The organism is Acaryochloris thomasi RCC1774 (assembly GCF_003231495.1).
Classification (GTDB): Bacteria; Cyanobacteriota; Cyanobacteriia; order Thermosynechococcales; family Thermosynechococcaceae; genus RCC1774.
Genome location: NZ_PQWO01000014.1, coordinates 115,343 through 164,549 on the forward strand (window position 1 = coordinate 115,343; position 49,207 = coordinate 164,549).

At 50.4% G+C, this 49,207-nt stretch carries 46 protein-coding genes and 2 pseudogenes (1 of these 48 only partly in view); 21 read left to right on the forward strand and 27 right to left on the reverse strand.

All coding sequences use genetic code 11. From position 1 onward, the window contains the following. The 4 genes from C1752_RS19575 to C1752_RS19590 form a co-directional block, all read left to right on the forward strand. Positions 1-387 carry the 3' end of a TldD/PmbA family protein gene (locus tag C1752_RS19575; RefSeq protein WP_110987741.1) on the forward strand. The gene continues 954 nt to the left of window position 1, outside the view, so 387 of the gene's 1,341 nt are visible here — the last part of the coding sequence; its start codon lies off the left edge, out of view; the stop codon is at positions 385-387. A 191-nt stretch (positions 388-578) separates the two neighbouring features. Beyond that, complete coding sequence (locus tag C1752_RS19580) at positions 579-5,864, forward strand: translocation/assembly module TamB domain-containing protein (protein WP_110987742.1); 5,286 nt, start codon at positions 579-581, stop codon at positions 5,862-5,864. A 132-nt stretch (positions 5,865-5,996) separates the two neighbouring features. Further along, on the forward strand, positions 5,997-7,616 hold the full coding sequence (locus tag C1752_RS19585; protein WP_110987743.1) for a mechanosensitive ion channel family protein: 1,620 nt from the start codon (positions 5,997-5,999) through the stop codon (positions 7,614-7,616). Between the two features lie 65 nt (positions 7,617-7,681). Next, on the forward strand, positions 7,682-9,436 hold the full coding sequence (locus tag C1752_RS19590) for a mechanosensitive ion channel family protein (protein ID WP_110987744.1): 1,755 nt from the start codon (positions 7,682-7,684) through the stop codon (positions 9,434-9,436). Between the two features lie 23 nt (positions 9,437-9,459). Here the strand turns inward: C1752_RS19590 and C1752_RS19595 are convergent, their stop codons facing one another. From C1752_RS19595 to C1752_RS19615, 5 genes and pseudogenes are all read right to left on the reverse strand, one after another. Continuing rightward, positions 9,460-9,963, reverse strand: coding sequence for a GNAT family N-acetyltransferase (locus C1752_RS19595; protein ID WP_110987745.1), 504 nt, complete (start codon positions 9,961-9,963; stop codon positions 9,460-9,462). Continuing rightward, the gene (locus C1752_RS19600; RefSeq protein ID WP_110987746.1) at positions 9,960-10,430 is read right to left on the reverse strand and encodes an ester cyclase; all 471 of its coding nucleotides are present in this window, start codon (positions 10,428-10,430) and stop codon (positions 9,960-9,962) included. Before C1752_RS19600 ends, C1752_RS19595 begins: the two co-directional genes overlap by 4 nt. A 124-nt stretch (positions 10,431-10,554) precedes the next feature. Further along, entirely contained in the window at positions 10,555-11,481 is a 927-nt protein-coding gene (locus C1752_RS19605) for an RNA polymerase sigma-70 factor (RefSeq protein WP_110987747.1), read from the reverse strand. Continuing rightward, positions 11,481-11,946 (reverse strand): annotated as a pseudogene (locus C1752_RS30340) (carboxymuconolactone decarboxylase family protein). The gene C1752_RS19605 and the pseudogene C1752_RS30340 overlap by 1 nt, the downstream one beginning before the upstream one ends. 199 nt (positions 11,947-12,145) lie before the next feature. Further along, positions 12,146-12,619, reverse strand: coding sequence for a GFA family protein (locus tag C1752_RS19615; RefSeq protein WP_110987748.1), 474 nt, complete (start codon positions 12,617-12,619; stop codon positions 12,146-12,148). A 258-nt stretch (positions 12,620-12,877) separates the two neighbouring features. On the opposite strand from C1752_RS19615, the gene C1752_RS19620 reads away from it, so the two are divergent. Further along, positions 12,878-13,582, forward strand: a complete 705-nt coding sequence (locus C1752_RS19620) for a DUF1995 family protein (protein WP_233501751.1) — start codon at positions 12,878-12,880, stop codon at positions 13,580-13,582. 7 nt (positions 13,583-13,589) lie between these two features. Here C1752_RS19620 and C1752_RS19625 read toward each other — a convergent pair whose 3' ends face one another. After that, positions 13,590-14,654 carry a hypothetical protein gene (locus C1752_RS19625; protein WP_110987749.1) on the reverse strand — a complete coding sequence of 355 codons (1,065 nt, stop codon included), beginning with the start codon at positions 14,652-14,654 and terminating at the stop codon, positions 13,590-13,592. A 313-nt stretch (positions 14,655-14,967) separates the two neighbouring features. On the opposite strand from C1752_RS19625, the gene C1752_RS19630 reads away from it, so the two are divergent. Next, the gene (locus C1752_RS19630; protein ID WP_110987750.1) at positions 14,968-15,333 is read left to right on the forward strand and encodes a hypothetical protein; all 366 of its coding nucleotides are present in this window, start codon (positions 14,968-14,970) and stop codon (positions 15,331-15,333) included. Positions 15,334-15,384: 51 nt separating this feature from the next. Here the strand turns inward: C1752_RS19630 and cobM are convergent, their stop codons facing one another. The 3 genes from cobM to C1752_RS19645 all read right to left on the reverse strand — a co-directional run bounded on the left by cobM (position 15,385) and on the right by C1752_RS19645 (position 17,497). Then, complete coding sequence (cobM, locus tag C1752_RS19635) at positions 15,385-16,188, reverse strand: precorrin-4 C(11)-methyltransferase (RefSeq protein WP_110987751.1); 804 nt, start codon at positions 16,186-16,188, stop codon at positions 15,385-15,387. 56 nt (positions 16,189-16,244) lie between these two features. After that, positions 16,245-17,096, reverse strand: a complete 852-nt coding sequence (gene lgt, locus C1752_RS19640) for a prolipoprotein diacylglyceryl transferase (protein ID WP_110987793.1) — start codon at positions 17,094-17,096, stop codon at positions 16,245-16,247. Positions 17,097-17,263: 167 nt separating this feature from the next. Next, entirely contained in the window at positions 17,264-17,497 is a 234-nt protein-coding gene (locus C1752_RS19645; protein WP_110987752.1) for a hypothetical protein, read from the reverse strand. Between the two features lie 286 nt (positions 17,498-17,783). On the opposite strand from C1752_RS19645, the gene C1752_RS19650 reads away from it, so the two are divergent. From C1752_RS19650 to msrA, 5 genes are all read left to right on the forward strand, one after another. Continuing rightward, positions 17,784-18,905 carry a sodium-dependent bicarbonate transport family permease gene (locus C1752_RS19650; protein WP_110987753.1) on the forward strand — a complete coding sequence of 374 codons (1,122 nt, stop codon included), beginning with the start codon at positions 17,784-17,786 and terminating at the stop codon, positions 18,903-18,905. A gap of 65 nt (positions 18,906-18,970) precedes the next feature. After that, a complete protein-coding gene (locus tag C1752_RS19655) occupies positions 18,971-19,303 on the forward strand; it encodes a P-II family nitrogen regulator (protein ID WP_110987754.1) in 333 nt (110 codons plus the stop codon). A gap of 137 nt (positions 19,304-19,440) precedes the next feature. After that, positions 19,441-19,674: a hypothetical protein gene (locus C1752_RS19660; protein ID WP_110987755.1), complete on the forward strand. Its 234-nt coding sequence runs from the start codon at positions 19,441-19,443 to the stop codon at positions 19,672-19,674. A gap of 244 nt (positions 19,675-19,918) precedes the next feature. Continuing rightward, positions 19,919-21,028: a potassium channel family protein gene (locus tag C1752_RS19665; protein WP_110987756.1), complete on the forward strand. Its 1,110-nt coding sequence runs from the start codon at positions 19,919-19,921 to the stop codon at positions 21,026-21,028. A gap of 342 nt (positions 21,029-21,370) precedes the next feature. Continuing rightward, positions 21,371-21,982 (forward strand): peptide-methionine (S)-S-oxide reductase MsrA, encoded by a 612-nt coding sequence (gene msrA / locus C1752_RS19670; RefSeq protein ID WP_110987757.1) that lies wholly within the window; start codon positions 21,371-21,373, stop codon positions 21,980-21,982. 313 nt (positions 21,983-22,295) lie between these two features. Here the strand turns inward: msrA and C1752_RS30610 are convergent, their stop codons facing one another. The 5 genes from C1752_RS30610 to C1752_RS19690 form a co-directional block, all read right to left on the reverse strand. Then, positions 22,296-22,577: an IS1/IS1595 family N-terminal zinc-binding domain-containing protein gene (locus C1752_RS30610; protein WP_423250514.1), complete on the reverse strand. Its 282-nt coding sequence runs from the start codon at positions 22,575-22,577 to the stop codon at positions 22,296-22,298. 36 nt (positions 22,578-22,613) lie between these two features. Further along, positions 22,614-22,991, reverse strand: a complete 378-nt coding sequence (locus C1752_RS19675) for an HNH endonuclease (RefSeq protein ID WP_110987758.1) — start codon at positions 22,989-22,991, stop codon at positions 22,614-22,616. After that, positions 22,988-23,299, reverse strand: a complete 312-nt coding sequence (locus C1752_RS19680; protein ID WP_110987759.1) for a hypothetical protein — start codon at positions 23,297-23,299, stop codon at positions 22,988-22,990. The genes C1752_RS19675 and C1752_RS19680 overlap by 4 nt, the downstream gene beginning before the upstream one ends. Further along, positions 23,299-23,832 (reverse strand): hypothetical protein, encoded by a 534-nt coding sequence (locus tag C1752_RS19685; protein ID WP_110987760.1) that lies wholly within the window; start codon positions 23,830-23,832, stop codon positions 23,299-23,301. The genes C1752_RS19680 and C1752_RS19685 overlap by 1 nt, the downstream gene beginning before the upstream one ends. Positions 23,833-24,076: 244 nt before the next feature. Beyond that, positions 24,077-24,850: a class I SAM-dependent methyltransferase gene (locus C1752_RS19690; protein ID WP_110987761.1), complete on the reverse strand. Its 774-nt coding sequence runs from the start codon at positions 24,848-24,850 to the stop codon at positions 24,077-24,079. Positions 24,851-24,930: 80 nt separating this feature from the next. On the opposite strand from C1752_RS19690, the gene C1752_RS19695 reads away from it, so the two are divergent. The 5 genes from C1752_RS19695 to C1752_RS19715 all read left to right on the forward strand — a co-directional run bounded on the left by C1752_RS19695 (position 24,931) and on the right by C1752_RS19715 (position 28,686). Beyond that, entirely contained in the window at positions 24,931-25,533 is a 603-nt protein-coding gene (locus C1752_RS19695) for a glutathione S-transferase family protein (RefSeq protein ID WP_110987762.1), read from the forward strand. Between the two features lie 152 nt (positions 25,534-25,685). After that, positions 25,686-26,720, forward strand: a complete 1,035-nt coding sequence (gene plsX, locus C1752_RS19700; protein WP_110987763.1) for a phosphate acyltransferase PlsX — start codon at positions 25,686-25,688, stop codon at positions 26,718-26,720. A gap of 2 nt (positions 26,721-26,722) precedes the next feature. Further along, complete coding sequence (locus tag C1752_RS19705; protein WP_110987764.1) at positions 26,723-27,718, forward strand: beta-ketoacyl-ACP synthase III; 996 nt, start codon at positions 26,723-26,725, stop codon at positions 27,716-27,718. Positions 27,719-27,770: 52 nt separating this feature from the next. Continuing rightward, complete coding sequence (locus tag C1752_RS19710; RefSeq protein ID WP_110987765.1) at positions 27,771-28,100, forward strand: hypothetical protein; 330 nt, start codon at positions 27,771-27,773, stop codon at positions 28,098-28,100. A 142-nt stretch (positions 28,101-28,242) separates the two neighbouring features. Continuing rightward, positions 28,243-28,686 (forward strand): SRPBCC family protein, encoded by a 444-nt coding sequence (locus C1752_RS19715; protein WP_110987766.1) that lies wholly within the window; start codon positions 28,243-28,245, stop codon positions 28,684-28,686. 271 nt (positions 28,687-28,957) lie between these two features. On the opposite strand, the gene C1752_RS19725 is transcribed toward C1752_RS19715, so the two are convergent. The 4 genes from C1752_RS19725 to ffh all read right to left on the reverse strand — a co-directional run bounded on the left by C1752_RS19725 (position 28,958) and on the right by ffh (position 32,250). Then, positions 28,958-29,917, reverse strand: a complete 960-nt coding sequence (locus C1752_RS19725) for a PhoH family protein (RefSeq protein ID WP_110987768.1) — start codon at positions 29,915-29,917, stop codon at positions 28,958-28,960. A 70-nt stretch (positions 29,918-29,987) separates the two neighbouring features. Next, positions 29,988-30,362: a KH domain-containing protein gene (locus tag C1752_RS19730; protein ID WP_233501754.1), complete on the reverse strand. Its 375-nt coding sequence runs from the start codon at positions 30,360-30,362 to the stop codon at positions 29,988-29,990. A gap of 14 nt (positions 30,363-30,376) precedes the next feature. After that, the gene (gene rpsP / locus C1752_RS19735) at positions 30,377-30,628 is read right to left on the reverse strand and encodes a 30S ribosomal protein S16 (RefSeq protein ID WP_110987769.1); all 252 of its coding nucleotides are present in this window, start codon (positions 30,626-30,628) and stop codon (positions 30,377-30,379) included. Between the two features lie 164 nt (positions 30,629-30,792). Further along, positions 30,793-32,250, reverse strand: a complete 1,458-nt coding sequence (gene ffh / locus C1752_RS19740) for a signal recognition particle protein (RefSeq protein ID WP_110987770.1) — start codon at positions 32,248-32,250, stop codon at positions 30,793-30,795. Between the two features lie 117 nt (positions 32,251-32,367). Here ffh and C1752_RS19745 point away from each other — a divergent pair, with 117 nt between their 5' ends. Together C1752_RS19745 and C1752_RS19750 are read left to right on the forward strand one after the other, a co-directional pair. Continuing rightward, the gene (locus tag C1752_RS19745; RefSeq protein ID WP_110987771.1) at positions 32,368-33,462 is read left to right on the forward strand and encodes a class I SAM-dependent methyltransferase; all 1,095 of its coding nucleotides are present in this window, start codon (positions 32,368-32,370) and stop codon (positions 33,460-33,462) included. A gap of 44 nt (positions 33,463-33,506) precedes the next feature. Further along, a complete protein-coding gene (locus C1752_RS19750; RefSeq protein ID WP_110987772.1) occupies positions 33,507-34,385 on the forward strand; it encodes an alpha/beta fold hydrolase in 879 nt (292 codons plus the stop codon). Positions 34,386-34,952: 567 nt separating this feature from the next. Here C1752_RS19750 and C1752_RS19755 read toward each other — a convergent pair. The 8 genes from C1752_RS19755 to C1752_RS19785 all read right to left on the reverse strand — a co-directional run bounded on the left by C1752_RS19755 (position 34,953) and on the right by C1752_RS19785 (position 45,694). Beyond that, positions 34,953-37,199, reverse strand: coding sequence for a COG1470 family protein (locus C1752_RS19755; protein ID WP_110987773.1), 2,247 nt, complete (start codon positions 37,197-37,199; stop codon positions 34,953-34,955). Between the two features lie 18 nt (positions 37,200-37,217). Then, on the reverse strand, positions 37,218-39,419 hold the full coding sequence (locus C1752_RS19760; RefSeq protein WP_110987774.1) for a WD40 repeat domain-containing protein: 2,202 nt from the start codon (positions 39,417-39,419) through the stop codon (positions 37,218-37,220). 141 nt (positions 39,420-39,560) lie between these two features. Then, complete coding sequence (locus C1752_RS19765; RefSeq protein WP_110987775.1) at positions 39,561-41,567, reverse strand: VgrG-related protein; 2,007 nt, start codon at positions 41,565-41,567, stop codon at positions 39,561-39,563. 197 nt (positions 41,568-41,764) lie between these two features. Beyond that, positions 41,765-42,265 carry a CIS tube protein gene (locus tag C1752_RS19770; protein ID WP_110987776.1) on the reverse strand — a complete coding sequence of 167 codons (501 nt, stop codon included), beginning with the start codon at positions 42,263-42,265 and terminating at the stop codon, positions 41,765-41,767. Positions 42,266-42,302: 37 nt separating this feature from the next. Next, the gene (locus tag C1752_RS19775) at positions 42,303-42,713 is read right to left on the reverse strand and encodes a hypothetical protein (RefSeq protein WP_110987777.1); all 411 of its coding nucleotides are present in this window, start codon (positions 42,711-42,713) and stop codon (positions 42,303-42,305) included. A 21-nt stretch (positions 42,714-42,734) separates the two neighbouring features. Then, the gene (locus tag C1752_RS19780) at positions 42,735-43,247 is read right to left on the reverse strand and encodes a phage tail protein (RefSeq protein WP_110987778.1); all 513 of its coding nucleotides are present in this window, start codon (positions 43,245-43,247) and stop codon (positions 42,735-42,737) included. A gap of 1 nt (position 43,248) precedes the next feature. Continuing rightward, complete coding sequence (locus C1752_RS28535; RefSeq protein WP_158535145.1) at positions 43,249-43,413, reverse strand: hypothetical protein; 165 nt, start codon at positions 43,411-43,413, stop codon at positions 43,249-43,251. 109 nt (positions 43,414-43,522) lie between these two features. After that, the gene (locus C1752_RS19785; protein WP_110987779.1) at positions 43,523-45,694 is read right to left on the reverse strand and encodes a serine/threonine protein kinase; all 2,172 of its coding nucleotides are present in this window, start codon (positions 45,692-45,694) and stop codon (positions 43,523-43,525) included. Between the two features lie 128 nt (positions 45,695-45,822). On the opposite strand from C1752_RS19785, the gene C1752_RS19790 reads away from it, so the two are divergent. The 3 genes from C1752_RS19790 (at position 45,823) to C1752_RS19800 (ending at position 48,729) form a co-directional block, all read left to right on the forward strand. Next, entirely contained in the window at positions 45,823-47,277 is a 1,455-nt protein-coding gene (locus C1752_RS19790) for a serine/threonine protein kinase (RefSeq protein ID WP_158535146.1), read from the forward strand. 248 nt (positions 47,278-47,525) lie between these two features. Further along, positions 47,526-48,170 carry a YkvA family protein gene (locus C1752_RS19795; RefSeq protein WP_158535147.1) on the forward strand — a complete coding sequence of 215 codons (645 nt, stop codon included), beginning with the start codon at positions 47,526-47,528 and terminating at the stop codon, positions 48,168-48,170. Between the two features lie 73 nt (positions 48,171-48,243). Beyond that, positions 48,244-48,729, forward strand: coding sequence for a hypothetical protein (locus C1752_RS19800; RefSeq protein ID WP_110987782.1), 486 nt, complete (start codon positions 48,244-48,246; stop codon positions 48,727-48,729). Positions 48,730-49,087: 358 nt separating this feature from the next. Here C1752_RS19800 and C1752_RS19805 read toward each other — a convergent pair. Continuing rightward, positions 49,088-49,207 (reverse strand): annotated as a pseudogene (locus tag C1752_RS19805) (IS1 family transposase); the annotation flags it as partial.

Consider the following 49,207-nt stretch of genomic DNA (forward strand, 5'->3'; position numbering starts at 1 on the left):
GGCACCGCGAAGCGAATGAACGCTCAGCCTACGGGTCATGCCAATATTGGCGCTAAGGTCACCGTTGGACCGCACTTCTATCACGTCTCTCCTGGCGCACCGGCAGAGCAAACCTACAGCTTAGAAAATGCCGAAAACGTCGTATACATTGATGATCTGCAGGCTCTTCATGCTGGAGTCAAAGCCTTGCAAGGTGCTTTCTCACTGCCCTTTGACGGCTGGTTAGTGAATAAAGGCAAGCGCGTCAGCATTGAATCCGCTACCGTGGCCGGTGACTTCCGTGAGCTGTTGAAAGCCATCATCTATGTGGAACCGGAGGCCAAGGTGATGCCCGGTGGCGTCTGTCCTCATGTGTGGGTTGACGGACTATCGATTACAGGTGAGTAGCTTGCCTATGACAGTAGGCTGGAGCAGATTGGATAAAACCGCTGCTGTTGCTGGATAACCGCAGCGTATATCTTTGTAGGTATATTATTCGTAAGGTAGATTCAAAAATCTGCCTTACGATTGATGCAACGATCGTGGAAATTGCGTAGCGTAAGTCCCATCGACCGCCCCCCATCAGAGAGCTTTGCTTCATGTCCCAAACTGCCCCCTCAGGAGGCGAGCCTCCTCAGCAGTCAAGTCGATTTTGGTTAATCCTCTCTAGCAAGCCCGTCATCGGAACTCTCTTGGTCCTGGTGGCCCTGATTGCGGTGGGCTGTTGGCGATTGCTAGTCTTCATTAATGAGGATCTAGCGCCCTTTATCTCTGCACAGTTGAGTGAGTCTCTCAATCGCCCCGTTGAGGTGGGTGAGCTAGAGTCGTACTCATTGACGGGGATGCGCTTTGGTCCTTCAGGATTGCCTGCCTACGAAACGCAAATCGATGGCAAAAACGTGATCGACAACGATACGGCAACAACAGAGGCTGTTGATGTTTCCTTTGATATCTGGAAGACGCTTCAGACCCGGACGTTGAACTTAGATGTGACGCTGGTTGACCCGAAGCTTAACGTTGATCAAGATGCCGAGGGACGTTGGATACTGACGGCTCTAGACGAAGAGGAAGATTCCGATCCACTGGTGAAGATTCAGCTCGATACGCTGCGGGTCAAGAATGCACAGGCTGTGATTACCCCCTTTGGGGTGGCGGGACGAACGGTTAAGGATGTCGATGGTGTCGTTGAGCTGAGTGAAGAGCAGATCGGCGTCAAAGGTAAGGGTGAACTGGACTCTGGCGGTATTGCCCGCGTTGATGGTCAGTGGCGGCAGGGTAGTCAAGCGCTGAAGCTCAATCTTAAAACGCAAGATTTTGCCGTGGTGCCGTTGCTGGGGTTCGTTCCCGCTGAGCTGCCGATTAGAATTCGTTCTGGGATTGTCGATGGCAACTTTGACTTAGAGTACCAGCCCAACCAGCCGATTAAGGTAACAGGTAAGGCTGATGTTGCCAGAGCGGACGTTCAGATCCCTGAGCAAAATATTCGAGTGAAGGCGCGGCGACTCAAGAGCAATTTTCGGGTGGCCTACACGGAAAATGAGCTGCCCAAAGTCGGAGGCGACGCTCAGTTTCAGGGGGCCGATCTGGCCATTCCTGAGCAGCTAATTTTTCAAAATGGGCGATCGCAACAGCAGCGCCTCACCAACACCAGCGGCAAGCTGAAGTTCATCGAAGACAAAAGTCGGCTTCAGTTTGAAGCGCAGGGCAAAATCGCTTCTGGAGGCCGCTTGCGGACACGGGGAGAAACGTCCCTCGATCTAGAGAAAATTAATGTTCTACTGTTGGCCCGCAATATTTCAGCTCCCATCTTGGATGGAGCCTTTGAGCTGCCGGTGCAAATTGCCTCGGGGCGAGTAGATGCCAACCTCAATATTCAGCTTCGCCCGGACAAGCGTCCGAATGTGCGCGGCACGGCTCGGATGCAAAAAATTGATGCTCAAATCGTGGGCTTGCCGAAGCCGTTCTATAACGCTAATGGCTTCGTGCGTTTCCCCGGTGGTTTGACCACTGAGCTTTCGGGCATTACAGCTCGCTATGATCAGGTGCCGCTGCAGGCCAATGGCGTCATTGATATCGATAAGGGCTACAACATCATCGCCAAGACGACCGCTGTAGAGGCCAACACAGCGCTCAATACTCTAGGGATTGGTCCTGAAACGCTGCCGTTCCCTATCGTCGGCAAGATTCGGGTACCCGAGCTACGCGTCACCGGGGCCATCGATAAGCCTCTGATTTCTGGACAGGTGGCGGCGTCTGAAGGAACCACCATTGACCGAGTGCCTTTTGAACGGGTCAATGCTCAATTCCGGCTTGCCGCGCCCCTGTTGCAGGTCACCCAGATTGATGCTCGACCCCAGGCTGGCGGAACGATTACAGGGCAGGCCCGATATGATCTGACGCCCGGTGCAGAAGTTGCTGCCAATATTGACGTCCGGAATGTTCCGGGTGACGCTGTTGCTCGACTCTATGGCTCCTCTCCCCCTATTGCTGTGGGGCCGGTCTTTGCCCGGGTCAATCTCTCCGGTCAGCCAGAAGATATTAGAACGAAAGTTGACTTCCAGGCGCGTCAGGCCACCTACCCAACGACGGGAACGTTGCGTCTACGCAGCGGTATCGTTGCCTTCGAGAATATTGTGTCTCAGGTGGCGAACGGTACGGCTCGGGTCAATGGTCAGCTGATTGATCAAAGGCTGCAGGCTAATGTCAAATTGGCGGGGATTGCGCTCAACAACTTTTCTGAAAATGTGCGGGGTGCGCTCGACGGCAGCGTTGATATTGCTGCGCCGTTGGCGTCACTGAGTGCTGAGACGGTTCGGGCTGATGGTAACCTTCGTTTCTCTGGGCTGGGCTTGCCTCAGGGACCGTCGCTGTTTGCAGGACCGCTGAATACGGCGGTGGGCTGGAACGGTCGCCAGCTCCTTATTAAGGATGCGGCAGCACCGGGGTTCAGAGCCAATGGTGCGATTACAGCCAATCTTCAAGATCCGCAGAAGTCGCGCCTGGGTCTCAACGTTTTGGCCCGCGATTATGACTTGCGATCGCTTTCTGCCTTTGCGCCTACAGCCGTTCCCGTCAGGGGGCGCGCGAATCTGACCGGACGAGTGACCGGGACGTTAGAGGCCATTAACCTGCGTTCCACTGTGGCGCTAAAGGACTTCGCCGTTTCGCAGTTTGCCTTTGAACCCACGCTCAGGGGCAATCTCAACTACGGGCAGGGCGTGGACTTAGACTTGCGAGGGAATCGCGATCGCATCCAGGTTGCCCTAGACCCCGACCTACAGCCTGAATCATTTCTAGTGAAGCGTGACGAAGCCATTGCTAAGGGCGTCAGTCGTGGCGATTTGCTGCTAGTAGATGTACAGAAGTTTCCGCTAACGGCCTTAAATCTGCAGCCGGGGGGTGTTGGTCGAGTGACGGGGCTGGCCTCTGGTGACTTTCAGGCCAACTTGAAGGCGCAGTCTTTGATCGGCAGCGTTGCCATTAATAAACCCGGTATCGGCGATCTGCAGGGCGATCAGTTTACTGGCGATATTCGCTATGTGGACGGGGTTGCTTCCCTAGATCAGGGCAAACTGCTCAAACGAGATAGCCAATACCTGCTCAGTGCCAAGCTTGAACCCGGCGAGGTTCCGAATTACGAAGGCCAGCTCAATGTTGTCAACGGTGAAATCAAAGATGTTGTGGCTGTCGCTCTGTCGCTGCAGTCCTTAGCCGGCGGCGGCGGCCCCGTCGATGACTCGGTGGGCTACGGAACGGCGGCTGATGTCCAAACAACAGCGGTGGGAGTCCCCAATTCGCCGCTGCAGGTCCAGCTCCAGCGCTTTGCTGAAATTGAACAGCTTATTGCTCAGCAGCAGGCCGCAAAAGAAGGGGCAGCTCCACCGATAGATATTGCCAATCTCAGGGGGCAATTCGACGGCCAGATTAGCGTCGCTGGGTCCGGCTTCGAAAATGTCGAGGGCGATTTTGATCTGCGGGGTCAGAATTTTGTCCTGGGGGACTACCGCGTAGAGCAGGTTGTAGCCGCAGGCGGCATCAATGATGGAACCCTGCGTCTCGATCCGATTAAGCTGGCGACGGGCGATCGTCAAGCGATTCTCACAGGCCAAGTTGGATTAGAAGAGCTAAACGGCGAGCTGCTGGTCAATAATGTCGCGGTGGATCCGCTCAATCAGTTTGTCAGCCTTCCGGTTGAAGTCGCCGGAAACTTGAACGGTAAAGCCATTCTCTCCGGCAGTCTGTTTGATCCACAGATGAAGGGGCAGTTCAGCCTTGCAGATGCCAGACTCGGTGAAACTCCTGTTGCTAGGGCTGAGGCTGATTTGAGCTATCAGGATGCACGCCTGCGCTTTGAGAGTATTGCCATGCTCGATAATCCAGAGCCGATTCAGATTACGGGCAACATTCCCTATGCGTTGGGCTTTGCAGTTCCAGACAGTGATGAAATTGAACTGACGGCTAAAGTTAAAAACGAAGGCTTGGCGCTCGTGAGTTTAGCGACTGATCAGGTTGCTTGGTTGGGCGGTCAGGGAGAAGTTGATCTACAGGTGCGTGGCACTCTTGAGCAGCCGCTCTTAAATGGAACGATTGCCTTCAACGACGCCATGCTGAAGGCGCAGGCTTTAGAAGATCCACTCACCAACGTGACCGGCAGGCTGCAGTTTAATCGCAATCTGGTGACGATTCCTAATCTAACGGGAATTTACAATGAGGGTGAGATTGTGGCCGCAGGGAGCCTTCCCATCTTTGAACCTAAGATGGTCCCTCCTCAGCCCCTCACGATTGGAATTGAAGGTCTTGATGTTTCAGTTGCTGAGCTTTACCAAGGCGGCGTCACAGGGCAGGTCATGATCACGGGGGCTGCGGTCGAACCCACGATTGGTGGCACCGTTAAGCTGAGCGATGGGCAAGTCTTGCTGGCGAAAGCGGCGGGGGGCTCATCAAACGAAGAAGAAGCTGTTCAAGAGACTCAAGCAGAAGAAACGGTCAATACCGGCCCCCGTCGCTATGTACCGCTGTCGGAGCTAACCCCCACCGATCGGCCCATCCGTCTCAATAATTTGTCGCTGCAGCTAGAAGATAACGTGCGGGTGACCCAAGATCCTATCCTCAGCTTTGTTTCGACCGGTAACTTGCTGATCAATGGTTCGGCCACTGCCCCCGTTGTGGCGGGCAAGATTCGCTTTCGTAAGGGAACAATTAACCTGATTACGTCTCGCTTCCGTGTGGATCCGAGACGGGACAGCTTTGCTGAATTTGATCCTGCATTTGGGCTTGACCCCTACCTCAATATTGCGATGCGGACCACTGTCACAGAGACAACCCAGGCGAAATCGACGGATCTCAATGAGGCAGAAGAGGTCCCTGCTGGGGCACTGGGGTCGTTTCAGTCTGTGCGAGTCAAGGCAACGGTAGATGGTCGCGCCAGTGAACTGGTCAGCAACTTTAAAGATGTTGTCGAGGTCACCAGTTCCCCGAGGCGATCTGAGGGTGAAATAATTGCCCTGCTTGGGGGTGGGGTCACGAGCGCGGTTCAGCAGGGACAGGCCCAGCAGGCCGCTGTTAATCTGGCCGGTTCCGCTGCCCTTTCGGGTGTCCAAGGACTGTTTGATGGTTTACTGGGCAGTCGGGCGACTTTCCGAGCTTTTCCGGTGTTGTTGCCTGACGTCAATGAAGGTGAAGGATCGGTGCTATCGCTGGGAGCAGAGCTAGGTTATGACGTCACCGATCGATTCTCTGTGTCGGTGCTGCAGGTGCTCACGGGGGTCGATGAACCGACGCTGGTTAATCTTTCCTACGACATCAATCGAAACTTAACGACTCGAACCTCTGTCAGTACTGATGGTGAGGCCGTTGGGTCTTTGGAATATCGGATTCGATTTTAGCAACCGCTAGCGTCGCTCTTCCTTTGGAAGCAGATAGGCTACAGGCTATCGCAACGGTTTTAGCTGATTTTAATTTCAGGGTTCTCGTCCTGATCTACAACGGGTAAAGGATCTTTCTCTGCATACCTTTTTATGAGAATCGTCAACAGGCGTCGCTTATTCCCCTGTTTAACTCTGTTTGTCGTTACCCTGTCGCTGTGCTGGACTCTGTTGACTCCTGTACAGGCTCAAGAAAGTGCCGCAATCAGAGCGCCAGTGGTGGTGGATGGCCGTGAAATTCTCAAGGTGGGTAAGGCCGGGGATTTTACAGCTGAGGAGCGGGCAGAGCAGGTCGCAGGGCCGCTGGAGCGAGCCGTTAGCGCCAACAAAAAGCCTCGAATTGAGGTTGAGGAGCGCAATAATCAGCCAGCGCTGATGTTAAACGATCGTTATTTGATGACGATTACGGCTGCTGATGTTGATGCTGCGATCTCCCCTCAATTTCAGGCCGATCGGTGGGCAAATAAGCTGGAGGATGCGATCGCAACGGCCCAATCTGAACGCAGTCTGCAGTACCGGGAGCAAGCCTGGATCATGGCTGCCGCCGTCGCTCTAGCCGCTTTAGGAATTCATTTGGGCTTGGGACGTCTTCAGACCTTCGTGCTGCGGCGGGTGTTGCACCAGCTCCCTGACCCCTCAGAATCAGTCGAAGGCAACCAGGGGATTCGCCTCTCTTTTAGGGCCATACTTGCGATCGCACGCCTCGTCCTTTGGTGTAGTGCAGTTCTCTACATCGCCAATCTCTTCCCGGCTTCCCGCCAGCTTAGCTATGAGGTTACGACCGCCTTAAATACCGTCTTTACGGCCCCTCTCTTCACCGTTAGCAACAGTGCCTTCTCACTGATCGATCTGCTGATCTTACTGGCGTTATTCTGGGCCTTGGTCGTAGGGATTGGCACCCTCACCCAGCTCCTGCAAACGCGCATCCTTGCCCGAACAGGAATGGCACGAGGCGCCCAGGAAATAGTTGCAGTAATCGTCAAATATGCCCTGCTGGTGGTCGGCACCATTGTGCTGCTGCAGGTTTGGGGACTGGACCTTAGTTCGCTCACCCTCTTGGGCAGTGCCGTGGGAGTTGGTATTGGCTTCGGATTTCAAGATATCGCTAAAAATCTGGGCAGTGGCTTAGTGCTGCTATTTGAGCGCTCGGTTCAGGTCGGAGACTTTATTGAAGTCAACGACCATATGGGCACCGTTGAACGGGTCGGTGCCCGCAGCATTATTTTGAGAACCCTTGATCAGATTTCAATCATCGTGCCCAACTCGCGACTGCTCGAAGAGGAAGTCATTAACTGGAGTCATAATCGTGCTCCTTCCCGACTGCATCTGCCTGTGGGTGTTGCCTACGGCTCTGATCTCAACGCTGTGAAGGAGTCACTCTTGAAGGCCGCTAAAGACCATACAGACGTCGTCAAAAGTCCACCTCCAAGGGTTGTCTTTGTTGGCTTCGGCGATAGTTCGCTAGACTTTGAGCTATTGATTTGGCTGCGACGACCGGAACGCCAGCTCCTTGTTAAAAGCGATCTGTATTTCCACATCGACGCAATTTTGCGGCAGAGAAACATTGAAATACCATTTCCGCAGCGCGATTTGCATGTTCGTTCAGGTGAAATCCGCCTGTCTGAGTCACTAGAGGCAGGCCTTCTCCATCTCCTAAATGGAAATGCAGGCCATCCTTCAAAATCCTCTCAGCCTAATGAAGAAGCTCCATAGCTGCTGTTCACAACAATTTCAGTTAAGCACGTTAGGGGAAAACAACTTTGCATGAACGATACGCCATGTCTCACCCTCTACCTCTGTTGAGAGCGGTCATGCGCTGTCGCCATTTTCTGCCCGGCCCGGCAAGCCTGATGCTCGTAGGTTCGATGGCGACTCCCATCATGTTGGCGGCCCCGACCCCCGAAGCAGTCCAGCCCCAGGGTGGCAACATCGTTGAGCGCCTGCTTCCGTTCGCGAATGGCTCTGAAGATATCGCCACTGGAATGGTCCACTTGGATGGCTACCGGCTAGTCTCAATTACGGCACCTGTCATCCAATCAGAGAACCGTGGCTCGGGTACGCCGTCTCCCATCAAACAGCGAATTAGCATCGTTGAAGATCGCCTGCAGAGCTTGGTCAAAGAAAATCCAGAAACGCTTACCGTCACTCAGCAGATTGACGCAGCCACGCAGCTACCAGTGCTCTATGTTAACGGCCAGGAACTGATGACCGTCACGAATCAAGATGCCCTACTGTATTCTAGCGACCCAGATCAGTGGGCAACGGAGCTAGCGACCCTTCTGCAACAGGCCCTGCAGCGCGCCCAGCAAGAGCGACAGGCCGATTATCTCAGACAGCAAGCCCGATGGGCTGCCGGGATTGGCTTCGTGATGCTGGGAGGCGTCTTGTTGATGACTTGGCGGCAGCGATACCTCAAGACTCAACCATTCGATACGGCGACGACATCAAGTGCCGCAGAGGAGGCGACAGAAGCCGGTCAAACGAAAGATGCAGCCCTCACGATCAAAGATGGGAAGCAACTGCAGCATCGGCGCAATACCCGACGACTGAAGCTGTTGCTGCTGCAGCTAGGAAAATTTGCCTTAGTCGCTGGGGGCAGCTTTAGGATTCTGGGCTTGTTCCCTCAGACCCGGTGGCTACAGGTGATGGTCTTGATCGGTGCGAGGGTGCCTTTGCGACTACTGGGTATTGTTTTGCTGACCTATCTACTGATCAGAGTCAGCTTTGTCTTGATTGACCGACTCTTTGCTGCGTTTAGACAACAGCCTTTTCTTCCCTCTATCCGGTCGCAGCGCAGTACACTCCGCATCACCACTGTGGCTAGAGTGCTGCGTGGGGTGAGTGTCGTCATTCTCACCGGCATCGGTGCGCTGGGAATGCTTGCTGTTTTGGGCATTGACTTGGTGCCGCTGCTGGCGGGGGTCAGCGTGATTGGATTGGCGGTCTCTTTTGCGAGTCAGAGCCTGATCAAAGACACGATTAATGGCTTCTTTATTCTGCTAGAGGACCAGTATGGTGTGGGGGATATCATCGTTGTGGGTGCGGTTTCGGGGCTGGTGGAGCATATGAACCTACGGATTACGCAGCTCCGAGACAGTGAAGGACGCCTAATTACGGTGCCCAACAGCATGGTCGATATCGTCCAGAATCTTTCAAAGGACTGGTCGCGGGTCGATTTGTTTATTGATGTGGCCTACAGTGCAGATCCAGAACAGGCGCTAGCGGTGGTCAAGCAGGTCGCGGCAGATTTATATTGCGATCGCAACTGGAGCCAAGAAATCCTGGAGCCGCCTGATGTTTTAGGAATCGAGAACCTGACCCACACCGGTATGACCATCCGCACCTGGATCAAAACGGTGCCGCTCTCTCAGTGGAATGTTTCCCGTGAATTTCGTCGTCGCCTAAAGCTGCAGTTAGATGCGGCTAACATTGCGATTGGCATCCCTCAACAGAGAATCACAACGGAGAATGGAGCAAGCTATCCCACACAGAGAATTGATTCAGGGATCACCCTTAACAAATCTGAAGAGTAATGCGAAGGTCTTCAATTAGAAACTCAATTATGACTTTTGGCTCTGTCTCCAACCTTAGGTGCCCAGGAGAGAAAACAACGAGTGCCTCGTTGCTCCGTCACCGTTGCACTGATGCGATCATAGAACTGCAGTCCGCGAATATTGCGGGCATCGGCGGTCCAAGCTAAGTGGGTACAGTTATACTCTTGAGCAATCTGAGCGAGATGGTGCATTAAAGCTGCCCCTGCTCCTTGACTGCGCTGCATTTCATCGATGTATAAATCATCAAGCCAGATACTGGGCTGTCCGGCAAAGGATGAATACCGAAAACCATAGAGAGCGAACCCCACGGGACTATCGTTCAGTTCAGAAAACAGGACGTAGGCAAAGGGAACAGCGCCGAACAGTGTTTGCTGTAGCTTGTCTGGGGTGACTCCCAAAACACCTTGGTAGGCACCGACCGCACGATCAAACTCTGATTTTTTGCGGATGTAGGCATCAATTAGCGGAATATCGTTAGCAAGTGCGGGTCGAATCTTAAGTGTCATTTGAATAGCTTAGAACTCAGATTCTTGAATATTGCAGGTACCAGCTTAGGACCAGGAAGGAAAATAATTCCTAGCTGCTGCATCAGTCCCTGAGCATCACCTTGGCCCCAGTGTTCAACGATTTTTCCGTTCTCTAGGCGGTCGATGTGCATGATTGCGATCGCAATCTCTTTCCCAGTCGGCGGCAGACCTTGGAACTCACCCAGATGTGTTGCCGTGAAGGTGCCACAGGTGACGACCTGATCATCAGTCGCAATCACCTGATCGAAGGTGTGCTTGCTGTTGGAGAAAGCAGTATAGAAGGTTTGACCAAAGGCTTTGAATTCCTCAGCGTTCAGCAGCTCTGGTATTCCGGCCATGTGGGCAACGAAGTTCGGGGCCAGCATGGCTAAGGCTTGGTCAATGTTGCGATCATCAAAGGATTGATAGAACTGGAGGACTTGGGTCTGGTTGCGATCTTGAGACATTTCGTACTCTGTACCCGTTCAATCTCAGCTCAATTAGGTTCTACCTAACTCTAATGTACAGGTGGAGATTTCGAGAGTCTATTAAAATGCTGCGGTAACGAGAGGCTGAATCCCTTTCCAAGCTTCACTTCCTTCTGTTGGATGCTTCAAGTGTGGTTCTGGACGCAAAATCCCTATCAGTGCTCGCTTGTCTAAGCTTTTCTGGATTGCGAACGAAGTAAAGGGTCTGAATATGGCCCTGGGCAACATCAAAAGCCATCACAGAATCAATCGTGTTTGCAGTTGTGTAAAGCAGACCAGATTGACTATTGACCTGGATGAATTGAGCCTCGGAATACAGTCCCAGCCTTTGTTGACGGCGATTGATTGCCAGCAGAAAGCGAGCCACTTTTACGTTTCGGTGGAGCGGCTTGAGGGCTGCAACTACTTTGCCTCCGCCATCGGAATAAAGGGTGATGTCGTCTGCTAGAAGATTCAACAATCCTTGCAGATCACCTTGTTCGCAAGCCCGGAGAAACTGTTGTGTGATTTCTTCTCTTTGGTGAGGGGAGGTAGAAAAACGCGATCGCACATCATGAATACGCTGCTTGGCTCGGCGGGCAATTTGGCGGCAGTTGCTGGGGCTTTTCTCTACGATGAGGCCGATGGTGTTGTAGTCATAGTCAAAGATCTCTCTCAGTAAAAAAACGGCTCGTTCTATGGGGGATAGACGCTCTAGTAAGACCAGAAAAGCCATTGACAGTGAATCAGCCTGTTCTGCTTTGGCAGCAGGATCTGCGGCAGAAGTGACGATGGGTTCAGGAAGCCAGGGGCCAATGTACTGCTCTCGCTTAACTTGTGCCGATCGGAGGCGATCAATGCAGAGTCGGGTAACGATGGTGGTCAGGTAACGTTTGGGGGATTGAACCTGATTGTTTGAGGCACGCTGCCAGCGCAGAAAGGTTTCCTGGACCATATCTTCGGCATCCATGATGGTGCCGAGCATTCGATAGGCAATGCCAAACAGCAGCGATTGATATTGCTGAAAGGTCTCTAGCGTTGAGACATCCATCAGTGAGTTGACTCGGTCACTTGGTAGCTGCCAGGGATCATTTGGGTGGTGATGGCAATCCGATTCCAGGCATTGATGGTGATGATGGTCATCAAGATTTGGGTGACGGCTTCGGGAGTGAAATATTGGCTGGCGAGATCATAGATGGCATCGGGAACTCCCTGTTTATGGATTTGGGTGACGGCTTCGGTGAGGGCAAGGGCAGCTCGTTCTTCGGGAGTGAAGAAAGGGGGTTTCTGACCAGGCGGTGAGAGCGTAGAGGCGCTGTTCGGTTTCGCCATCGGCTCTGGCTTCTTTGGTGTGCATATCAATGCAGAAAGCACAGCCGTTGATTTGAGAGGCTCGGAGTTTGATCAGATGCTTGAGCTTTTTGCTGAAGCCACTTTGGGCTAAGTATTGTTCTAGACCCATCATGCTTTGATAGGCGGCTGGCTCGATTTTGCCGAATTCGAGTCTCTGGCTCATAGGGGTATCTCCTTGTTGTATGCCCATATCTATATAGACGGGGCAGGAGTGTTGAGTGTGACAGTTGTTTCTGGAAACATCTAAACGGTCTGTTCAGTGGTCTGATAGCAGAGGCCGCAAACTCCAGGAGAGGTCGCTATGGATCTGTCTTAAAGTCGTTCAGTCCCTGCTGAATCCCTGCAACGATTTCTTCAGCGTCTTACTCTTCTCGTACGGGCATCTGCAAAGAGAACTTGTCCAATAGCTGTGAATATTCTTCTGGAGTAGGTTGCCCCTGGTAATTTAGTGTTTCCTCACTGCAGTGTATCCAGGGTTGAGCGCTGCGAATCCACAAGTTGCCGACGGCTCGTAACTCACGGGTATCATCCAGCGTTCCAGGCTTGATATTGGTAATCTGCGGATTACGAGTTGGATTGTGGAACAGCCGCGTGCCGCACTCGCCACAAAAGAAGCAGACAACCTCTCGTCCACTATCGGACGTTCGACTCCATTGTTTCGGTGTGCCTTGAAGCAAAATAACGGCAGCACGGGGTACCGGCATTGACATCCCAAAAGCGCTGGCTGATTGTCGCTGACACTCCCTGCAGTGGCAGGCATAGACAGTCAGCGGTTCAGCCCGAATCTCATACCGAACTTGTCCACACTGACACCTCCCGGTGTATGGAGCTGTCATAGGCTTCTACCTCTTCATGGCTAATGTTTGGGCAACTGACCCTACCTGAGATGCAACCAAGCTTCAGAGATATTTGCTTGAGCGCTTGTCATTAAGAGTCTAGCTAAGCTCCTTGCTTTGCGATCGCAACCTTGTAAAGCGAGGTAGCAATCGCATCTCTAGCAAACGCCTGCGTAGCGATAAACGTACAATGGTTTGATTAAGTCCTCTGGAACGATAATTCCCGAAGGCTAAGGCTGTTGAGCTGTGTGATTGGTGATGGTGACTGTTCCCCAAACTTTAGAAGCTTCTGTGACTCAGGCGGTTGAGGCGACGCGGGTTGCGATCGCATCCGGAAAATCCCGTCTCCAAATAGAGCTAGCCATCCCAGAGCTAAAGGCGATGCCGGTGGCCGAGCAGTTCCTCAGGCAATATCCAGATCTGGCTGAAACCGTAAAAGTCTTTTTCTCAGATGCCGGGGCAGCAGCGCTGGCACGGCGAGACTGGGAAGGCATCAACTGTAAGCTGTACGGCCTAGAGGAATTATGGGAGCCGATTCAGCCCGAAGACCAAGCCTTCCTAATTGTGGCCTCCACAGCCGTCGAGATTAAGCGTGTCGAGAAAATGTGTGAAGAAGCAGGCGATCGCCCGTTCATCTTGCTCAACCCTCAGCTTCAGGATGTCGCCGTGATTGGCATCGGTGCCGCCGGACGGCAGCTACGCGAGCGGTTCATAAACACCATCGAAATTTGCTACTATCTGCGGCCCCTAGAGCAGGGTGTACTGCTGCGGTCCTTCCCTAACCTTTGGCAGCTCTGGTGGGAACAGGAGTCCGGAGATTACGAGCTGTTGGGGGAAAATGAAACTCGACCCGGCAATGAGCGGTTAGCTGAGATGATGGAGTCAAAGCTTTCGCCATCACAGGCTCCGAAAAAAGGGATCCTTCAATCTCTGCAGCAGTTTATTAATGCCTTAAGCCAGTAAGTCGGCATTAAGGTGCGATCTCTGAGACATCGTATTCAGCCTCCTCCACCTTTAGCGATTTGAGGATAGAGCGATTGGTCTCAGCCAGATTGTTGTAGGCATCCACCTTCTGTTTATAGGTTTCAACCTGTTGATTGATTTGAGCCACCCGCTCCTGTAGATTCTGGGTTTGCAGATTGTACTGCCGTACCTCTCGATTGAACCGATCCTTTTGGTATTCAAACTCCTGCACCAGACTCGAATCTCCCTGGCGGAGTGAGGCTTCCGCCCGTTGCTTGAGGCTGCGCAAATCAGCTTTCATCTGTTGAAGCCGTTGCTGGCGCGTATCCAGCTCGCTATCTGCCTGCCGAATAACGTTCTTCTGTTCCTTAAGACTGACTTCTAACGCATCAATCTCGGGCTTTAACTGTGTAGCCTGGGCCTCAAGCTGAGCCAAGACGCTACGGGAACGCTGGGCAAGGGCTATAACTTGCTGGCGATCTTGAAAATATTGCCGGTAGTGCTGCTCTAAATCGGGATCGCCCAAATCAGATAGCTCTGTCCCCAGATAGGCATGCAGCTCATTGAGGTAGATTTCAGGGTCACCGGCTTCATAGGCTTCCAGAATAGATGATAGATGAGAATCTTTCACCCGCTGCGCGGCTTTTCTCAGTTTTGGCGCTAGGCGAGCACGTTCTGCTTTGCCGAGTTCTTGGTAGGCGGCATGCAGCATTTCGTGGGCCGCAACCACCTCCATCATTCCCTGCAGTCGCGGTTCGGTGACCGATTGAATAACAATGTTGCCTTTATAGCCATTGCTGGTAAAGCATCCCAGAATAATCGTTTTCTCACGGTCTCGCCCTGACTTGTGACAGAGGGTGTGAAACTGTTCCTTGGGTTTGATTTTTGGCTCTTGTTTGTAAAACAACTGCTGAGCATCGGGCGTCATTGCAGTGGCAATAGCTAACCGCTCAATCTCTGGCGAAGAGGGTTCATAGGATGTATTCAGGAATTGAGAGCAGCCCAGAACCGTCAAGCTGCCCAGCACTGAAAAGAGCGACAGGGTATAGATAGAGTGCCGTGGTTTTTGCATCTACTTTAAGTGAGGCGGGATCTGTTAAATCAAGTCGCTGCATCCTACGCCATTCAAAATGGAGCACCTGCAGTCGTTCACTGACTAAGAGTGAAATGGATAGCTGTAACCAGAATGATTAGAGATGCGATCGCATCTCTTCTTCTGAGACAATGTTATCTATCGAGAAATGTACAATTAAACTGATATTCCTGATGATGGAGGGTTTTGGCTGCATCCGTCAGCATATCCTGAGATATCAAGCATCGAAGTACACACGCTGACAGCGGCCACAGCTACCAACTTAACCTTGGTACAGGTAAAAAGCTAACAGATGAAGATGACAACCTTTATTCGTACATCTGGCCTTATTGTCGGTGCCGTAGCTGTGACATTGGCGAGTTCGACGGCTCCCAGTCGCGCAGATATCTACGACGCTATCTTTGAACATCAGCTTGAGAAGTCGCGTTTGCGCGATTCCAAGTCACAGCCCGTACGGAAACGAGGCTTCAGATCCGGTCGAATTATTAAGACTGAACCGTTCTATCAGCTCAAAAACGGAAAGGCCGTCGCCGTTGGCACAGCTCAGCAGGGAACATCCGTCTCACTTTTTAGCGTCAAGCGAGGCATCTATAGAATGGTTAGCTTCGGACGTGGTAATGCTGTTTGGGTTCGCGAACAAAACATTAAAGTTGACTAAGATAAATGCTCTGTTCTCGATCCGCGCTAGTGCTTGATCCTCGTGCCTAGATTAGGGGCGAAATAGGTGGTCATGATCAGGATGATAGAGACGAGACCGCGCCTCTGACTGATGCCCTTCTAAAGCAGGACTAATCATATACAGGACTGTCCGAATCAGCTTTTGAGATTCGGTTGCTTCAGCCATTTGATGCAGTGGAACGATGCAAATTTTTTCATCAGGCCAGCCCACTCGATAGCAAATAGCAACGGGTGTCTCAGCCGCATAGTGTTTCAATAGCTTCTTTTGGGCTACGTCTATATGACGAGCACTGAGATAGAGGCAAAGACTGGCTTTATGGGCCGCTAAGCTAGCGAGTTCTTCCGTTGCGGGCACATTGGTGCGGCCACTGGTGCGCGTCAGAATAATCGTCTGTACCAGTTCGGGTACCGTTAGTTCTACCTGAAGTTTGGCGGCAGCAGCCTGGAAAGCGCTAATACCGGGAATGATTTCAAAGGGCACGTCGGCTGCTGCAAGCGCCTGCATCTGTTCATGGACCGCTCCATACAGTGTAGGGTCACCGGAGTGGAGACGAACGACGGAAAGCCCGGATCGCACCCGCTCAATCATCACCGGCAAAATATCTTCCAGAGTCTGGGTGGAGGTTGGAATCACCTCAGCATTCGGCTTTGCCAGCTTTACCATTGCCTTTGGCACCAGCGAATCAGCGTAGAGAATCACATCCGCCTGCTGCAGAATATTCTGAGCCTTCACCGTCAGCAGTTCTGGATCGCCCGGACCCGCCCCGACAATGTAAACCGCAGGGGCAAGTGCTTTCTGAGTAACCTGGACAGAATCGAGAGCTGTGACAGTCATAGGGTGTTTAGAGATTGTTTTGGCAATGAATAACGAGCTGGGTCTTAATCAGTTATTTAGATTAAGGGTCGTTTTTTAGGGGAAACAACATCTGGGAGATAGCGGTTGAGGTAGTATAGCCAGCCCAAGCCAATCAGACCACCAATGATGCCCACCAGACTGACCACCTGGGCGATCCGAAGCGGGCCGAGCATTAGGCTATCGGTTCGCAACCCCTCAATCCAAAAACGGCCTGCGCTGTAGCCGACGGAGTAGAGCAAAAATAGCGTACCGGGCTTTGCCTTCGGGAACCGGAAGAACACCGTCAGCAGTAGGCCACACACCATCACATTCCACAGCGATTCGTATAGAAAAGTGGGGTGGTAGTAGGCTTCACTGGCTAGCCCCTCAGGACGGCTATTGGCAGGAATAAACAGCTTCCACGGTAAATTTGTGGGGGCACCAAAGGCTTCAGAGTTGAAGAAGTTGCCCCAGCGACCGATGGCCTGCCCGAGAATCAGTGAGGGGGCAACGGCATCCGCCAGTCGCCAGAACGAGATGCGCTGCAGACGACTGAAGATGATCGCCGCAATCGTGCCGCCAATAATCGCACCGTGAATGGCAATGCCGCCGCGCCAAATCGCAATAATCTGCTCAGGGTTTTGGCTGTAGTAGTCCCACTGAAAGGCGACGTAGTAAAGGCGTGCGCAGGGAATCGCACCGATGACGAGCCAGACTGCAAGATCGCCAATGATTTCGGGATTGAGACGGCGGGACTTTGCCAGCTTTTGGGAGAGCGTTACCCCAATCAAAATGGCACTCGCAATCAACAGCCCATAGAAGCGCAAACTCAAGGGGCCAATCTTTAGATTGGTTCCGGGAGAGGTAAAGGTAAATGCGAAGAGCGATTGAGCGGCAGCAAGCAGCATAAAAATGACAACGATCGGGCACAAGGGCTAGTATCGCATTCCTGGGTTTTGCTTGATGCAATTTGCGATTTCGCCACGGCGTTGGTCCTTTTTCCACACTGATGTCCTTGAATCTTCAATCCGCTGCCGGTTCAAGGGTTGAGGAAATGACGCCACAGACTATTTCTCTAATCGACCGTGCGCGCTGTTTCGGGGGCTAGCTCTGCATTGGCCTCACACCCCTCAGCAAAACTTTGAATGGAGCCTGTGCTGAGGGATGGTTGCTGGGCGGACACGTGCAAAGCCTCGAACCCCACAACCGTTGAAGGTGTATCCAGCACAATGAGGAAAAGTGCAATCACTCTCAGCTCCTTATGAACAGCAGCGGCGGATGGAGAGAAATTTGCGATCGCAACTGACATTAATCTGACATATGTCAGGGGTTGTCAAATATAAGATAAAATTATCTTTTGTATTTAACATTGCGCTTTGTTCTGTGCCTTACTCAGTGCCAAATAGGACGCATTTTAGGATAGGCTTAAGCATATAAGATTTCTGTTTTTAATAGATCTTTGTCTATAGAAGGCGTGATGAATTGGTAAGTTAACTGGCTGTCCATCCGGGTGTATAGAGTCGGCCGCCCAGGATTCGAGGCCACGCTTGCTTGCCATCCTGCCCTCAATATCTGACTCAAGGAGGAATTACAACGTGGATTTTTTGTCTGATTTTTTGACGCTCTTCTTGGCGAAGTTGCAGTCCCCGACACTTGGCTTTCTGATTGGTGGCATGGTCGTTGCCGCCGTCAATAGCCGTCTGACCATTCCAGATCCGATTTATAAGTTCATCGTCTTCATGCTGCTGCTAAAAGTTGGCCTGAGCGGTGGTATTGCAATCCGCGAGGCCAATCTAGCAGAGATGCTGTTGCCCGCAGCGTTCGCCATGATAGTGGGTATCCTGATCGTGTTCATCGGTCGCTACACATTGGCCAAGCTGCCGAACGTCAAAACCGTAGATGCCATCGCGACCGCGGGCTTGTTTGGTGCCGTGAGTGGCTCGACCCTCGCCGCCGCCCTGACCCTACTGGAAACAGAAGGCATCGAATACGAAGCCTGGGCCGCTGCCCTCTATCCCTTTATGGATATCCCCGCACTCGTGACCGCGATCGTCTTAGCGAGCATCTATAACAACAAGCAGAAGCAGCGCCGTGCCGCAGAAGAGCAGCTCAGCAAGCAGGAGTATCTCAGTAAGCAACCCGTTGCCTCAGGTGGTTATTCCAGTGGGCAGAACGTTGCTGCAGGCGGGCGTCCCAAGAAACAGCAAGTTGAGCGGGTCAAAGTATGGCCCATCGTCAAGGAAAGTCTTCAGGGGTCTGCCCTATCGGCACTGCTGCTGGGTCTTGCCCTAGGCATTCTAACCCAGCCAGAAAGTGTTTTTGAGAGCTTCTATGAACCCCTCTTCCGCGGCCTGCTTTCGATCCTGATGCTGGTCATGGGTATGGAGGCCACGGCAAGGCTCGGTGAGCTGCGTAAGGTGGGTCAGTGGTACGCTCTATATGCCTTTGTGGCCCCGCTTCTGCATGGGCTCATCGCCTTCGGCTTCGGCATGATTGCCCACGTCATCACGGGATTTAGCTTAGGTGGCGTCGTGATCATGGCCGTCATCGCCGCTTCCAGTTCAGATATCTCAGGGCCGCCCACTTTACGAGCCGGTATTCCTTCGGCCAATCCCTCTGCCTACATTGGCTCATCTACCGCCGTCGGCACGCCGGTTGCACTTGCCTTGGGCATACCGCTCTACATCGGACTTGCCCAGGCCCTGGCGGGTGGCTAATTCCAAACGGGGCAAGAAACACGACGACCCAGTTCAATGAATATATACATTAGGAGGTAACCAAAATGGCCAAGCCAGCAAGCAAGCTCGTCATCGTCACGGAAAAGTTGCTGCTGAAAAAGATCGCCAAGATCATCGACGAAGCCGGGGCGACCGGCTATACGGTGGTGGATGCTGGCGGTAAAGGCAGTCGCAACGTACGCTCGTCAGGACGACCTGCCGTTTCTGACACCGACTCGAATGTGAAGATTGAGGTGCTCACCGATAGTCGGGAGATGGCCCTGAAGATTTCGGATGAGATTGCATTGCAGTACTTCGACGATTATTCGGGCATCGCCTATCTTTGTGATGCAGAGGTGCTGAGCGCGCACAAGTTCTGTGGACCAGACGGCTGCTGAATTGAGATGACGTTCCAGATGGAAGCTGTTTAATCCTGAATTTACCTACCCCATTGACGCTCTTAGATATAGTCTCTAGCTGTAGCAAATCTACATCTGGTCCAGTGCGCTTGAAAGGAAAGACCCAGGAAAACACAATGAATCAGGTCAAAGATACAGTCCAAGATAATAGCGGCTGGTCCGTTCATATTTACCAGGGTCGCCGCTTGCTTTTTTCGCTTTATCCTTCTCACGCCTGGATTTTTTTACTGGGAGCTGTCTCCAGTAGCCTGCTGATTTTTGCAGGCCTGCAGTGGTCGAATTGTGTGTCTCAACCCTCTAAACCAGGTTCGGCTCAGCCCGCACAGGTCGCCCCCCTCCAGTTAGATTAGATTGATTGAGGAAGCTACAGGGTATCAAGAGACAGCGCCGATATCGCAATGTTAGAAGCTGCGCCCTATCTTTATGTCTGCGGGCACGAGCGTATTGGGGATACTGCTGCTTTCCGTCATTCCAGACAATGGAGATATCAAGGTTATGGAGTGGACATGATTCGGCTTGATCATCTTTGTGCGATTGAGCCCATCCATACTAGGATGCAGCAAAGCCCATTGCTTTCACGGGATAGTCTTTAACTTGCCACGTCTGAAACGAATTCAAAAATCAGCGGGCAATGATCGCTACTATGCGGCGCTGAAGCAGAGATATCGAAAAACGCAGCAAGAACTTTTTCTGGGTCTTTTAGCGCTGCTCAGCGTCATCTTGACCGGAACCCTTTGGTATTGGCTCGTTGAGGGCTGGCGCTTCATAGAATCTCTCTATATGACCGTCATTACCCTAGCGACGGTGGGATTTTCCGAAGTGCAGCCCCTAGGCGATCGCGGTCGGCTGTTCACGATTTTACTGATCGTTTTGGGCATCGTTGCCGTCGGCTATATCGTCAACAGATTTACCGCCGCAATTGTGGGAGGCTACTTTCAAGAAGGAATGCGCTTAAATCAGCGTCGTAAACTCATGCAAGAACTGTCTGAGCATTATATTCTGTGCGGATTTGGGAGAACAGGACGTCAAATTGCCGAAGAGTTTTCTGTACAGAAGATTCCGTTTGTGGTGGTCGATGCCGACGAGGAAGCGGTGCAGCGGGCGCAGCGGATGGGTTTTGTGGCCGTGCAGGGGGATGCAACCCAAGATAATACCCTCCATTTACTGAAGATTGAGGCGGCCGTTTGTCTGGTCTCAGCCTTATCTTCCGATGCTGAAAATCTATACACTGTGCTCTCTGCTAGAACGCTCAACCCGAATATTCGCATTATTGCCCGGGCCAGTGGCGAAGATGCCATCCAGAAATTACAGCGAGTGGGGTCCGATGCGGTGATCTCGCCCTATGTAACGGGGGGCAAGCGCATGGCTGCTGCTGCGCTGCGTCCGCAGGTAATGGACTTTATGGACGGAATCTTTTCTGGTGGAGATCGCACTTATTACATGGAAGAGTTTTTGCTTGATCCACTGGTCTGCTCTCAAATTGGTCAAACCCTGAAGGAATCGAAGTTGAGATCGCTGACCGGGGTATTAATTGTCGCTATCCGGCGAGAGCAAGGTGAACTGATCATCGGGCCAACTGCTGAGGTGCAACTCCAGGCAAGAGATTTTCTGATTTGTTTAGGCACGGCTGAGCAGCTCCAAATCATGAACCGCACTCTTTGCCCCATCAACTCTAGTCACCTGCAGCGACCACTCTGGGAATAGCAGATGTAATGCGAGCAGGGTTGAACTCTCCCTCAACCCAGGATCAGAATGGGACAGTCATTCATCGGTTGTATTGAAACAATCCGAGCAGACACGAGAATGCTAGGATTCCCTCGATTTTTTATACAGCTACCCCAAACATCTCAGAAGCGCACTGCCCACAGAATAAGACAGGGCAGATACTTGCGATATTTACACGGACAATCAACAGGCATAACTGAGAGCTAGGTGTGGAAAGGCTCTCAACCTAACATTCGAGCAGCCTATCGTTGCATATAACCTAGGCATCAACGGCAAGAGAATGTCACGATGGAGGAGCTGTATTGATACACGATTGCCAATATGTTTAAGCGCTGGTTTGCGATCGCAACTCTAACTCTCTTCTTCGCTCTTTATACATGGATGCCTGCCGTTTACGCCCAGGACCAAGCCAAGGCCATCTTTGCTGGCGGCTGCTTCTGGTGCATGGAAAAGCCCTTTGATGAACTACCGGGCGTAATTTCGACCACCTCGGGCTATACCGGCGGTACAAAGGACAATCCAACATATGAAGAGGTCTCGTCAGGCAATACAGGCCACGCAGAGTCTGTGGAGGTCGTCTATGACCCAGAGCAGGTGAGCTATGACCAACTGCTTGATGTCTACTGGCACAACGTTGACCCCGTGGATGGGGGCGGACAGTTTTGCGATCGCGGCAGTCAATATCGCCCCAGCATCTTCTATACATCGGATGACCAAAAAGCTTTGGCAGAGCAGTCCAAACAAACGCTAGAGAAATCAGGTCAACTCCCGAAGCCGATTCAGACCACCATTGTTTCAGCCAGCGAGTTTTACCCTGCCGAAGATTATCACCAGAACTACTACGAAACAAACTCTACCTGGTATCACTTCTACCGCTTTACCTGTGGGCGAGATCAGCGACTAGCCAAGCTTTGGAAACAAGACAATGCTTAGGGGTTTATATTCTCTTTGTATTCGTTGTCTGATATGAGGATTATTCAGGCGACGTTTCATACGACTGCTAAAACTACCGTCCCAGAAGGTTTTCACCTGTTGTCCTTGCCACCAAAGTCACCTGAACTACAACCGGCTGAACGGCTATGAACGATTGCGAACGAAGCAATTGCCAATCAGAGTTTCAAGTCTTTGGACCAGTTAGAGGACAGGCTCGCTCATTATTGTCGTGCCTTGATTACTCAGCCTGACTTTGTTCAAGGGCTAACCAACTTCTATTGGTGAGAAGGTTCTGTCGCTTAGTTGGCCGTCTCTAACCGGATTTCATATAATTGAGTGAAAGTTTGAAACTGTTGCCGCAGTTGTTACAGAGTGCATACGAAGTGCCCACTTTGCCTGATTTTTTTGTCCAGTTGCTTCCACATTTGGGGCACTTGCCGACTGAACCTCTGGGGCGTCCCGTGATGGGTTTAGCCTCAACCGTGAAGGATTTCATCTCACAATCATCGTGAGGGCAAGTATAGCGCTGTGAACCACTGGCGTTGAGTCCTTTCTTTCGGACAGTGCGATCGCAACGTGGGCATTTTGCAGTCATTTCAGATCTCCTAGCCAGTACCAATCCTCTGCATAATCAAGTCTGAGAAAAAATTGCCCTTGCTGCCGCCAGTCGTTTCTTCATCTGAGTGAGCAACTGCTCTGATTCATGGAAGGTATTATTCCCTCGTTTGCTGTTACAACCTTGGCAGATAGCTCTGAGATTGGAGTAGGTGAAAGCTAGATGAGGATACTTACTCTTAGGCAGGACGTGATCAATCGTGGCTCTATCTGCCCTAGGAATGGTCAATCGTTCCCGCTTGGTCAGATACTTGGTTCGATGCATCGTCTTACCGCAGCAAGGGCATGGGGCTAGATGAGCATCATTTAGCAACTGGCATCCCGAGGTATAGCTACCGTCTGGCTTCAGGATTGTGACGGAATTAAGATCCCACTTCGGACAGCGCTGGCTCACTGGTAATTCTCCTGCAATTGATTGAAGCGTTTCTTCATGCGATCAAGGGCGTACTCTGCCTTTTGAATGTGAGTCATTCCCGCTGTCTCTTTATCCAACTCCGACCAAACCGCTTGACGGCTAACGTCATTCATCCGAGATGTGTCAAAGGTCGCGGTCAAAAGCTGCCAGGATTGCCTTACATTTGCCCAGCCACGATTGTTGTATCCCTGTTGGCGAAGTTGCCGCTGTTGGGCTTTAGGTCGTGGATGGAAGGCCTCAGAGTTGCGCTTCTGCCATTGTCGGTATGAAAGATTGAATATCTTCACTAACTCGCCTCTTTAATAAGTTTGGCGTTGGCGGCTTCAGTTGCCTTGGCATGTTTGACAACGTATTCTGCATCGATGATTGTGGCTTCTATTTCCTGTAGGTGATCATCGGCATAGACTAGGTTTTCCTCAGCCAGTGTTGCCTTACGCTCTGCATGGTCAGAATTTCGTATGGCGTTATAAATCTTCCGGCCCAACTGTTCCAGCTTGCTAGGTTTCATCCGTTCGTCTAGCTCTGCATCGAGCTTGTCAGCCTTTATCCGAAGCTCTGGATCAGCATTGTCTTTCACCTGCTGCATCTCCGCTTTGAGGTCAGAGATTTGCGATCTCAACTTGTCGTTAGATTTGCGAGTATTGTTTGCTCCGTGTGCCCTCATTTTCTTAACCAATATGGTGAGATGAGGGACCATTTCTACAGGAGCATTACCAAGGCTCAGAAGCGTATCGTCTTCTAAAGATCCCAGGATGGCTAACGCAAAGGTAGTGTCGCGGTTGAGCTGTTTGACAAGTTGCTGACGCTGTTCGGGGTCCATTGATTTGAATTAACTTTGATGTTCCTAGCGTATCCCGCGACTTTAGAAAAACCGTCAGTGTGAATACGGAACTTTAGTGAGCGGGCCAAAACGGAAAAATGAGGCTCTTGCTTGCCGTAATCAACAGCCTCCGGTTCTACCGGAGATTGTTGATTCGACATAGAAGACTCTAGTACACCAGTGGTACTGATAGGCTCCACATCAATGGATCACGCCCTTTGCTTTTGATAGAAGCAGTCGTAGCTCACGTCCATATAAAGCGATAGCCGACATCCAACTGCTTTTGTCTGCGTAACGCTCCATATCGTCGGTCCCACGCTCCGCTTTCAAGATCGGCCTTTAAACTCGCCATGCCCCGCTGACGTTCTTCCACAGCCATTTTCGCAAATGATGAAATTCCATTTCGAATGTCAACCTCTAGATAAAGTTCTGGCCGTGACCATCCAACGGCGGCAAAGGAATCTGACAGGTCACGGGGCAAGGGAAAAGGATGCACGGAAACAGCTTGACCTGTAATCGACTCAATATCAGACACCAAAGCTGGAATGGTCAGAAACGTAGCCTGAACATCTGGAATCAGAGACGGAAAGTATTCCGTTAGCCAGAAATTTGCGATCGCATCCGGATCATAGGTAAACAAGATCAGTTGACCGTCCCCGATCACACGGCAAATTTCCTTCAGTGCTTGTCGATGGTCTTGAAAGTGATGGAACGCCAGCATGACAATTGCTGCATCGGCTGATTGATCCGCGAGGGGCAGATTCTCAGCAAACGCATCTATCCATTGAATATTAGGATTTGCGATCGCTTGGTTCCTCATCATGGCTGCAGGCTCTACAGCAAGAACATAGTGCCCTTTCTCTGCCAGAGCCTGTGAATAGGAGCCAGTACCTGCACCAATATCAACAATGGTGGAACCTAGGGGACATCTCAAAACCTCAAATAGTTTTTCTACAATCCGAGGATCACGTTTTCTCGTTCGGGCGTAGTTTTGACCAATGGCGTCGTAAAGTGTCATCCTATTGCCGCTACACACTGAGTAAAAGATAAGACAATTGACTGTGCAGAAGCATTTCTGACGTCATTGAGCGCTTCACCATGTATAAGCTTTACGAATTTCCGTCATCTGGGAACTGCTACAAATTGCGGCTTGCAATGTCACAGTTGAATGTTGATTATGAGCGCATCCCGATAGACGTTACTCGGGGCGAATCTCGTACAGAAGCATTCCTGCGCATCAATCCGAATGGTCGAGTTCCTGTACTACAGGTATCAGAGGGTGTTTCCCTTCCCGAATCTAACGCGGCTCTGTGGTACCTCGCTTGTGATACGCCACTTTGTCCTACGTCAAAACTAGAACAGGCGCAAGTGCTGCAGTGGATGTTTTTTGAACAATACAGTCACGAGCCATTTATCGCGACATCACGCTATTGGATCTCCATTCTCAAAGCTGCTGATGCTTATAGAGAACAACTTGAAGAGAAGCGTCCTAAGGGTTATGCCGCCTTAGATGTGATGGAGCAACATCTGGCACACAACTCATTTTTTGTTGGTGACGCATACTCAATTGCTGATATTGCTCTCTATGGTTATACACATGTCGCTCACGAGGGCGGCTTTGATCTGCAGGCATATCCCGCTATACGAGGATGGCTTGAGCGGATTTTGCGATCGCAAAACTACATCCCCATCAGTCACTAACCCAATACAAAGTTTGACGACTGACTCTGCAATCAAAGAAATCTACATCGATAGACTCACGCTTAAACCGAATGGGCGAATCTAGTTCGCTGCGTCGGTTAGAGTAGGGTAATCTGCTACAATTCTTAAGGATTCTATAAGGTTTTATGTTCATGGAATCAAACCGCGCTCGGATTGCCATTGATGCGATGGGAGGCGACCACGCACCCGATGAAGTTGTAGCCGGGGCCTTGCTTGCCCAAGCCGAGCTAGATGTTGAAGTCCTGCTTGTCGGTAACCCTGAACTGATTGAAGCCTCGGTTAAGGAGAACGGCGGGTCTCTTGACTCCGTGAAGATTGTGCCAGCAGAAGGCATGATTGAGATGACCGAAGAGCCCTTGAGCGCGCTGCGTAAGAAGCGAAAAGCCTCTATTAACGTCGCCATGAACCTAGTTAAAAAAGGTGAGGCAGACGCGGTTGTTTCCGCAGGACATTCTGGCGCTGCAATGGCAGCGGCTCTTCTGCGCCTGGGACGACTGCCTGGTATTGACCGACCCGCGATTGGTGCCGTTTTCCCAACATTGATTGCCGGGAAGCAGGTGCTGGTTTTAGACGTCGGTGCCAACGTCGATTGCCGACCCAATTTCCTCGATCAATTTGCCACAATGGGGTCTATCTACAGCCAGGATGTCCTTGGCACTGAGTCTCCCAAAGTGGGTCTCCTCAACATTGGCGAAGAACCCAATAAAGGCAACGAAGCCTCGGTTCAGACCTATCCTTTACTAGAGCGTAATCCCAACATCAACTTTGTGGGTAATGCCGAAGGACGTGACGTTCTTTCCGGTCAGTTTGACGTGATTGTCTGCGACGGGTTTACCGGCAACGTACTGCTGAAGTTTGCCGAAGCCGTCGGCGGTGTGGCCCTCCAAATTATCAAAGAAGAGCTGCCGCGCGGTGTGCGAGGCAAAGTGGGTGCTGTTGTCTTGAAGCCCAATCTGCTCAACATCAAGCAGCGCATGGATCATGCTGAACATGGTGGTGGTCTATTGCTGGGTGTTGCAGGCGTCTGTATTATTAGCCACGGCAGTTCGAAAGCGCCGTCTATTTTTAACGCCATTCGTCTTGCAAAAGAAGCGGCAGACCATCAGGTTTCCGATCGGATTCGGTCCTGCTATCAACAGACAGTTGCAGTCGCAAACGGAGAATAGCTGTGCAGAATTTGGCTTCTGGGCTGGCAATCACTGGCTGCGGCTCTGCGGTGCCAGCCGCCTCTTTAAATAATCATGGCCTCAGTGAGATTGTAGAAACGTCAGATGAATGGATTGCCTCTCGCACCGGCATTCGGTCGCGCCATTTGGCAAGCCCCCAAGAGTCGCTTGTTGATATTGCGGTGGAAGCTTCTCGAGGTGCGATCGCATCTGCCAAAATCAACCCTGAAGATTTAGACCTAATTATTCTGGCGACCTCCACCCCAGACGACTTATTTGGCACTGCCGGAAAGATTCAAATTCAGTTGGGGGCTAAGCGAGCCGTAGCCTTTGACCTGACGGCTGCCTGTTCTGGATTTGTGTTTGGCATGGTGACCGCGGCCCAGTTTATCCGTACCGGTGTCTATCGAAATGTGCTGCTGATTGGCGCTGACATTCTTTCGCGCTGGGTTGACTGGAACGATCGCCGTACCTGCATTCTGTTTGGCGACGGAGCGGGTGCTGTTGTTATGCAAGCCAATGAACAGGATCATCTCTTGGGTTTTATGCTCCAGAGCGACGGCACCAAGCACGACCAGCTCAACTTAGCCTATCAGCCTGAAGCTAAACCTCTAGCAAATCTCACCATTGGTCAAGGTGGGTTCGCCCCAATCACAATGAATGGTCAAGAGATCTATCGGTTCGCAGTCAAACGAGTCCCTGAAGTGATTGGCAAAGCTCTGTTTCATGCCGGCTGCACAGTGGAAGATATTGACTGGCTTGTCATGCACCAAGCCAATCAGCGCATTCTTGATGCCGTTGCCCAACGCCTTAAGCTTCCGGCGGAGAAGGTGGTCAGCAACATGGCTGAACATGGCAATACTTCCGCAGCTTCTATTCCATTAGCCCTAGACGCTGAAATTCGAGAAGGTCGGATCAAAGTCGGAGACAAGATTGCCGCAGCGGGTTTCGGTGCGGGTCTGAGTTGGGGAGCAACCATTTTTGAATGGGGCCGCTGAATTAATTTTCTCGGTGATTTTACGCAGGTTCTCACGCTAGACCACTGCTAGGATGGCGCTAACTCGGGTAAAAACAACTATCCTTAGCCATGACGCTGCCTTGACAACCGCCATGCTCAAAACTTTTAAGAAGACGCTGTACCGCATCAATCCTCGCTTTCCTGAAGACGTGCAGTTCGCCAAGCGCATTGTGCGCAAGCAGATAGCACTGCTCAGTAAAGGAGAAAAGGTCGATCAGGTTGCACCACAGCTGCTAGACGGCTTGCAGCCTTTGCAACAGCGCGGATACTCCCAGCTCCATATTCAGGTCATCTGTGCTGAGGCGATTCAGCACTTGCTGATCGAGAAGGTTTTGCGCGAACAGAAAGCGATACTAACTTAACGCTCTGCAGCAGATAGCAATCGAGCGGCTGGCTGAGACACCAGACCTTTATCCAAAGCGAGTTTCAGTCGCTAAATGTCTGAACCAATACCTCTCTCGCGATATGTCAAGATGAGTGGGTTAACGCCATTAGCAATTGCCCATGCTCCATTTCGAGAAATCTTGCCTAGTTGACGCCCCCGTAGAGACCGTCTGGCAATTTCATGAGCGCCCCGATATTCTTAATTTGTTAACGCCACCCTGGCAGCCCGTTCAGATTGTCCGTCGTCAAGGCGGGCTAGAGGTGGGAGCGCTCTCAGAGTTCCGACTTTGGATTGGGCCTATTCCTGTGCAGTGGATCTCTATTCATACGAGCTGTGATATTAATCAGCAGTTTACCGATGAGCAAGAAGTCGGTCCCATGAGTAGCTGGAAACATCGCCATCAGTTTGAGGCCCAAGGATCACAGACGCGCCTGACAGACGCCATTGACTTTGAAATTCCAGGGGAGTCGCTAGCCGAGATGCTGCTGGGCGAATGGGTGAAGTCCCGACTCAACGATATGTTTGCCTACCGACATCAGGTTACGCAGGAGCGGTGCATTTAGGCTCTGTTGCAACTGGCGGCACCTGTGATGGGGTTCTGTTGCGTTAACTTTCCAGGGCGCAAGAATGAGAGCTTAACCCTGATTTTTTAGACAGAAATCCCAAAGTTCTCCGAAATGAAGTGATTCTGAGAACGAAGGTCTCCTTTCTCAATACCGACGATCTGACCCTTACGAATCGCATTCATCGTCTTATTTCCTGGAACGGAGTGTCCACTCTTTCGAGACAAGGTCACTTCAGACACAACTCATCATAGAGACAACATCACCCAACCTAAGAAGTGGTCTCGTGCCGCTCGTAGGCATCAATAATCTTTTCTACAAGAGGATGGCGAACCACGTCGGCTTTAGTCAGGTTGCAGAAGGCAATACCGTCAATGTTAGAGAGGATTCTTTGAGCCACAGCCAGTCCTGAAGCTTGGTGACTGGGTAAGTCAGTTTGCGTGACATCTCCGGTGACCACCAGCCGTGACTTGTTCCCGAGGCGCGTCAGCATCATTTTCATTTGGCCTGGAGTGGTATTTTGAGCCTCATCTAAAATCACAAAGGCATGGCTGAGGGTCCGACCTCGCATATAGGCCAAAGGAGCGACCTCAATAATGCCCCGCTCCATGAGACTCGTCACGCGCTCTGGCTCCACCAAAGCATGAAGGGCATCGTAGAGCGGTCGAAGATAGGGATTGACCTTTTCTTGCAAATCTCCAGGTAGGAAGCCTAAGCGCTCACCCGCTTCAATGGCCGGTCGGGTCAGAATTAAGCGCTCATATTCATTGGATAAAAGCGCCTGCACTGCCAGAATTGCAGCTAAAAAAGTTTTACCCGTTCCGGCTGGCCCAATACCAAAGGTCAAAGAATGGGTGCGGATGGCTTTAACATACTGACGCTGACGAAAAGTTTTTGCTCGAATGTCTTCACCACGCCGGGTCCGAGCCAGCACATCTTTCTGCAAATCTTTCCAGTTATCTTTCTGGTTTGTATTGAGAGCGTGGCGGGCCGTGAGGATATCAACCTCAGTTACTTCTCGCTCTGCCTGCCAAAGATCGCTGAGCATGGTGATCAGCTGCTGGCAAATCTGGACCTGAGTTTCAGTGCCGCTGATCAGCAAATCTTGCCCGCGAAGAACGAGCTGCGCGCCTGTCTGCCGGGCCAGCACTTTGATATTGTGTTCCTGTTCGCCTGCAAATGCGATCGCACTATCTGACGTCGGGAACGAAATCGTAAGAGTTTCAGCCATAACGGCATAAAAAAATAGATAAAGCTACCGTTGAGAGAGCTTCCGACTCACCGCCGCAACTGCTATTCCGTTAGTCCTCTGAGACTTGCTCGCTTCGCTTCACCGGTTTCGGCACTGGCTTTTTGGGACCATCACCACTTCGTCGGCTACTGCTGCGCCGACCACCGCCGCGAGAATCCTGTGAGGTCTGACTGCCGAACACCTCAAGATGGACAGATTGATCCGCTAGCTTGCCCGCTGTTTCTACCACGGAGCGCATCGCCTGGATGGTCCGTCCATTGCGCCCAAAGACATGACCCTTATCAGAATCAGCAAAGGCAAGACGCACCCAGATTTTGCCGTTGGCATAGGTCTCACAGTGAATGCTCAGCTTGTCTGGCTCTTCTAGGAACGGCGTCACTAAAAAGCGAACAAGTTCGGCATAGTCTGATTGCGGACTCGTCACATGCACTCCCGACACTATTGGGCTTTCATTTGCTCAAAAACGTTAGCTTTTTCTAAAATCCGACGTACGGTGTCAGTGGGCTGGGCACCCTGCTGGAGACGCTTGATAATCCCATCCACGCGCAGTCGCGTTTCGTTGGCAATGGGGTTGTAATAGCCCAACTCTTCAAGGGGACGGCCATCACGGCGACTACGACTGTCAATCGCCACAATGCGATAGCTTGCAGCGCGCTTCTTACCGTATCGCTTTAGTCTGAGTTTGATCATGCTTGGGGTAAAGGATTGTTTTGGATGGCTATAGGTCAACCGCACCAAAGGCGCGAGAGGCCGACAACAGTACAGTAAGCAATCATATCACTTCAGTCGGCGCTATTGCCACTTAATGTTAAGCCCAGAAAGAAGTGAATGTCATGTGCAGCCTGTATTCAGCACTATAGCGTCCCAAATCCCTTCCGCTTTTTGTTCTTCTTTTTCTTTTTGCCACCGCCACCTTGGCCCCGCCATCCTGGCCCCGGAGCCTGACCGCCGCCGCCCATCATGCCGCCGCCAAACGGGTTCATGCCGCCCCCCATGCCCCCCATGCCCGGCATTTGACCCTGGCCCATCTGCTGCATCATCGTCCGCATTCTCTGGAAGTCGGTGACCAGCTTACTGACGTCATTGAGTGAGTAGCCTGAACCCTTAGCAATTCGGCGTCGCCTGCTGGGGGAGCTAGATAGCAAATCTGGATCCTTGCGCTCTGCCTGCGTCATGGAGCCAATCATGGCTTCGGTCTGCTTAAGCTTCCCTTCGCCTTCTTCGAGCTGAGAAGACGAGAGCTTGTTCATGCCCGGAATCATTTTCATGACGCCGCCGAGAGATCCCATATTTTTCAGGAGCCGCATTTGCTTCAGAAAATCAGAGAAGTCAAACTGCGCCTCCATGATCTTTTGGGTCATTTTTTCGGCATCGGCAATGTCGAATTCTTCCTGAGCTTTTTCGACAAGGGAGAGGACATCCCCCATCCCCAAGATGCGCGAGGCCATCCGCTCAGGGTAGAAGGGCTGCAGAGCCTCTACTTTCTCGCCGACGCCAATAAACTTGATCGGCTGTCCCGAGATCTGTCGGATGGATAGCGCTGCTCCCCCTCGCGTATCGCCATCCATCTTGGTGAGAATCGCGCCGGTAATCCCGATCTCTTCGTGGAAGGTGCGGGTTAGGTTAGCGGCTTCTTGGCCAGTCATCGCGTCCACAACCAGCAAAACTTCGTCAGGTTTCACCGTCTTTTTAATGGTGGCTAGCTCACCCATCATCTCGGGGTCAATCTGGAGTCGGCCAGCGGTGTCGATGATCACGGTATCAACATTCTGTTCGCGGGCGGCGGCTAGACCCTGGCGAGCAATCTCTACCGGGTTGGCATCTGCACCAATTTCAAAAACAGGGACGTTGATCTGCTTGCCCAGCGTGACGAGCTGATCAATGGCGGCGGGTCGATAAACATCAGTCGCCACCAGCAGGGCCGAGCGCTCTTGCTTGCGCAGATGGAGGGCTAGCTTAGCGGTCGCCGTTGTTTTACCGGTTCCTTGCAAACCCGCCATTAAGATGACGGTGGGGGCTTTATTGGCTTCTGCTAGAGGAGCGTTGGTCTCTCCCATGACTTTGATCAGCTCATCGTTCACGATTTTGATGAACTGCTGATCAGGGCTGACCCCCTTGATCACTTCTGCGCCCAGGGCTGTCTCACGGACCTCTTCGATAAAATCTTTGACTACCTGTAGGTTGGCGTCAGCTTCGAGAAGCGATCGCCTCACGTCTCGCAGGGCTTCTTGAATATTTGACTCTGAGATCTTGGCTTGACCTCGCAGAGACTTCCAGGCAGATTCTAGACTTTCGGAGAGGGCCTCAAACATAGCGATTCAATACGGTGAATATGCTTCTTTTGTATTAGCCTAGCGTACTCTCTTGCAAACACCCCAACCGTAGAGCTGTGTTACGGTTACTCACGAACGCAACCCGTTATGTAGGCCATGCAGACTCTTCCATTCCTACCTTTTGACTTGCCCTTTGCAACACCACTCACCAAGCTGGCATATCAGACCTTTTCGCAGAGCAAAAATGTATTTGGCATTGCCCATAGAGAATGGAATAGCCGTGTACGACAGGCTGTTGATCCACCTCGGCAGCAAAAGGTTAGCAAAATCGACGATCAGATGCTGGCGATGCTGCAAAAGCGCTTCGACCAGCTATTAGAATCTGACTGGGATGATGCTCAGCAGGGCATTTATCCCACTGCTCTACTGTTTGACAATCCTTGGGACGAGTTTTTTCGTTTCTATCCGGCGGTGTGGTTGGATGCCCCTCAGACCTGGCGGCGCTACAACCAGCGTAGATATCAGGAATTCTCAGAGGCTGTTGATACAGCTGGGTATCCAAAGTACTATCTGCAAAACTTTCATCATCAGTCAGATGGATACCTCAGTGATGACTCGGCTAATCTCTATGACCTACAGGTGGAGCTATTGTTTGGGGGAACGGCTGATGCGATGCGTCGTCGAATTTTGGCCCCTATTAGGCAGGGACTGACACGATTTAATGATGTCCTGCCTCAGCACCAACGCATTATCGATGTTGCCTGCGGCACAGGCCGCACGTTGAAGATGCTGAGAGCAGCTTTTCCGCAAGCGTCTCTGTACGGTACTGACCTCTCTCCGGCGTATCTGCGGAAAGCGAATCAACTGCTGTCCCAGGATCGGGGAGAACTCCCTCAGCTTTTGCAGGCGAATGCAGAGGCTTTGCCTTATCAAGATAATTACTTCCACATGGTTTCCAGTGTCTTTCTGTTTCATGAGCTGCCTGCAACCGTTCGAAGAACAATCATTAATGAATGCTTCCGTATTGCTCAACCGAACGGCACTCTTGTCATTTGTGATTCGGTGCAGGTAAGCGATTCACCTGAGATGGAGACCTTTATGAAGAATTTTCCGGCGGTGTTTCATGAGCCGTACTATCGCCACTACTCAACCGATGACTTAGAGGGGCGCTTACGGCAGGCTGGCTTCACTGATATCCAGACTGAGGTCCATTTCATGAGCAAGTACTGGATTGCGCGCAAGCCTGTTTGATAGCAGGTACTCTAAAAATTCTATCGTTCGCGCCGGTTCTGGCTATGTCTGACACTGAACTACATCAGAATCTTGAGCATCGTTTCATTGTCAGCAATGGCGTAAAACTGCACTACGTGACGCAGGGGAAGGGACCGTTGATGCTGATGCTTCACGGTTTCCCAGAGTGTTGGTATTCTTGGCGGCACCAAATCCCGGCGTTTGCTCAAGAGTATAAGGTGGTGGCCCTAGATCTGCGGGGCTACAACGAGAGTGAAAAGCCGGCAGATGTAAATGCTTACCGAATGCCTGAACTTATCAAAGATGTACGGGATGTGATTGAGGGTTTGGGCTACGACGACTGTATTTTGGTGGGTCACGACTGGGGTGGTTTTATTGCCTGGTGTTTTGCCTATGCCCATCCTGAAATGCTGCAGAAGCTGATCGTGATGAATTTGCCTCATCCGGCGAAGTTCGCAGAGGCGCTTCGCAATAACCCTAGACAAATGTTGCGAAGCTGGTATATCAGCTTTTTTCAGGTGCCGATGCTACCGGAGCTGATGTTGCGAGCGAATGATTATGATGCGATCGCATCTGCTTTTGCAGATCGAGCAACCAACAAAAATGCCTTTACGCCCGAAGATTTAGCAGTCTTTAAAGATGCCGCCGCCAGACGGGGAGCGCTAACGGCCATGATCAACTACTACCGCAGCAACACCCGCACCTTCACCTCGCAAGACTGGGATGTCCTTGAGGTTCCGACGCTTTTGCTTTGGGGCGAAGATGATTTTGCTTTGGGTAAAGAGCTAACCTACGGTACAGAGGCTTATGTGCGAGATCTACAGCTCCACTATCTCAGCCACTGCAGTCACTGGATTCAGCAAGAGCAGCCAGATCTTGTCAATCAATATATGCGCGGCTTTTTGATATCAGGGAATGGGTAACAGATAAACTTTTAATGCACAAAATCGAGCCAATAAATCAATACAGAAAGAGTAACTTGAATATGAAATAATACTCGTTATAACGGATTTGAGGATCGTCTTAAACTGGATATCTACGCTCATTCATCGACATACTAATCAATAAGTTTTGAAGCCAGTCTTTATGATATCAAACCTCATTGAGATCACGAATTGGAGCAACATCTATCTCCCTTCGCTTCATCCCTCATTTAGGGGCGTTTTGCAACAATTCGAGAAGACACGAGAATGCTAGGATTCCCTCGATTTTTTATACAGCTACAGCTTTGTTGCACGAATCTTTCAAAGACCGAACTAGTTCCTAAGTGTCTTGCTTCCTAAGCAGCATCTTCTCTAAATTTTGGTAGCTCACAGGATAGCGGCAATACTATCGAACCACAAAGAGGATGATCTTCAATTGAAAATGACACCACTTGAACGGTTCAGCAGGGTTCATGACTAAAGTACAGGGAAACAAAGCAACTCTCTAGAACATAGCCACTGCAGATCGCACCTAGTTCGGCTTTTCTTGCAGCACGGCCATTTCATTTACCATAATGGCTCAAGTCTTTTTTCTGCAGGCTGTGGTGCATTTGGAGAAAATTGTGATTTTCTCTCCATCGGTGAATCGACTTGGACTAAGAAGGCTAGTTTGACCACCTGACCTTGTTTATTTGATACCGAGAGAACAATTTGAGAAAGTTCCTTCGTGGCTTTTAAGATCTTCGAGTCTTTAGCTGAAACATTTCCAAATGGTTCGAGATTGACAGTGAGATCATCACCTTCTGCCTGCCAATCAAGTTTTACGACTTGTCCGACTTTCAAGAAGACTGAAGGGGTTGTCTCTGCACTTTGACCATTGAGCGTAAAAGCAGAGATTTTAGGTGGCTTGCCCTTCACTTCAACCGGGATTGGTTCGGAGGGTGGTGCCTGTTTTTGATTACTCTTAGAAACCGTTTGCAGACTAATCGTATAGTCACCAGGGGTTGCCGGTAGCCCAACTCTTACATTTGAGCACATCAGCTCCTCATTTACTGGCGGTTTGCACTTTTGGGTTAGCTCAGGTGGTATCTGCTGCTTAAAGTCATAGGTTTTAATCAACGTGGGCTTTCCTTCCTTGAGCTGACTAAACACTTGAAGCTCTGAAAGCTGACTGGCATTTTTCAGTTTCCAATTGAGGGGTAGGAGCTGACCTTTCTCAACTTTGGACTGGCTAGATGAAACGCCCGCTACTAGAGGGAGCGGCCTTGGCTGCACCACAACGTTCAGTTCTTTCTGACTACTATGCTTTTCTGATTTCGCTTCAATCTGGAGATTAAAGGTGTACTCCCCGGCGAGTCGGGCGCCGGTATCGATGTTTGTGCAGGTTAGGTTGCGATGGCCAAAGGCCGACCGAGAGTCATCGCGACTCTGACAAAAGCGACTCAACTCCGTTGGCACTCCTTCCGAGAAATCATACACCTGGGGCTTGCCGACAATCTGATCCTTTATAGAAGTAACCGTAAGCTGCTCAAGCTGGTCTACATTCGAGACACTCCAGTTGAGGCGCACCCGCCCACCTTCCACATAACGATTACTGTCTGGCTTAAATTCAGTCAAGACAGGCGGCAACGCAGGTCTAAAGAAGGCCAGCCAAATAAAGAATCCAAGGCCCGATAAGGTACCGACCCCCACCAATATCCACAACAGCAACTGCCACCAGGGGCGGGCTTTCCAAATCAGAAGTCCCTTCGTGACCTGCTCAGGAAGGGGTAATCCGTCAAGGTCTGTGAGATCAATTTGAAACGGCACCTCTAGCCCACGACCCAAAAGCGGACGTTGCCATTTCCGTTTGGGTTGCACTTCCAGATCAATCGCCGCTGTTTCACCCATGAGCAAACGAACAGAAGACGGCTCGCAAGTGTAGTTGCACATCTCTGTTTCATCTCGACTGCTGGCACTCACCACTACTTCCCGGATCAGATTGCTCTGATTCATCAGCTTGAGCCGATACTGACCGGGTTTATGGCTAACCTTGCCGAGCAGAGTTTCGAGGGTCACACTAAGATGAAGGGCGGGTTTAACCTCCAAATACACGAGATCTAAAAACACCTGTTCCGGGGCATTATCAGACAGAATCTGTAGCGTCGGTGAGTAGTGGCCTGCAGGCATATCCAAGGGGTAATGGAACTCAACGCTGAGGGTGCCCTGGGTGCCAGGGTTCAGCTCTAAACTATCGCTATCGGACAGTACCCCTAGTTCGCTGAGATCGGTGCAGGGATATTGAATTGTAATCCACTCTGGATCGAGGTCTAAACAGTTGAGGCGAAAACGATCGACTCGCCTAGATCGATTGTTCACCTGAACTGATAACGTCTGGTGTTGACCGGGCTGAATAAGGAGGGGCTGCTCTGGACTAGTGGCTGGAGTGATCGCAAAGGTGGGTTGATCTAATCGTTCAACGGACTGCTCTTTGACCCGCACTTCGAGCTGGCACGGATAGTGGAGTGGTGTCTCTTCTGGATAGTGATCAGGGGCATCCACAACCACTGTGTATGGATAGCTGCCTGGTAACGCATCAATGGGCAACTCAAAGGGGAGGCTGACTTCGCATCCTTGTTGAGGATCGAGGGCGACTCGCTGCTTTGGCGACGGACACCAGGCTTGAGCCATGTGGTCAAGGTAAACATCTATCACTGCTCCCTCAGCTCCTTGATTGATGAGGCTGACGTGCAGCGTCACCGTTTCCCCTGGGAATCCCTCTAAGCTGGAGGGAGGATTGAGCATCACTTTGAGAGGCATCGTCATCACATTCATGGCATCTTCCGTAAAGATCTATTGAGGGTTAAAGCGGTGGAACCGAACCTGAGTGTCTTCAGACCCGCTGGCGACCCACATCCCCTGTTCATTGGCGATTAGGTCTAACGAAGTAACCCGGTTAGGGAGGATCGCAATCCGCTTCGGTTTTCGGGTCGAATCAAGAGTCATTGTTGAGGTTATGGGCCAAGCGGTGATCTGTCCGTCGTCGCCTGCGCTCACTAGCCATCGCTGGTCCGGGGTAAATTGAATTTGACGCACCGATGTCTCTGCGGCCTGCCATCGCGATTGTTGAGTACAGCTTTGCTGGGGCAGCAGGCCCGCTGCTGTCTCTTTTGATTTCGGCAGATTTGTACAGCGGCTCATGTCCCAGAGCGTAATGTAACCATCAGAGTCTGAGGCTGCGAGAATAGGAGCTTGAGGAGCAAAGGTGGCGTCCCAAAAAAAGTCATTTTCTCCTCGGTTTTGAGCCGGTTCTGCCAAGAGCTGTCGGGGCTGGGATTTGGCAACATCCCACAGCACGAGACGCTTAAACTGTCCGGCACTGGCAAGGGTTTTCTCGTCGGGGCTGAGAGCTAAAGACCAGACTTGATAAGCAAAGCGATCGGGGAGTGAGAAGACTTTTGGCTGATTGCTGAAGCGAACGTCTCTAGTGCGCTGCCAACGGCGAATCTTGCCGCTTCCGTAGCCGCTATAGAGGGTGAGGGCGTTGCGGGTAAAGGTCAAATCTAAGATGCGATCGCTAGTCTCATCCGTCGGATCCCTCAACGTATATAACGGCTTGCCCTCATTGATATCCCATGCCTGAATACTGCCGTTCTCTAAGCCGGCAAACACCTGATTATTGTTTACGGGCACCAGCGCTAAAGCTCGAATGGCTTGTTTCGTTAGGGCGAATAGACCTTTTCCAGAGCGCGGTTGCTTCTCAGTACAAGTTTGAGTAGACGCCCCTTTGTTTGAGGCACCTTCGGGCTCGAGCGTTCCCCAGCTCGATATTCCCCAGCTTCGAATAGAGCAATCATCCGCAGCGCTGAGCACTAGCGGCAGTCTGCCACTGGTACCGCTCAGTTGAACCGCATTCACGCCTGCCAGATGAGTGACGGGTGTGGGTCTAAAGATAATCGCTGCCAGCATGGCGAAAAAAGCCAATAGTAGCCATAGAGGAATGATGGGAAAAACTTTTAGGAGTAGAGTTTGAGTTGCTGGATCACAGCTCCCTAACCTTGGATCTGACAGCCAGGGCTTTACCTCAAACTTCAGTTTTTGCGACCATCCAATCCAGGGGCGACGGGGGGAGAGGGTTAAGTCAACGTTCGTTATTTCTCCGAGCGGCAGGACAGCTTGTTCTGGATCAACCTGAGTCTGGCAGCGCTGAGCATCTTGGCCTCGCACTTCTAAGTCAACGGTTTGCAAAAGATTACTGGTGTTTTGAAACATCAGCTGGAACGTTGCCTGAGGCGATCTGAAATTTGGCAGCCAGGGCCTTTTCGCCGGAATTCGCTGTCGCTGAGGCTGGGCTTCAAACTGCATGAAGCCAACAGGCAGAACCTCCAGCACTCCTTGCGTTTCGAGGGTATGCCCTTCTCGATTCTGCGCGGTAATTATGAAAGGATAATTCTGGCTCGGAACCTGATCAGCCCCTGCAGGCTGACATTGAAAGGTTGTGGTGGTCTCGCTCTGGGCCGCAATTTCTAATCGTCGTTCTGCGCCGCCCACTAGCCAGCTTGCCTGTAGTTCTTTGCACTGCAGAAGTACTTCTGTTGGCTGCGATCCTACATTTTTGATCGTGACTGGAATATCAATCGTGTTGCGGGGATAAACCTGCAGGTGCTGGATGGGCAATCCAAGACGCAGATGGTTGGATTCAATTCTGGGTTCTAAGGTGAGTCGCAGCACCAGCCGTCGTTCTTCGGGGAGCTGTGGCGAAGAGACCCGAACCATAAGATTGACGGTCCCAACAAAGTCAGGAATAGGCGAGTCAAGAATCTTGACCTGGAAGTCAGTGCGATCGCCGGTCGATTTTGCGGTAGAGACTTCAGGGGAGAGATGATACCAACCCGTCTGATCATTGGCTCCGGCGGCGAGAATCTCTAGCTGAAACGAGGCAAACTGATCGCTACGATTCATGACTGAAACGCCAAAAGAAACAGGTGTTTCCCCAGGGCGAAAGGTGAGGCTTTGCGTAGTTAGACTCGCATCAATAGTTGAGCTGGCAATCATGATGAGACTCAATACTTGGATTGTCTTTCATTGAATGACAATTCAAAGCCAGAAAAATCCGACCTCGGTCTAATCTATTGAGGTCTAATCTACCGAAGCTGTCGGGATAGAATGTATTTCTAACTCTTGCCGGAGATTTCCTTACATGAGTTGCGGAATACCGTTAGCCGTAACAACACCTACCATCGCAACCGAGGGGGCCCCAATATTAATCATTGATGATGAGAATAAATTAAGTGGCCCGACTGAAGTAGCAGTTATGGTGCCTAATGCCTTGACACTGACCGCACCGGCTGCATCAACATTAACCGCACCACCTGCCTTTACATCAACCGCGCCACCCGCTTTGAGACTAATAGCGCCACCTGCCATCATATTAATCAGCCCCGTAGTTCGAAGCGAGATACTCATTGTAGGGTCACTAAAGGTTAAAGCTTGTTGTGTTCTAGTTTTCACCGTGATTGTTGAGGCCGTGTCATTGAGGATGACTTGATTCCTGCCAGCGGTCTTGATATCAATCCCTTTTGAAGCGAGATTATCATCCATTTCTATCTGGTGCTTTCCATTTGTCCTGATCTCAATCTTGCGATCGCTATCATTCAAATGAACCTTGTGGCCTCCAGATGTCTCAATAAGAATGCCTTTATCAAAGCCAAATTTACCCTCTTCAACAAATTGAATAGTGTGGCCTGTACGAGTCTTGATCGTACGTAGGTTGACCTTCCCATTTTGGATAGTGTCACGAACGGTTTCAACGGTTTTGTCTTTGCCGTTCCAGACGCCGCCAATGATATAGGGGCGATGAATGTCTCCATGCTCAAAGGCAACTAGGACTTCATCATCAATTTCAGGAAGACAGTAAAAGCCCCGCTCCTTAGCAGCTCCTAGACCTACCACTCTGGCCCAGTGGCTTTCGTCCTTCTCAGTCAAAGTAGGAAACTTTACCTTGACGCGCCCCCAGCCCTCAGGATCATCATTATTGGTCACTATGCCGACTAGGTTCGTTTGACCGGGCTGCAGATGCGTCTTAGGCGGCAGGGTAGAGAGTAAGCTACCTTGTCTTAACCCACGAACGTCAAAATGAGTCTTCAGTACCCCTTGTCGATAGAGATGACAGGCTTCGGTCACATAGTATTGACCGCTATAGCGAGTCCCCAGCTTTTCAAGTTTGACGACTTTGCCAGGACGGATTTCGGGGTTGCCTTCAGCCTTCGCTTTGGCCGTTACGAACTCACCCCCTAGTTCATTACAGAGAGCCTGAGCCATTTGCTTCGCTTCTTTTGAACTCTCAACGGTTTGATCCACTACAATCATCTGCGGAGAGGGCATGGACTTAAAGACCTGACTGCTGCTACCTTTCTTATTGCCAGTGCTAGTAACAAGCTGTTCTTCAGAGACCTTCTCTGAGATCAGTTTCTTCTGGCTGTAATCCCAGCCGTGGACTTCAACGGAGCTAACCTGCTCAGCAGTAGTCGTCCGTACATCGAAGCTACTGATGTCGGTAAGCCACTCTAGGCTTAAAGAGCCATCACTCTTCGGTTCACGGAAGTAGAGCTTGTTATCCTGCACAAAGAGTTCAAAGCCAATGCGGGCCGCTCGCTCGCGCAGAAACTCCATATTGGTTTGATTCTCTTGGAATGTATAGTCACGGGGAGTGCCGCTTGAATCAACTTGCCCCATTTTGATGCCCGCTTCTTTGGCAACTGTTTTGACAATGTCGCTTTCGGTCTGGTTTAAGAAAGAGCGGTTATGGCGTCCCCGATGCAGTCGATGGGAGATGTCATAGCCTCGGATGACAAGGTGAGCTTCAGAGGTCTCAGAAAACTTGACTTCGATGCCAGTAATTTCACCCTCAATTAACTGCAGCTCTTGTTCGCTCTCTTTAAACTCAGGGTCTTCTGTTGTACTGCCCTTAAACCCGATCGTGATTGAATCGCCGAGCTTGAAATATTTCTCATTCCGCCATTCTTCGCTGTCCTCGCTGGCAGGAACGTAGACGTTATGAACCTTGAGAACAAACATGCTCGGCAGATGCAGGCTCTCATCTACAGTGATTTCTAATATGTCTTTCATCAGTGTTGCCGAAGCGGTAGCGCCTCCTATCTTGAGGATTGGCTCTGATAAATAGAGGGTTTTACTCTTAGGCATGGGAGGTTACTCTTCGCTACATTGACGGGTGATTATTGTTTTGCCTGCTATTAAGTAGATAAGCGTAATTGTCTTATAAAAGGATTTCGACTCCGCTCAAACCTCGACTTCTAGCCCAACAAGAAATTCAGCTGGTTGAGCGGAGTCGAAACCAGCGACTGGATTGACAATTGATTAGCCCCAGCGACTTATCGGCTTTACCCCAGCCTCTTATCTGCCTTTCCTGCTGTAGGTGCTTTGCTCCCTGCTACATTGCTTGGATCGACTTCTTGGAGGCCAATGTTGACGATGGCTTTGACCGGGGTGCCGTCTTCTAAAAAGAGAGTAAGCCGATAATTCAAGCTTGTCATCACGCAGTGAAAATACTTTTCAGACCACATTAATGTATAGACAGGGGGGCGACTAATGGCGCTAGATTTAGCGGTCACTCCCTCTTTGATATTGTTGATATGCTCTGCGAGGACACTTTTTTTTGTTTCATAGGTGTCAAAAAGCAAGTTCTGTAATGTGCAGGTGTAGGGATCAACTCCTGAGAAATTCACCTTTGGTAATAGAGTGCTGCTGCGATTCCCCCGATCGCTGTGCCAAGCAACTTGGCGGGTGAACTCAAGTTCTGATGGATTAAACATGAACTCAATTTCTTTGGGGTTACCACTGAGAGCGCTATAGACCTCCAGCTTTGCTTTTGTCAGTCCCATTTTTTCTACCTTAAAGTTCTGAGTGCGGAATGATTTACTAAGTCAAACACCCTTGGGTAAATCCGTGGCGTTCTTGCTCGATTTCTAGCCGTCGATAAAGTTGGTAAGCCATTTCTTGCGTTAGCTGTGCAAAAATGTCTTCATTGATTTGCCTAGAGAGGCCTGGGTTTACCGCTTGCCACAGGAGGCTCGTGCTTTTAGGGAAGCCATTGCGCTCTTGCTCAATTTCTAGGAGGGGAGAGATGCGATGACAAATCATTCCAGCTAAAAGCTTTAAATCTGCAAGATTGACTTGGTCCACGTTGTCCAAAGCGTCTTCGAAGCTAGAAGCTTCAGGCTCTACGTTTTCGGCAAGCGGCTTCTCTTCTGGTTCAACAAAATGGACTGTAAGGTCATGTTTCTGAATGTCCTCATCTGCCAGTAGGTCTTCAATACTTGTCCACTGCATCGTTAAACTCCTGATTTATGTTCATTCCCAGGCGCTAGTTGCGAAATATCCTTTGCCATCTCTTTCGTTAGTTCCAGATTTCGCGGCTTCTTTCTTGCCAATTTTTAAACCTTCGAAGGCGAGGGTCAGCTCTTCTACAGCCACCGTATTACCGTCTGCTTCTAAGCTGGGTAGCGTCCAGCCCACCGGAATGGCACCAATGAGACTCCAGCTTTTCATAATGTCTCCAGCCTGGTTGTAGGTGGTGATCGTTACGTTGCGTCGCTTAATTTTGTCTTCGAAGACTTGGCTCAGCCATTCTGAAAAAGCAGCATTGTCTGTGACCCCTCGTTTGAGTGTGATATCTGAAAATCTAGTGTGTCCTAAGCTAATCCGTTGCTGATCGTTGACGCCCCCCTCGTGATGAACATCTTTCTCAATCTCAACACTGATGCCTGAACATTCAGAGAATGAACCCAGTTCGTCTCCATCGACTTCTATATGGAATCGATTGGTGGTGACAAAGTTCTCAACGTGATCTTTGTATTCAGCCATCTCATTGTCTTCCTGTGCTGGGGTTGCCGATTCTCTCTCGCTGGATTCTCAGATCTGAGTAGAGTTGCTCGTAGATACGATCGCACAATTGCTCAGCCAGCACCGCTTCATTCAGACAGCGTTCAGCCAACTGCGCTAGACGTTCGTGCTTGATAGACTCTTTCATACAGCCTCCTGGTAGCAGAATGACGGGGTTCTGCAGTGCATAAGGGTATGCTAGAGCGGCTTAAAAAGAACGAGAATAGCCTAAGGTCGCATTGTGACGCTTAGGGCACTCAATACTTTTCCCAACTGCGGATCAGCTTTTGTGCCTTGGGATAAGACGGGCTCGGTTCTTGGATTTGCTTGAGGGTTGCGATCGCATCTCGAAACTTGCCATTTCTGGCCAATTCTTTGGCAAGGGATAGACGACACCGATCAAGTTCCTGTTGAGATTTTTGATACTGCTCTGTACTGGATTGAACATCATCGCCTCTAGAGTGGCTGACGTAACCTGACGGTTGTGTCCTCTCTGTTCCTACGGCAGACAGTTGCGGACGGGAACGCCACTTCCTGAAATCAATCATCCTGCGAAGAGACTGAAAGCATCGTCTGGGTAGACTGACGAAAAGCATGCTGACAGATCTCCGACTCCGCCAAACATTTCGCACAAGGGCTCGGCCCGGAACTTTATTTTTATTGCGTACAATTGCCAAATCTGCCTGCTGAATGTGCGGCGTATTCTGCTGGCACAGGGTTTGGTCCAGTGGTTGCTCATCCATTGGATCGATAGTTTGGGCAACCGTTTGATCCGCTGGGTTGTGGATGGCTGAGTCTAAATACTGAACAATCGTCTCGTCAGCCCCCAAGCCAGGAGAAATCTTACCCTCAATCCTTCTCCCCTTTTGACTATTAGGCATATTGCTCTCTAAAATCGTCTGGGCTACTGTCTGATCGATAGGGAAATGAGCGATCGGGCTTGAGGTTTGAACAATTGTCTCATCCACTCTCAGAACTTGTGCCGAATCATCATTTTGATCGGCTGGATTATGGATGGCTACATCTAAATATTGAACAATCGTCTCATCCACTCCTAAGTCTTGAGCATCTTCGATCTCAAGGCTGTCACTGACCTTTTTATGATTCTCCAGTACGCTGCTTTCTGAGTATATTTGGGTCACTGTTTGATCGATTGGGGGAAAAGCGACTGAGTCTGAATATTGAACAATCGTTTCATCCACTCCTAAGTCTTGGGCAGCATTATCGCTATCGCTTAAGGTTGCGCTACGCTCTGACCAAGCACTCGGCAACACGACTTGGGTCAACGCTTGACCAGCAGGTGCGGGGCGCTCTGAAGCTTGGATCATAGTTTCGTCAAGCTCCAGAGCCTGCATTGTGTTTGAGCGATCGGGATGGTCAACTATCGTTGATGTCACCTGAGTTGATGCACCTTTGATTCGGGTATCCAAACTCCCTTGAATGAAGGTCTGATCATAATTGTCCCCGTGATTATCACTTGCAGCATCCGGTGCTGGGTGAGCGCCAATCTCCACCTGCTCCAGTGCTTGTCGCAATGCGTTGATAGAGGCGTAGCGATCGCACGGATTCTTTGCTAAACACCGATTGACAATCTCCGACAATGCAGCTGTGACCGGACTCTTCATCAACAACACCTGCAGTAAACGAGGTGCCCGAAACGCATGGGCATGAATCCAAGCCCCCTCTCTCACCAGCCGCGAATCTAAACCCAGACCAAAGGGGTCGGTTCCGCTGAGCATCTCGTAGAGAATGATGCCTAACACATAAACATCTGCAAGATGATTCTTCTCTTCTCCTTCTAGCTGCTCAGGAGCTGCATAGTGAAAAGTTTCCGGCAACAATGTTTCAAAACTTGCACCTTGGGTTTCGCAACAAGAGCTGCGAATGTCTTTCGTAAGTCCGCAGTCCAGTAACTTGACCGGCCCGCTTCGCGTTAGAAAAATTTGAGTAGGCTTCAGCTCGTGGGGCACAATTACAAACGGTTCATCACTCTCGAACAAACTCGCAAATTTGCTTTGGTAAGACATTTCTAATGCCGCACAAATTTGACTAGTAATACCAACAGCCTGCTGGGGTGACAACTTCCCCTCTCTCTCAAGACACTGTTTGAGACTTTCTCCCTGCAAATATTCCATCACATAAAACGGGCAGCCACCTGCATTCGTTCCTGAGTCCAGCACTTGCGCAATGTATTCACCTCCGAGCGCTGCACACGACTTGACGGCCCTTTCAAACTGCTGGCAGGTCTCGGCATTTTCTATCAGAGGTTCTTTGAGCACCTTGATGACAACAGACCGATTCAATTGAGTATCCGTGGCTAGAAAAACCTGCCCAACGCCACCTGAATCAAGGACATGCTTAACGATGTAGCGGTCATCTGCACCCCATGGCTGAGCTTGGTGGGAGTTCTGGATAGGGGTAAGAGTCATAAGCGTTACATCTTTCTAGACATTTCAGAGGCAACCACAATTCGGATCGCCTAACTTCATGCAAAGGGAGTTCATGGCAAAAGAGATCCGACTTCTGTCTAATGCCTGAACCGTTCATCAGTTACACAATGAGCACAGCTACCGAATGCTGCCGTTCAGCGGCTAGAAACCCTCTATTGACGGTGCGAAAAGTGACTCATCCATCGATTTGTCAATCTAACCCTTTATTAGGTCGCTCTATTGGTGACCACCATCGATATCGCCTTGAAACCCAGCTTGGTAAAGGAGGGATGGGACACGTCTATCAAGCAACGGATACTCGATTGGGCAAGACCGTTGCGGTTAAACTCCTTAATCCATCATTGAAGAGCGACCCCACAACGACCGAACTCGATTTCAAACGAAGATTTGAGCGAGAATGTGCCATCTGTGCTGCTCTTACAAATGAAAATATTGTCCAAGTCAGCGACTACGGCATGACCCCTGAAGGGCAGCCCTTCTATGTGATGGAGCACCTTGAAGGACAAACCTTAGAGCAGGTTCTGAAGCAAGAGACCAAACTATCTGTAGAACGAACGAAGCAGATCATGAAGCAGGTCTGTGCAGGCTTGAGATCGGCTCATGAAGGCGTACGATTCAAAACCCCACAGATGGAGACCGATGAATGCATCAAAATCATCCACCGCGATCTGAAGCCCGCCAATATTTTCTTAGTCCCCACTGAGCTAGGAGAGCGAGTAAAGGTCATCGACTTTGGTATTGCCAAGGTGCAGTCCTTAAATTTAGAGAATATGACCCTAGCAAGCTCTTTCTTGGGCACACATCACTATTCCGCTCCAGAACAGTTCGATAGCCAGGGCCAGCTTGACGAACGAGCAGATATCTACTGCTTAGGAATCATTCTGTATGAAATGCTGACAGGTGCTGATCCCTTCGGTTTAAAGACTCGAGAGCAACGAGTCGCAGGCGAGTCTTGGATTAAAGCCCACTTACTCAAGCCAGCACAGCCACTGCGTTCTCAAGTAGGCTGTGAGCATCTACCGCCAGGACTTGAGCGCATTGTTGAGCGTTGCTTAGAGAAACACCCCGATCGGCGGTTCCCTTCAGTCAAAGCACTAGCCCAAGCACTAGATATTGAGCATGAGACTTTACCCAATAGCCTAGTAGCCACATCGAGGAAGAATCTAGCGGGTATGACTCAGACCTTAAGTGAAATTCCTGTTCATTTTCAACAGAGCGAATCACTTGCACAAGTGAGACAGTGGCTCCAAGCACATCTGAAACGCGCTGTCAGTCCTATCCAGAGCAAGGCAGGACGTGCTTCAAGTCATTCTCTAAACGATCTGTCTCTGTCTTCAAAATTATCAATTGTCAATTCACAACTCATTGAAAGATGCCGCACCGAGCTAGCTTTCCACATTGGCCCGATTGCGAGCTTGGTGATTGAGCAAGCACTCATCAACCGGCAATATCAACAGCCCAAAAAGTTCATTGAAGTTCTGTCTCATCATATCCCCGACGATGATACGGCTACTCATTTTCGCCGAACACTGCTGTCTCCAACCCCCACTCAGTTAGGTTAATTCTAACCGATCTAACCCCAGAAAGATTGGAGATATTCGCATCACGCTAAAGAGCCAAAGGCTGCGGAAATACATATTGACTGCCATAAGTAAAGATTCAGAATAAACAACCCGTTGAAAGCATTAGGAGAATATTAATGGGAAGTCCAATACAGTCTAAGACAATCACAATTGATCCTGCCTGTTGGCCTGACTCAAAACCTCCTAAGTATCCGCTACCAGCTCCGACTCAGCCGAAGCCAAAGCGGATGCAGCAGGTTAGCTCTAAAGAGCTAACCTTAGAAGCCCTACCTAGCTTCCCAAATTCACTATTCCATTTCAAATCATATGATGGTGCGAAGGCTTTAACTGCTATTTTTCTTCTGCTTTCTTCAATCTATCTATTTACTGGTTTTGCAGGCTTTATCGTTGACCATACGGCCTGGCTGCACGATCTTTTCTATCACCAGCCTCCACCGACTACAGCAGCCCATTCAATTTGGTGGAAGATGTGGAACCCAGTTGGGTCAACGTTGCACCATCTAGCCTCTTACGTTGATCTAGCTGTTCGGGGTTTCCTGTTCGTTTGCACGTACTGCTTAGCTTGGGCAACCTTTGACCCTCGGAATATTGAGGGCTATGTAATGGGCTGTTTCAACTCCTTGTTGGGGATGGTCTATCTGATTTCTCCTATCGATATGATCCCTGATTTTGTTCCAGTAGTAGGAGGTCTTGATGATACATTTATGGGCTTTGGAGTTCTCTTTTTAGGCTTGTCATCTATCTATAGAAATAAGTTTAGAGATGTAAAAACAAATACAATTCTAGAGCTAATTGATGATGGGAACAATCAAAAAGCATTAAAAATGCTCCTTGAAGACAAAGGGATTTCTATCAATGAGAGGAGGCAGTAATTTCTCCTAGCAGACTCATTTTCCGCTTCACTCCAAAGCAGACAAAAAATAATGACGTTTATACAACAAAAAAATGCCTGACACTACTATCGATCACACCAAAACCTCTAATGATCAAGCTGCAGCACACACAGGCGACAACATGAATATTCCCCAAAACCAAAATACAGCATCAATAGGAGACAGTATGAATACTTCCGAAAATCAATCTGTGGCATCAGCAGAGAATAGCATGGCTATTTCTGATCAATTCAAAAAACTGAAAGAGCTATTCCTACTTAAAGATACAGGAAAGACCTTCGCGAAGAGCTTGCAACTACTATTCTTCGTACTTAAGGAATCAACTATTTTGGTATGGCTTACACTTTGTTGGTGTGTTGTAGGTATAAGTCTAATCGGTAATAGCGTGACTCAGACAGCAAAGCGACTAAGTTGCTGGTGGAGTTCTTTATCAAGTCAGAAGAAGTCAAAAAAAGAAGTTTTGGCTACGACGATTCGGCATGCGATGAGTAGTCTAATCTCTAAGGCAAGAAAGCAGGTTGGGTTGCAGGTTGATTAATATAGCCGTGTGAGGGATAAAAGCTGGTCCGCTTTTGAAAGAGTCATCTTATAGCTGAAAAACGGCTGTACGATGGCTCTTTTTATCATCGATGTCTTTTCTGGGAATAAAAGAGGGAACAAAGTAAAACTCCTGCTCTTTTCAAGGAGTAGGAATCTCGCATAAGAAGCATTATGAGATAGATTTTGCAATATTCACTATTCTTTGAATAGCGATCAAACCCTCATGGAGATAAACAGTCCCCTCAAAGCTGTAAGAGGTTATTTAAAGATTGCAATCTAGTGTATATTCTCCTCCACAGCCTTATGAGCTTGAAGCAATTAACTGCTCTCTTCTATTACTTAAAAATTCGGTAGTCCTAAATAGGTAAGGATTGATTGTAATGGTGAATAAAGTACCAAATAGCACCGATATGATTCTCTAGCTTTTTGGAGAATGACAGTGTCTTGCGCACCAATCTTGAGACGCGTTGGCGTAG

Excerpts from the sequence above, each read along its gene's own strand:
- C1752_RS19690 (WP_110987761.1), bottom strand. The coding sequence starts at position 24,850 with ATGACACTTTACGACGCCATTGGTCAAAACTACGCCCGAACGAGAAAA.
- C1752_RS19645 (WP_110987752.1), bottom strand. The coding sequence starts at position 17,497 with ATGTCAGTTGCGATCGCAAATTTCTCTCCATCCGCCGCTGCTGTTCAT.
- ffh (WP_110987770.1), bottom strand. The coding sequence starts at position 32,250 with ATGTTTGAGGCCCTCTCCGAAAGTCTAGAATCTGCCTGGAAGTCTCTG.
- C1752_RS19615 (WP_110987748.1), bottom strand. The coding sequence starts at position 12,619 with ATGACAGCTCCATACACCGGGAGGTGTCAGTGTGGACAAGTTCGGTAT.
- lgt (WP_110987793.1), bottom strand. The coding sequence starts at position 17,096 with ATGCTGCTTGCTGCCGCTCAATCGCTCTTCGCATTTACCTTTACCTCT.
- C1752_RS19765 (WP_110987775.1), bottom strand. The coding sequence starts at position 41,567 with ATGCCTAAGAGTAAAACCCTCTATTTATCAGAGCCAATCCTCAAGATA.
- C1752_RS19795 (WP_158535147.1), top strand. The coding sequence starts at position 47,526 with ATGCAGCAGGTTAGCTCTAAAGAGCTAACCTTAGAAGCCCTACCTAGC.
- C1752_RS19760 (WP_110987774.1), bottom strand. The coding sequence starts at position 39,419 with ATGATTGCCAGCTCAACTATTGATGCGAGTCTAACTACGCAAAGCCTC.
- C1752_RS19660 (WP_110987755.1), top strand. The coding sequence starts at position 19,441 with ATGAATCAGGTCAAAGATACAGTCCAAGATAATAGCGGCTGGTCCGTT.
- C1752_RS19745 (WP_110987771.1), top strand. The coding sequence starts at position 32,368 with ATGCAGACTCTTCCATTCCTACCTTTTGACTTGCCCTTTGCAACACCA.
- C1752_RS19750 (WP_110987772.1), top strand. The coding sequence starts at position 33,507 with ATGTCTGACACTGAACTACATCAGAATCTTGAGCATCGTTTCATTGTC.
- C1752_RS19685 (WP_110987760.1), bottom strand. The coding sequence starts at position 23,832 with ATGGACCCCGAACAGCGTCAGCAACTTGTCAAACAGCTCAACCGCGAC.
- C1752_RS19600 (WP_110987746.1), bottom strand. The coding sequence starts at position 10,430 with ATGTCTCAAGATCGCAACCAGACCCAAGTCCTCCAGTTCTATCAATCC.
- C1752_RS19595 (WP_110987745.1), bottom strand. The coding sequence starts at position 9,963 with ATGACACTTAAGATTCGACCCGCACTTGCTAACGATATTCCGCTAATT.
- C1752_RS28535 (WP_158535145.1), bottom strand. The coding sequence starts at position 43,413 with ATGAAAGAGTCTATCAAGCACGAACGTCTAGCGCAGTTGGCTGAACGC.
- C1752_RS19755 (WP_110987773.1), bottom strand. The coding sequence starts at position 37,199 with ATGAATGTGATGACGATGCCTCTCAAAGTGATGCTCAATCCTCCCTCC.
- C1752_RS19655 (WP_110987754.1), top strand. The coding sequence starts at position 18,971 with ATGGCCAAGCCAGCAAGCAAGCTCGTCATCGTCACGGAAAAGTTGCTG.
- C1752_RS19590 (WP_110987744.1), top strand. The coding sequence starts at position 7,682 with ATGTCTCACCCTCTACCTCTGTTGAGAGCGGTCATGCGCTGTCGCCAT.
- C1752_RS19585 (WP_110987743.1), top strand. The coding sequence starts at position 5,997 with ATGAGAATCGTCAACAGGCGTCGCTTATTCCCCTGTTTAACTCTGTTT.
- C1752_RS19775 (WP_110987777.1), bottom strand. The coding sequence starts at position 42,713 with ATGCAGTGGACAAGTATTGAAGACCTACTGGCAGATGAGGACATTCAG.
- C1752_RS19580 (WP_110987742.1), top strand. The coding sequence starts at position 579 with ATGTCCCAAACTGCCCCCTCAGGAGGCGAGCCTCCTCAGCAGTCAAGT.
- C1752_RS19780 (WP_110987778.1), bottom strand. The coding sequence starts at position 43,247 with ATGGCTGAATACAAAGATCACGTTGAGAACTTTGTCACCACCAATCGA.
- msrA (WP_110987757.1), top strand. The coding sequence starts at position 21,371 with ATGTTTAAGCGCTGGTTTGCGATCGCAACTCTAACTCTCTTCTTCGCT.
- C1752_RS19725 (WP_110987768.1), bottom strand. The coding sequence starts at position 29,917 with ATGGCTGAAACTCTTACGATTTCGTTCCCGACGTCAGATAGTGCGATC.
- C1752_RS19630 (WP_110987750.1), top strand. The coding sequence starts at position 14,968 with ATGAAGATGACAACCTTTATTCGTACATCTGGCCTTATTGTCGGTGCC.
- C1752_RS30610 (WP_423250514.1), bottom strand. The coding sequence starts at position 22,577 with ATGACTGCAAAATGCCCACGTTGCGATCGCACTGTCCGAAAGAAAGGA.
- plsX (WP_110987763.1), top strand. The coding sequence starts at position 25,686 with ATGGAATCAAACCGCGCTCGGATTGCCATTGATGCGATGGGAGGCGAC.
- C1752_RS19710 (WP_110987765.1), top strand. The coding sequence starts at position 27,771 with ATGGCGCTAACTCGGGTAAAAACAACTATCCTTAGCCATGACGCTGCC.
- rpsP (WP_110987769.1), bottom strand. The coding sequence starts at position 30,628 with ATGATCAAACTCAGACTAAAGCGATACGGTAAGAAGCGCGCTGCAAGC.
- C1752_RS19605 (WP_110987747.1), bottom strand. The coding sequence starts at position 11,481 with ATGGATGTCTCAACGCTAGAGACCTTTCAGCAATATCAATCGCTGCTG.
- C1752_RS19770 (WP_110987776.1), bottom strand. The coding sequence starts at position 42,265 with ATGGGACTGACAAAAGCAAAGCTGGAGGTCTATAGCGCTCTCAGTGGT.
- cobM (WP_110987751.1), bottom strand. The coding sequence starts at position 16,188 with ATGACTGTCACAGCTCTCGATTCTGTCCAGGTTACTCAGAAAGCACTT.
- C1752_RS19620 (WP_233501751.1), top strand. The coding sequence starts at position 12,878 with ATGGTGACTGTTCCCCAAACTTTAGAAGCTTCTGTGACTCAGGCGGTT.
- C1752_RS19785 (WP_110987779.1), bottom strand. The coding sequence starts at position 45,694 with ATGACTCTTACCCCTATCCAGAACTCCCACCAAGCTCAGCCATGGGGT.
- C1752_RS19695 (WP_110987762.1), top strand. The coding sequence starts at position 24,931 with ATGTATAAGCTTTACGAATTTCCGTCATCTGGGAACTGCTACAAATTG.
- C1752_RS19715 (WP_110987766.1), top strand. The coding sequence starts at position 28,243 with ATGCTCCATTTCGAGAAATCTTGCCTAGTTGACGCCCCCGTAGAGACC.
- C1752_RS19790 (WP_158535146.1), top strand. The coding sequence starts at position 45,823 with ATGAGCACAGCTACCGAATGCTGCCGTTCAGCGGCTAGAAACCCTCTA.
- C1752_RS19625 (WP_110987749.1), bottom strand. The coding sequence starts at position 14,654 with ATGCAAAAACCACGGCACTCTATCTATACCCTGTCGCTCTTTTCAGTG.
- C1752_RS19800 (WP_110987782.1), top strand. The coding sequence starts at position 48,244 with ATGCCTGACACTACTATCGATCACACCAAAACCTCTAATGATCAAGCT.